43 protein-coding genes and 1 pseudogene (1 of these 44 running past the window's edge) are annotated in these 57,671 nt (G+C 57.7%); 16 read left to right on the top strand and 28 right to left on the bottom strand.

Annotated elements, in window-relative coordinates; translation table 11 throughout:
* From KHU33_RS07565 to KHU33_RS07545, 5 genes are all read left to right on the top strand, one after another.
* Positions 1-94, top strand: the final stretch of a protein-coding gene (locus KHU33_RS07565; protein WP_211462001.1) for a hypothetical protein. The gene continues 407 nt to the left of window position 1, outside the view; only the last 94 of its 501 coding nucleotides appear in the window; its start codon lies off the left edge, out of view; it ends in the stop codon at positions 92-94.
* Between the two features lie 51 nt (positions 95-145).
* On the top strand, positions 146-814 hold the full coding sequence (locus KHU33_RS07560; RefSeq protein WP_211461999.1) for a hypothetical protein: 669 nt from the start codon (positions 146-148) through the stop codon (positions 812-814).
* Between the two features lie 299 nt (positions 815-1,113).
* The gene (locus KHU33_RS07555; protein WP_211461997.1) at positions 1,114-2,652 is read left to right on the top strand and encodes a class I SAM-dependent DNA methyltransferase; all 1,539 of its coding nucleotides are present in this window, start codon (positions 1,114-1,116) and stop codon (positions 2,650-2,652) included.
* Positions 2,649-3,779: a restriction endonuclease subunit S gene (locus KHU33_RS07550; protein WP_211461996.1), complete on the top strand. Its 1,131-nt coding sequence runs from the start codon at positions 2,649-2,651 to the stop codon at positions 3,777-3,779. Before KHU33_RS07555 ends, KHU33_RS07550 begins: the two co-directional genes overlap by 4 nt.
* A complete protein-coding gene (locus KHU33_RS07545; RefSeq protein WP_211461994.1) occupies positions 3,780-7,154 on the top strand; it encodes a DEAD/DEAH box helicase family protein in 3,375 nt (1,124 codons plus the stop codon).
* A gap of 434 nt (positions 7,155-7,588) precedes the next feature.
* Here the strand turns inward: KHU33_RS07545 and KHU33_RS07540 are convergent, their stop codons facing one another.
* From KHU33_RS07540 to greB, 4 genes and pseudogenes are all read right to left on the bottom strand, one after another.
* Positions 7,589-8,230, bottom strand: a complete 642-nt coding sequence (locus KHU33_RS07540) for a thioesterase domain-containing protein (protein WP_211461986.1) — start codon at positions 8,228-8,230, stop codon at positions 7,589-7,591.
* Positions 8,231-8,271: 41 nt separating this feature from the next.
* Positions 8,272-8,559, bottom strand: a complete 288-nt coding sequence (locus KHU33_RS07535; protein ID WP_211461984.1) for a hypothetical protein — start codon at positions 8,557-8,559, stop codon at positions 8,272-8,274.
* A 51-nt stretch (positions 8,560-8,610) separates the two neighbouring features.
* Positions 8,611-8,838 (bottom strand): annotated as a pseudogene (locus KHU33_RS26830) (PAAR domain-containing protein); the annotation flags it as partial.
* 339 nt (positions 8,839-9,177) lie between these two features.
* Complete coding sequence (greB, locus tag KHU33_RS07530) at positions 9,178-9,732, bottom strand: transcription elongation factor GreB (RefSeq protein WP_211462043.1); 555 nt, start codon at positions 9,730-9,732, stop codon at positions 9,178-9,180.
* 210 nt (positions 9,733-9,942) lie between these two features.
* Between greB and KHU33_RS07525 the strand changes: the two genes are divergently transcribed.
* Positions 9,943-10,869: a methylglyoxal synthase gene (locus KHU33_RS07525; RefSeq protein ID WP_211461982.1), complete on the top strand. Its 927-nt coding sequence runs from the start codon at positions 9,943-9,945 to the stop codon at positions 10,867-10,869.
* 27 nt (positions 10,870-10,896) lie between these two features.
* On the opposite strand, the gene KHU33_RS07520 is transcribed toward KHU33_RS07525, so the two are convergent.
* The 8 genes from KHU33_RS07520 to KHU33_RS07485 all read right to left on the bottom strand — a co-directional run bounded on the left by KHU33_RS07520 (position 10,897) and on the right by KHU33_RS07485 (position 22,015).
* Positions 10,897-11,898, bottom strand: coding sequence for a fimbrial protein (locus KHU33_RS07520; protein WP_230414108.1), 1,002 nt, complete (start codon positions 11,896-11,898; stop codon positions 10,897-10,899).
* A 9-nt stretch (positions 11,899-11,907) separates the two neighbouring features.
* Positions 11,908-14,511, bottom strand: a complete 2,604-nt coding sequence (locus KHU33_RS07515) for a fimbria/pilus outer membrane usher protein (RefSeq protein ID WP_329956034.1) — start codon at positions 14,509-14,511, stop codon at positions 11,908-11,910.
* Positions 14,512-14,608: 97 nt separating this feature from the next.
* The gene (locus KHU33_RS07510; protein ID WP_211461978.1) at positions 14,609-15,358 is read right to left on the bottom strand and encodes a fimbrial biogenesis chaperone; all 750 of its coding nucleotides are present in this window, start codon (positions 15,356-15,358) and stop codon (positions 14,609-14,611) included.
* A 225-nt stretch (positions 15,359-15,583) separates the two neighbouring features.
* The gene (locus tag KHU33_RS07505) at positions 15,584-16,123 is read right to left on the bottom strand and encodes a fimbrial protein (RefSeq protein WP_211461976.1); all 540 of its coding nucleotides are present in this window, start codon (positions 16,121-16,123) and stop codon (positions 15,584-15,586) included.
* A 657-nt stretch (positions 16,124-16,780) separates the two neighbouring features.
* Positions 16,781-17,791 carry a fimbrial protein gene (locus KHU33_RS07500; protein ID WP_211461974.1) on the bottom strand — a complete coding sequence of 337 codons (1,011 nt, stop codon included), beginning with the start codon at positions 17,789-17,791 and terminating at the stop codon, positions 16,781-16,783.
* Between the two features lie 43 nt (positions 17,792-17,834).
* Complete coding sequence (locus KHU33_RS07495) at positions 17,835-20,408, bottom strand: fimbria/pilus outer membrane usher protein (RefSeq protein WP_211461972.1); 2,574 nt, start codon at positions 20,406-20,408, stop codon at positions 17,835-17,837.
* 97 nt (positions 20,409-20,505) lie between these two features.
* Entirely contained in the window at positions 20,506-21,249 is a 744-nt protein-coding gene (locus tag KHU33_RS07490; protein WP_211461970.1) for a fimbrial biogenesis chaperone, read from the bottom strand.
* A 226-nt stretch (positions 21,250-21,475) separates the two neighbouring features.
* Positions 21,476-22,015 carry a fimbrial protein gene (locus KHU33_RS07485; RefSeq protein ID WP_211461968.1) on the bottom strand — a complete coding sequence of 180 codons (540 nt, stop codon included), beginning with the start codon at positions 22,013-22,015 and terminating at the stop codon, positions 21,476-21,478.
* Between the two features lie 560 nt (positions 22,016-22,575).
* On the opposite strand from KHU33_RS07485, the gene KHU33_RS07480 reads away from it, so the two are divergent.
* Positions 22,576-23,805 (top strand): EAL and HDOD domain-containing protein, encoded by a 1,230-nt coding sequence (locus tag KHU33_RS07480; RefSeq protein WP_211461966.1) that lies wholly within the window; start codon positions 22,576-22,578, stop codon positions 23,803-23,805.
* Positions 23,806-23,818: 13 nt separating this feature from the next.
* On the opposite strand, the gene pnuC is transcribed toward KHU33_RS07480, so the two are convergent.
* From pnuC to KHU33_RS07465, 3 genes are read right to left on the bottom strand one after another with little or no spacing between them, the layout of a single operon-like run.
* Positions 23,819-24,421 carry a nicotinamide riboside transporter PnuC gene (gene pnuC, locus KHU33_RS07475; RefSeq protein ID WP_211461964.1) on the bottom strand — a complete coding sequence of 201 codons (603 nt, stop codon included), beginning with the start codon at positions 24,419-24,421 and terminating at the stop codon, positions 23,819-23,821.
* Complete coding sequence (locus KHU33_RS07470) at positions 24,421-25,641, bottom strand: phosphotransferase enzyme family protein (protein ID WP_211461962.1); 1,221 nt, start codon at positions 25,639-25,641, stop codon at positions 24,421-24,423. Before KHU33_RS07470 ends, pnuC begins: the two co-directional genes overlap by 1 nt.
* A gap of 31 nt (positions 25,642-25,672) precedes the next feature.
* On the bottom strand, positions 25,673-27,949 hold the full coding sequence (locus KHU33_RS07465) for a TonB-dependent siderophore receptor (RefSeq protein ID WP_211461960.1): 2,277 nt from the start codon (positions 27,947-27,949) through the stop codon (positions 25,673-25,675).
* Positions 27,950-28,154: 205 nt separating this feature from the next.
* Between KHU33_RS07465 and msrB the strand changes: the two genes are divergently transcribed.
* A complete protein-coding gene (gene msrB, locus KHU33_RS07460; protein ID WP_211461958.1) occupies positions 28,155-28,643 on the top strand; it encodes a peptide-methionine (R)-S-oxide reductase MsrB in 489 nt (162 codons plus the stop codon).
* A 22-nt stretch (positions 28,644-28,665) separates the two neighbouring features.
* On the opposite strand, the gene KHU33_RS07455 is transcribed toward msrB, so the two are convergent.
* The 4 genes from KHU33_RS07455 to KHU33_RS07440 all read right to left on the bottom strand — a co-directional run bounded on the left by KHU33_RS07455 (position 28,666) and on the right by KHU33_RS07440 (position 32,670).
* Positions 28,666-29,571, bottom strand: a complete 906-nt coding sequence (locus KHU33_RS07455; protein WP_211461956.1) for a 23S rRNA (adenine(2030)-N(6))-methyltransferase RlmJ — start codon at positions 29,569-29,571, stop codon at positions 28,666-28,668.
* A 164-nt stretch (positions 29,572-29,735) separates the two neighbouring features.
* Positions 29,736-30,281, bottom strand: coding sequence for a hypothetical protein (locus KHU33_RS07450; RefSeq protein ID WP_211461954.1), 546 nt, complete (start codon positions 30,279-30,281; stop codon positions 29,736-29,738).
* A 215-nt stretch (positions 30,282-30,496) separates the two neighbouring features.
* Entirely contained in the window at positions 30,497-32,260 is a 1,764-nt protein-coding gene (locus KHU33_RS07445) for a ClcB-like voltage-gated chloride channel protein (RefSeq protein ID WP_211461952.1), read from the bottom strand.
* A gap of 50 nt (positions 32,261-32,310) precedes the next feature.
* Positions 32,311-32,670, bottom strand: a complete 360-nt coding sequence (locus KHU33_RS07440; RefSeq protein WP_211461950.1) for a winged helix-turn-helix domain-containing protein — start codon at positions 32,668-32,670, stop codon at positions 32,311-32,313.
* Positions 32,671-32,843: 173 nt separating this feature from the next.
* Between KHU33_RS07440 and modA the strand changes: the two genes are divergently transcribed.
* From modA to KHU33_RS07425, 3 genes are all read left to right on the top strand, one after another.
* Positions 32,844-33,605 (top strand): molybdate ABC transporter substrate-binding protein, encoded by a 762-nt coding sequence (gene modA, locus KHU33_RS07435; protein ID WP_211461948.1) that lies wholly within the window; start codon positions 32,844-32,846, stop codon positions 33,603-33,605.
* 68 nt (positions 33,606-33,673) lie between these two features.
* The gene (gene modB / locus KHU33_RS07430) at positions 33,674-34,354 is read left to right on the top strand and encodes a molybdate ABC transporter permease subunit (protein WP_211461946.1); all 681 of its coding nucleotides are present in this window, start codon (positions 33,674-33,676) and stop codon (positions 34,352-34,354) included.
* 10 nt (positions 34,355-34,364) lie between these two features.
* Positions 34,365-35,030, top strand: a complete 666-nt coding sequence (locus KHU33_RS07425; protein ID WP_211461944.1) for an ATP-binding cassette domain-containing protein — start codon at positions 34,365-34,367, stop codon at positions 35,028-35,030.
* A gap of 86 nt (positions 35,031-35,116) precedes the next feature.
* Here KHU33_RS07425 and KHU33_RS07420 read toward each other — a convergent pair whose 3' ends face one another.
* The 6 genes from KHU33_RS07420 to KHU33_RS07395 form a co-directional block, all read right to left on the bottom strand.
* Complete coding sequence (locus KHU33_RS07420) at positions 35,117-36,211, bottom strand: porin (RefSeq protein WP_211461942.1); 1,095 nt, start codon at positions 36,209-36,211, stop codon at positions 35,117-35,119.
* 190 nt (positions 36,212-36,401) lie between these two features.
* Complete coding sequence (gene hppD, locus KHU33_RS07415) at positions 36,402-37,478, bottom strand: 4-hydroxyphenylpyruvate dioxygenase (RefSeq protein ID WP_211461940.1); 1,077 nt, start codon at positions 37,476-37,478, stop codon at positions 36,402-36,404.
* A 45-nt stretch (positions 37,479-37,523) separates the two neighbouring features.
* Positions 37,524-38,786 carry a Glu/Leu/Phe/Val dehydrogenase dimerization domain-containing protein gene (locus KHU33_RS07410; protein WP_211461930.1) on the bottom strand — a complete coding sequence of 421 codons (1,263 nt, stop codon included), beginning with the start codon at positions 38,784-38,786 and terminating at the stop codon, positions 37,524-37,526.
* A gap of 72 nt (positions 38,787-38,858) precedes the next feature.
* A complete protein-coding gene (locus tag KHU33_RS07405; RefSeq protein ID WP_211461929.1) occupies positions 38,859-39,653 on the bottom strand; it encodes an ABC transporter ATP-binding protein in 795 nt (264 codons plus the stop codon).
* Positions 39,653-40,600 (bottom strand): ABC transporter permease, encoded by a 948-nt coding sequence (locus KHU33_RS07400; protein WP_211461927.1) that lies wholly within the window; start codon positions 40,598-40,600, stop codon positions 39,653-39,655. The genes KHU33_RS07405 and KHU33_RS07400 overlap by 1 nt, the downstream gene beginning before the upstream one ends.
* 120 nt (positions 40,601-40,720) lie before the next feature.
* Positions 40,721-41,695: an ABC transporter substrate-binding protein gene (locus tag KHU33_RS07395; protein WP_211461925.1), complete on the bottom strand. Its 975-nt coding sequence runs from the start codon at positions 41,693-41,695 to the stop codon at positions 40,721-40,723.
* Positions 41,696-41,909: 214 nt separating this feature from the next.
* Here KHU33_RS07395 and KHU33_RS07390 point away from each other — a divergent pair, with 214 nt between their 5' ends.
* A complete protein-coding gene (locus KHU33_RS07390) occupies positions 41,910-42,386 on the top strand; it encodes an Lrp/AsnC family transcriptional regulator (RefSeq protein ID WP_211461923.1) in 477 nt (158 codons plus the stop codon).
* A gap of 211 nt (positions 42,387-42,597) precedes the next feature.
* On the opposite strand, the gene aceA is transcribed toward KHU33_RS07390, so the two are convergent.
* The 3 genes from aceA to KHU33_RS07375 all read right to left on the bottom strand — a co-directional run bounded on the left by aceA (position 42,598) and on the right by KHU33_RS07375 (position 47,054).
* Complete coding sequence (gene aceA / locus KHU33_RS07385; RefSeq protein WP_211461921.1) at positions 42,598-43,893, bottom strand: isocitrate lyase; 1,296 nt, start codon at positions 43,891-43,893, stop codon at positions 42,598-42,600.
* A 291-nt stretch (positions 43,894-44,184) separates the two neighbouring features.
* Entirely contained in the window at positions 44,185-46,563 is a 2,379-nt protein-coding gene (locus KHU33_RS07380) for a TonB-dependent receptor (protein ID WP_230414106.1), read from the bottom strand.
* A gap of 155 nt (positions 46,564-46,718) precedes the next feature.
* Entirely contained in the window at positions 46,719-47,054 is a 336-nt protein-coding gene (locus tag KHU33_RS07375; protein WP_211461919.1) for a hypothetical protein, read from the bottom strand.
* A gap of 352 nt (positions 47,055-47,406) precedes the next feature.
* Between KHU33_RS07375 and KHU33_RS07370 the strand changes: the two genes are divergently transcribed.
* From KHU33_RS07370 to KHU33_RS07355, 4 genes are all read left to right on the top strand, one after another.
* Positions 47,407-47,937, top strand: a complete 531-nt coding sequence (locus KHU33_RS07370; RefSeq protein ID WP_211461918.1) for a PaaI family thioesterase — start codon at positions 47,407-47,409, stop codon at positions 47,935-47,937.
* 447 nt (positions 47,938-48,384) lie between these two features.
* Complete coding sequence (locus KHU33_RS07365) at positions 48,385-55,920, top strand: non-ribosomal peptide synthetase (protein ID WP_230414105.1); 7,536 nt, start codon at positions 48,385-48,387, stop codon at positions 55,918-55,920.
* A 24-nt stretch (positions 55,921-55,944) separates the two neighbouring features.
* Positions 55,945-57,273, top strand: coding sequence for a glycosyltransferase (locus KHU33_RS07360; RefSeq protein ID WP_211461914.1), 1,329 nt, complete (start codon positions 55,945-55,947; stop codon positions 57,271-57,273).
* Positions 57,274-57,293: 20 nt separating this feature from the next.
* Entirely contained in the window at positions 57,294-57,500 is a 207-nt protein-coding gene (locus KHU33_RS07355) for an MbtH family protein (RefSeq protein ID WP_211461912.1), read from the top strand.
* Positions 57,501-57,671 lie beyond the last annotated feature (171 nt).

Below are 57,671 nucleotides of genomic sequence, written 5' to 3'. Positions count from 1 at the left end.
TACAGCTGTGGTGGCAGTTCAACCTCCATGTATAAGAATGCTTACGTGTTACAGAATCGACAAAGCAGCAATTCCGGAACCGCAGACCCATTAACGGAAATGGCACACCGGCCCTTTTTAACTTGGTTTTTATCCTCTTTTTGAGATGAACAAGAATCACGGAACAAATTACATTTCTGACTATGGTCTGTCGCTTGTCGTGAGAACCTTCCGGCGAGGCAATGACACAACTTGGACTGAACCGACATGGGTAGGCGCCAAGGGACGTTCCGGCCCCCTTCTTTTCGTTTCCCCGATTGAGGCCGAAATCTTCAGAATTCTCCGCAACAACAGGGAAAGCGACGACCCTCAAGAATCGCATAATTGGAGACGTATTTCACTGAGCAAGTTCGATCTCTATCAGCATGTCATCGATTGCGCTGGTCGGCTTGAATGCATGCTCTCATTGGGGTTCTCAACAACACTCGAAGGCGAAGTGCTGGCCCCAACTGGCGCGCCACGCACGGTTCATGTACCGATGCCTTTTACCGTACCCAAAGGTTCTCCGCGTCCGACCTTCAGTTTCAATGGATGGGTCTTTGATTTCATGCGCGAGCAGTGGAAAATTATTGGGGCCACTAACTACGCAGACCAACTTGATGACCTGAATTCACTGGATAACGACACTATAAACGCGCTTGCCAAGGAAGCTATCAGTCAAGTTGCGTTCACCCAACACGTGCCTGATGTCACGGATTGGGGTGTATTTATTCCAGACACTAAGCAATGGAAAATGGGGCCTCCGGAGGCTCGCCAGAAAAAATCGTTTCACTGACCTTATTTAACAATAATGGGCAAATAGACTTGTCGATTGATTTTTTTGCAATTTTTATGAGACTCAATTTCTGTAAGTCTTTTACAATTCTGTTCCCGATATTTCCCGTCCTATCCCGTGAATCCCAGAATTATCTCAGGGTTTCCCTCTCATTTATCTCATCTCCCCTCACATGACGGCGGCCGGCATGTCGCTCCCGCCGGCGATTCTGATATAACATTGTCGACATGCACAAAAAGGGATGATGTGAAGTCAATCCCCGCAGCAACCGCCATCAGCTAACACACAGGATTTAACCCATGCTCACTGGCGAAATACGCAGCCAAATCGATTCAATCTGGAACGCCTTCTGGTCCGGCGGCATCTCCAACCCGCTGGAAGTCATCGAACAAATCACCTATCTGCTGTTCTTGCGCCGTCTGGACGATCTTCACACGCTCGAAGAAAGCAAGGCCGTACGCCTCAGCAAACCGATCGAGCGCCGGGTTTTTCCGCCGGGCCAGGACGCCAAGGGGCGCGACTATGACGATCTGCGCTGGTCGCGCTTCAAGAATTTCGCGCCGGCGGAAATGTTTGCGCTGGTCGACGAACATGTGTTCCCCTTCCTGCGCAGCAGAGGCGGCGACGCTTCCACCTACGCCCAGCACATGAAGGATGCGCGCTTCACCATCCCCACCCCGGGCCTGCTGGCCAAGGTAGTCGATCTGCTCGATCACGTACCGATGGAAGACCGCGACACCAAGGGCGACGTCTACGAATACATGCTCGGCAAGATTGCCTCTGCCGGCCAGAACGGCCAATTCCGCACGCCGCGCCACATTATTCAACTGATGGTGGCGCTGACCGCACCTTCCGCCCGCGATCTCATCTGCGATCCGGCCAGCGGCACTTGCGGTTTTCTGGTGGCGGCCGGTGAATATCTGCGTGAAAAGCATCCCGAAATTCTGCGCGACGCCAAATCCCGCGAACATTTTCATCACGGCATGTTCCACGGCTACGATTTCGACAACACCATGCTGCGCATCGGCAGCATGAACATGGCGCTGCACGGTGTGGATAATCCGGATATCCGCTACAAGGATTCGCTGGCGCAAGACCATGCCGGCGACGAAGAAAAATATTCGCTGATCCTCGCCAATCCGCCATTTGCCGGCTCGCTCGATTACGAGAACACGGCCAAGGATTTGCTGGCCATCGTCAAGACCAAGAAAACCGAACTGCTGTTCCTCGCGCTGTTTCTGCGCCTGCTCAAACCCGGTGGCCGGGCGGCGGTGATTGTGCCGGATGGCGTGTTGTTTGGCTCATCCAAAGCGCACAAGGAACTGCGCCGGATGATTGTCGAAGAGCAGAAACTGGATGCGGTGATTTCCCTGCCTTCCGGCGCGTTCAAACCCTATGCCGGTGTCTCCACGGCCATTCTGATTTTTACCAAAACCAATTCGGGCGGTCCCGATCACGTTTGGTTTTACGACATGCAAGCTGATGGCTGGAGTCTCGATGACAAGCGCCAGCCTTTGCTGCCGCACGAAAAGCTCGGAGCCACGCCAGTACAAGCTTTAACTGAAACGGAACATGTCAAAAATAATCTACCGGATGTGCTGTCACGCTGGACTAAGCGCGACACCTCCGAACTGGAACGCACTCGCACCGAGCAGAGCTTTTGTGTGGCTAAAGCTAACATTGCTGCCGCTGATTATGATCTCTCCATTAATCGCCACAAAGAAGTGGAGCATGACGCGGTTGAGTATCTGCCACCGAAGGTGATTCTTGCAGAGCTTTCCAAACTTGAGGCTGAGATTCAGGCGGGAATGAAAGAGCTTGAAGGGATGCTTAAATGAAGGGCGAATGGCGTTCGGTTCGGCTTGGCGATATCTGCGTTTTCAATTATGGGAAAGCCTTGCCTGCAAGCGCGAGAAACGGCGGAAAAACACCAGTCTTCGGCTCAAATGGCATTGTGGGTCATCATGACTCGGCAATCACAAAAGGGCGAACAATCGTAATTGGACGGAAAGGTTCGTTCGGCGAGATTAACTATTCTGACAAAGCTTGCTGGCCTATTGATACCACCTATTTTGTGGATGAGTTGTCGACGGAACACGATATACGTTGGCTAGCACACAGGCTCGCTTGCTTGGGTTTGAATCGGCTAAACAAGGCGGCTGCAGTGCCGGGGCTCAATCGGGAAGATGCATACCGACAAGAGTTGTTGCTCCCCCCACTCTCCGAGCAACGCCGCATTGCTGCAATCCTGGATTTGGCTGATACGCTGAGGGCCAAGCACCAAGAAGCGTTGACGCAACTGGATAGGCTGACGCAAGCCATTTTTATTGACATGTTTGGTGACGTGGCCGCCAAAGGATGGCCAATGGATAACGTTGCAGGGATAGCTCTTTCAAGAAAAGGTGCGATCCGGACGGGGCCATTCGGGAGCCAACTTCTGCATAGTGAATTCGTGGATGATGGCATACCCGTTTTAGGTATTGATAACGTGGTTGCAAACGAATTCCGCTGGGGCGAGCGTAGATATATTTCGGATAAAAAATATCAGGAATTGAAGCGTTATACAGTTCAGAAAGGCGATGTACTGATAACAATCATGGGGACCTGCGGGCGATGCGCTGTCGTTCCAGAAGACATTCCGATTGCCATCAATACTAAGCATATTTGCTGCATCACTCTTGATCAAAACAAATGTCTTCCCAGTTTTCTCCACGCGTATTTTCTGAGACATCCGATCGCGAGGAAGTATTTGGCACGAACAGCTAAAGGCGCAATTATGGATGGCCTGAATATGGGCATTATTAAAGAAATGCCAGTACCATTGCCGCCGATTGGATTGCAGCGTGATTTTTCAACGTGGAGTGCTGCGGTGGAGAAGTTAAAAATCGCTCATCGTAGCTCTCTTGCCAATCTCGACGCGCTTTTCGCCGGCCTACAACACCGCGCCTTCAGTGGAAAACTCTAAATGAGCAACTTCGCCTTCCTCCAATCCGAATGGTCTTTGCTCCACGAAGCAGCCGTGAAGGCGGAAGGAATGGCGAATACGGACGCCAGGGCCTCTTGCTTCTACGCCAGGCGCACCCTGGAATTGACGGTGGCCTGGCTCTACAAGCACGACAAGGCGTTGCGCCTGCCCTACCAGGATAATCTGGCGGCGCTGATCCATGAGCCGAGCTTCCGCCAACTGGTGGGCGAGGCGCTGTTCGCCAAGGCGAAGATTCTCAAGGACCTTGGCAATTTCGCGGTGCACAGCACCCGCAAGATCACGCCGAACGACGCCCTCAGCGCCACCCGCGAACTATTCCATTTCTGCTACTGGGTGGCGCGCAGCTACGGCCAGCGCGCAAGGCCAGAGCCGGGCCTGCGCTTTGTGCCGGCGCTGATGCCAAGCGCCGCAACCGCGGCCCCGGTTGTGCCGCAGCAAAGCCTGGTGCAATTACAGCAGCTTGAAGCACAGTTGCGCGAGCGCGATGAAAAACTTTCCACCCTGCTCAACGACCGCGCCGCACTCGATCAGGAATTGCAGCAGCTGCGCGAGCAAGTCGCTGCCGCTAAAAAAACCAACGCCGCGCAGCCGGATACGCATGATTACTCCGAAGCCGAAACCCGCGATTACTTCATCGACTTGCTGTTGAAAGAAGCCGGCTGGGATTTGATCCCGGCCAAGAATTTCGAGGTTGAAGTGAGCGGCATGCCCAACACTACGGGCAAGGGTTACGTCGATTATGTGCTGTGGGGCGACGACGGCAAACCGCTGGCGCTGATCGAGGCAAAGAAAACATTGCGCTCGCCAACCGTCGGCCAGCAGCAGGCCAAGCTGTACGCCGATTGCCTGGAGCGGCAATACGGCCAGCGCCCGGTGATTTTTTATTCCAACGGTTACGAACATTGGATCTGGGACGACGCCAGTTACGGGCCGCGCCGGGTGCAGGGTTTTTATAAAAAGGATGAACTGGAACTGACGATCCAGCGCCGCGCCAGCCGCAAGCCGCTGGCGCAAGGCGTGATCGACGCCGGCATCGTCAACCGCTACTATCAAACCCGCGCCATCCGCCGCATCGGCGCGAGCTTTGAGGTTGACCACCAGCGCAAGGCGCTGGTGGTGATGGCCACCGGCGCCGGCAAGACCCGTACTGTGATTGCCTTGGCCGATTTGCTGATGCGCTGCAATTGGGCCAAGCGGGTGCTGTTCCTGGCGGACCGGGTGGCCTTGGTGAATCAGGCGGTGGGCGCGTTCAAGAAGCACTTGCCGGATGCCTCGCCGGTGAACCTGGTGACGGAGAAGAATACCGAGGGCCGGATGTATGTGTCGACCTACCCCACCATGATGGGCTTGATCGATGACACCTCGGATAACCAGCGCCGTTTCGGTGTCGGCCATTTCGACTTGATCATCATCGACGAGGCGCACCGCTCGGTGTACCAGAAATATCGCGCCATTTTCGATTACTTCGATACGCTGCTGGTCGGCCTGACCGCCACACCGAAGGATGAGATCGATCACAACACCTACGGTTTGTTCGATCTGGAAAGCGGCGTGCCGACCGATGCCTACGGCCTGGATGAAGCCGTGGCGGACAAGCATCTGGTGCCGCCGCGCGCGGTGTCGGTGCCGCTCAAGTTCCAGCGCGAGGGCATCAAGTACGACGATTTATCGGAACAGGAAAAGGAAGATTGGGATGCGCTGGAGTGGGACGAAGACGGCAATATCCCGGATGCGGTGGACGCCGCAGCGCTGAACACCTGGCTGTTTAACATCGATACGGTCGACAAGGTGCTGGCGCATCTGATGAGCAAGGGCCAGAAGGTGGCCGGCGGCGACCGGCTGGGCAAGACCATCATCTTTGCCAAGAATAACGACCACGCCGAGTTTATCTCCGATCGTTTCGGCATCAACTATCCGAAGGACAAAGGTCACTTCGCGCGCGTGGTGACTTACAAGATCGGCTACGCGCAAACGCTGATCGACGACTTTTCAAAGAAGGACAGCGCGCCGCACATCGCCATTTCAGTCGACATGCTGGATACCGGCATCGATGTGCCGGAGGCGGTCAATCTGGTGTTCTTCAAAATTGTGCGTTCGAAGACCAAGTTCTGGCAGATGGTGGGGCGCGGCACGCGCCTGTGCCCGGATCTGTTCGGGCCGGGCGATGACAAGCAATTTTTCTTCATTTTCGACTATTGCCAGAACCTGGAATTTTTCAGCCAGAACCCGGATCGTTCCGACGGTTCCGCTACCGTGGCGCTGGGCACGCGGCTGTTCCGCGCACGCCTGGAAATGATCGCGGCGCTGGATGCGAGAGTTGTGTTTGGAGTGGCTCAAGAGCTTGCCACTTATGGTGATCGCGTGGATGAACCGCAGTTGCGCAAAGACCTTGCAGCTTTCCTGCATCAGCAGGTAGCGGCGATGAATGCCGACAATTTCATCGTCCGCACCCAGCGCCGCGCAGTGGAAAAATTTGCGCAGGAAACGGCTTGGCAGCAGCTTGGGCCGGATGATTACATCGCGCTTTCCGGCAAGCTGGCGGACCTTCCAACTGAGCTGACCGACAATGACGAGGAAGCCAAGCGCTTCGACCTGTTATTGCTGCGGACCCAGCTTGCCATCTTGCAGGCACAGCCGGGTTTCGCCGGCTTGCGCGACAGAATCCAGGCCATTGCTGCCGCGCTTGAAACGCAGGAAGCGATCCCGGCGATCAAGGCTGAGATGGTGCTGATTCAATCGCTGGCCAGTGATGAGTGGTGGCAAGACGTTAGCGTGGCGATGCTGGAAACCGTGCGCAGAAGGTTGCGCGCACTGGTGAAACTGATCGAAAAGAGCAAGAAGAAAATCGTCTATACCGATTTCGAAGACGAGCTGGGCGACGAGGCGCACGTCAATCTGCCGGAGGTCAGCCTCGGCATGAATTGGGAAAAATTCAAGGACAAGGCAAGGCAGTTCTTGCGCGCCCACGAAAACCACCTCTCGCTGCAACGGCTGCGCCGCAACCAGCAACTGACGCCAAGCGATCTCACAGAACTGGAGCACATTGCCCGCGCCAAAGAACAGGCGCACGGGCTGGGCCTGTTCATCCGCTCCCTGGTTGGGCTGGATCGCGAAGCAGTCGCCGAGGCGCTCAGCCAGTTCATCAGCGGCGGCACGGCGACGCCAGACCAGATCGAATTCATCGACCTGATCGTGCAAGAACTGACGCAAAACGGCGTGATGGAAGCTGACCGGCTATACGAATCGCCGTTCACCGATATCAGCCCGACGGGGCCGGACGGGGTATTTCCGACGGCTCAAGTGGATTTGCTGTTCCAGGTTCTCGGTGAGATCCGGAGCCGCGCGGCGGCTTAAGATTTGATGCGGAACGACGGCTTATTCGTCTTACCATTGCTATCGGTCGAGCGACTATGCCTTGCTTCAGATGGAATTGCTTTACTTGTTCTTTACGGTACGAGATACATACTGCCATGCTTATCCTCTGCGTTTTCGACAGTATCCTTGCCAAGTTTTAGATTAGGGCGAGCAGTGATAAGACTTTTTTTAGAATACGAATGACAAAAATGTGATTAGAGTGGACCCCAGTAGAGTATAGATGCCCACTTTTCGGACTGCAGGTAGCTGCTGCTTATTAGTCAGCCATACCGCTATCAAAACGATACCGGAAACAATGATTTGAATCGCTAGAACTTCCAATAGCCAGAGAAAATTAAATCCCCATTCAGGCTTGTGATAGGTAGTAGCCACAACATAAAGAATGTATGCGGGGAAGATAAAAAATAGGTATTTCACCGCAACCCCTGGTCGTATAAATATTTCGCAAGCCGCGCTCGGCGCTCTTTTCCTTCGGCACTGTCGGGGCGAAAATAGAAATGACCAATCCCTCTACTTGTGCCGGAAGCAGCATCTTGATCCATTAAAGTCTTCACGCTTGTTACCAACTCCGATTCGGACATTCCCGCGTAAATAGGGTCGCCCGCATCTGTCAGATTAATTCGAATGACATTCTTGATGTTCTTGTTCATGACGAGCGAATTCAAGAATCCAGAATTTATCGGACAACCGATCAGTACCAAATGATCGACTATGTGTCCATGATTCGCGTAGAAATTTGCAGTTTGAGCTGCAAGCAATGATCCGTAGGAGTAGCCGATAAGATTAAATTGCCCACTTGGGTTGTCGAGGCCACTACTGATCGTCCACTCATCTGTGTCCTCGTAACGCAAGGTGGTTGCTGTCCATAGGGCGTCGGTCTTTTCGTTGCCTGTTGTATTGACTCCACGATATACATGCTGAATGCCGGCGCTCTTTAGCGCTTGAAGTTGATCATCAATGTACGGGCCGTTAAGTCCAGCACCGCCCCAATATAAAGTACCTCTCGGTTTCTTGATATAGATTTTTACTGGCTTGGTGTCACTTCGTAAAGTCATTACTGCTGTTACGACAGCTATTGGTAGAAGCCGTCTGCCATTTAAATTCCTTCTCCGAATATTTCAATCTTTACTTCTTCAGCACTATTGGCTGTGACTTTTTTTGTGAACCCGGAAGCATCCGTATATCCCGAAATAGAACCGCTGGAGCAGCGAATTTTGTAGAATCGATTCTTAAATATCTCACCAGTATTTTCATCATGAAGCTGAAAATACTGATCAAACATTTGGGAGTGATCCGCATCAAAAGGAATTCCCGCTCTAAGAGCCGCTATCTCAGACGAATCACCCAAATGCACGCACCAATCTGCATCGGTATCGACCGTCATGCAGTAAGTGCTACGCGTAGCGATGAACACTGGGGGGCGGGGGCATTTACATAGGCAAATATCACCACTCAAAGCTTTCTGCACGCCGTCAATTTTATTGGATATGCGAGGCCCAACGCATTTGAGGACACCTGCTGATTTGCACACTGGACAGAACACTGACGATCCATCTTGTGCATCGTTTTGACCGTGATATAAAGAGCGTGCGCCGGTCATTATCACAGCGCCATTGTCAGCTACATCGCCGACGACAAGGTAATACCGTGTTATTTGGGGCATTGTCTAGCCTTCCTGATGCATATTATTGCCGGAAATTAAAGTCAGGTCGGTACTTATGGGTACGCCGTTCATTCTGAGATAACGCGCCATGCTCTCTCCGTTTGTAGTGTGTGGCAGGGGATTTGGAATGATTAAGAATTAGCCATTAAATATTATAATAGCAACAATCTTCCACTCCCCACAACCATTAATTATCTATACGACAATCAATCTGCAAGCAGAATGAAAAACGTTCCTCATGCTCCGAGCATCAACAGCGATCTTGCGAGGGAGGAAATTGAAGCTGCGAAGACCAACATCGAGCCTGTTTGGCCCATCATGGATGCGCCTTCAACTGGCCTAAGGCGCGGGGTAGCTGACCGCCAGTATTTCCAGTTCGTCCAGCCCGGCCGGCGTCATCAAGGTGACGCTCTCGCCTTCGTAGGCCTTGGTCAAGGCGCGCGCCACCGGTGAAATCCAGCTGATCTTGCCATGCAGCGGATCGAGTTCGTCGATGCCGACGATGGTCACCGTATGCTCTTCGCCGGCATGGTTCTGGTAACTTACCGTGGCGCCGAAAAACACTTGGTCGCGGCCGTGATGCACGCTCGGATCGACCACCTCGGCCAGATCCAGGCGCTTGGTTAAAAAGCGGATACGACGATCGATTTCGCGCAGCCTGCGCTTACCGTAAATATAATCGCCGTTTTCCGAACGGTCGCCGTTGGAGGCGGCCCAGGAAACGATGCGCACCACTTCCGGCCGATCGACGTCAATCAGACGCAACAGCTCGTCTTTCATGTGTTGATAGCCTTGCGGCGTCATGTAATTCTTGGCGCCAGGCGGGATCGCCGGCAAGCCGAATTCCAGATCGTCGTCATCGCCTTCAGATTCTTTTACAAATGCCTTGTTCATAGCGGACATTGTAGTTCCAATTAAAATCGCCGTCATTCCCGTGAAGGCGGGAATCCATGTCGACCTTAAAATGGATCCCCGCGTTCGCGGGGACGACCTGCACTGAATCTGCCGATTTGGCTGCAGGCCATGGTTTTTCCTGCATGCCAATATGGTAAAGTCAGGCCGGTGCAATGTTGCCCCTGTTGACCTCTGCGAGTTTCTTGTTATATGCCTGCCAATTCCTCCCCCAATGCCTCTGCCGCCCGCTTCCGGATCGGCCTCGCCACCAGCCGCAGCCACCAGCACGGCCCGGAATCCGCGCTGGCCCAGTTGCTCAATGGCAGCCGCCATAGCATCGAACAGCAGTTGCAACCGCAACTGATAGTGGTCGGGCGCACTCTGGACGCCATGCAGCAACTGGGCTTGCTCGCTGACTATCCGCACATCGAACGCTTCCCCTACGGCCGCCATGGCGGCCTGATGAAACTGGTGTCGCGGGTGGTCGACGCCGACCCGGCACGCACCCTGGATGCGGTGATTTACCTGATGGATCCGGTCGATCCTTCATCCACCTTTCCGGAAGCGGTGGCCTTGAAACGGCAATGCGTGATTCACGGCAAGCCGTTTCTATCGACGCTGGCCGGCGCCCGCGAGTGGCTGGAACTGGAAGCCGTGGCGGCCGGCGCCGCGCCGGATCCAGCACTGGATCCGAGCTTCAATCTGGCGCAGGAAGGCATCGCGCTGATTGCCCACGACGCCATGAAAGAACGGATGCTGGATATAGCGGAGCGCCATTTTGCGCTACTCGACCAGTTTGCATTTCGCTGCGCCACCGGCACTACCGGCAGCCTGCTGAATAAGCTGGCGCAGAAAATCAAGGGTGAAGAAGCCGGCCGCAACTGGGTAAAACCTTTCCTCAGCGGCCCGCTCGGCGGCGATGCGCAGATCGCCGAATTGATTCTGGATCGCCAGCAGTGCCGGCGCGTATTATTCCTGGAAGATCCGCACGTCGCCCGCCAGCACGAAGCGGATATCCAGTTGCTGGAACGCGCCGCCCGCACCGTCACCGATTACGCGCTCTGCATCAGCGATGCGCAATGCGGCGAGCGCTGGCTCGGTTTGCTGCAACAGCGCGCCGCCTTGGCCAAGCCTTGAGTCAGCGTCTGGCGGGATGAACAGCGCTTATTGATACTCGACCGTAAAAGTCGCCTCGCCGTTGGCTGGGCCGGGTTTGATGGCCGCCGCAGTCTGGTAATACCTGGCGGTGAACGGCACAGTATAGGTGATGTCCGCAGAGGTGCCGACCGTGGCCGCCGTACCGAATCTGACTGGCGCACTGTTTTTATCCAATAGTTGAATACCGACGCCGGTCGCCACGCCGGCGACCTGTTTCAACCTCAACACACCAGGCTGATTGGATGGGTCGGCGGTGGCGCTCATCTTCAGTAAAATCGTATTCTGCATGTTTTCACCACGCTGGCAATTGAGCTTGATATTGAAAGGCCGGTCGGCGGCAGTCGAGCCGACGCCCTTGAAGCGGTTCTTGTCAACGTCGCCGAAATTGACCGGGATATTTTTCGAACCCGCATCCACTGCGCATGACGGCGTAACGATGGTGATGCCGTTGCCGGACAGGATAGTGGTAATGGCTGATATATAGTCGCCATTGCCATAATATATAGTGTAAGTACCGGCGGCAAAGGGGCCATTGCCGGTTTTTGCGGCAATCTTGACAAGTTCAACTGTGAAGTAAGACGGGTTATAAAAACGCACCGGAACATCCGCCGGGAAACTCAATATGTGCGGGTAATAAGTACGCACGCCGGCACCGCTTATTTGCCCGATCAATCTTGACAATCGAATCCCGACACCAGGCACCAGCGTTGTATAAACATTCGGATAACCAGCCACCAACGAACCCTGCAGCATGTTGCCGTTGGTAGTGCCGCCAGCGCTATCGCATTGAAATGCTGCTTCGGAATCACCTGCAATCGGAATCGGGAAGTTCTGGCTCGCAAAAACCGCGCCGATGGCTGCATCGTTCGGAATGACCACCGTGCCCATATCCATCTGGATGGTTTTCACGCTAGCACCGGGCACCCGAAAACAAGCAGCCTGTGCGCCGCTAACGGTCAGCAACGCCAGGCAAGGCCATGTGCCAGCATTTTTTCGCAATATCTTCATGTCCATCCTCTATTTCTCATGTTCCTGCATCTCATGTTCCTGCATTGATGCCGCCGTCCACTGGCACTGCGCACTCAGTTCCCGAATCGGCGGCGGATTTTTCTCTGCCGGCACGCGGTATTTAACGCGGCACTGCTCGGCCGCGCCCCTGCCCCATTTCACTTTCAGCTCATCGGCATCCTTGGCGCCGGTAATGAAGGTCTGGCCTTCACCGCCGACGATGCCCATTTCCTGCCCCTGCTGGTTCTCGACCCTGGCGCCGAACGGCAGCGGCTTGCCGTTCTTGTCGCTCAGGTTCAGCATCAGGCGCAAGCCGATCGACGTATCGAATTTCGCCAGCACCACCGCACCGCGCGTCGGCACCACTTCCAGTGCCGCATTCTTGATTTCAACGTTATCGCCCAGATCCTCGGTGCGCACCGCCAGGCGGTTGCTCCGGTACGGGCTCAGATTCGCCAGTACTGCGTTGCCGCGGCTATCGGTGCGCACGCCGGGATACACTTCAAAGCCGACATCGGCGGCGTCCGGCGCCTGCACCAGCGCCATGGTTTCGCCCAGAGGCTGCGCCAGGGTGACGCCGCCGCCATGCACCACCAGGCCGCCAGCCATGCCGAGCGTGGTCTGGCCATAACCGGATCCTTGGGTACGGCCGAAGTCGATCCGGCCGATTTTCGACAAATAACTGGCGCTGGCGCTGCCGCTGTTGTTTTGCTGATTCGAATGGGCTGCGGTGACGTTATAGGTCAGCCGGCTGTCTTCCAGCGCCGAACCGTACACGCTGGCCTGTTGATTGACCTGACCGTTGCTGCCCTTGGCCACGGTGTAGCGGGTGTAGGAACGGCTATCGCCGAGCGGGATCGACAAGGTCAGCATCAACTGACGGTTGGTGGGGCCGTACAGACTGCTGCTTTGGTTATAGAAAACGCTGTAGCTAAGCTGTTTATAGAAATTCGAATAGCCGACCTGGATCAGACGGTCTTTTTTTGCTATGCCCCAATAACTTTGCTGCTGCGCCGAAGCGTAGACCGCGCCGCCGTGGCTGCCCAGTTGCTGGGATATATCCACCTGCAACTGGTTGCGGCGGTTATTGAGTACCTGGCCGAATTGCAGGTCTTGCATGCGCGCCGCTTCCTGCAAGGTGCGGAAGCCGCCGGTGGAATAGCGGTAACCGGCCATGCGCACATTGGTGCCGTAATCCTGGAACACTTTGGCGTACAGGAAACGCAAGGACTGGCCGCCGACATCCGGCCGGTCCGGCGTCTTGGTATTCGCGTGCGACAGATCGGCCGAGATGGCGCCGAAATCGCGCAGGTTCTTGCCGACGCCTAACAGCACCGATTGATAAGGATCGGAGAGGATCGTACCGGCATATAGTGAAAATTCCTTGCCCATGCCGCGCGCTATCGTTCCTTGCACGAATCTGGGCTTGGCAGCGTTGCTGCTACTGCGGCTGTTTGAAAAGCCGTCGCGATACTGACCGGCGGTCGCACTGTAGCGCCAGCTGCCTTCGCGCAGCAAAGTCGGCACGGCGGAGAATGCTTGCTTGAACTTGGTTTCACGGCCGTCGGCTTCGGTAATCGTGACTTCCAGATCGCCGCTGGAGGAAGTCGGATACAGGTCGTCCAGCACAAACGGGCCGGGCGCTACGTAGGTGCTGTACACCACGTAACCGTTCTGCCGCACCGTCACCCGCGCATTGCCCTGGGCCACGCCACGGATGGTCGGCGCATAGCCTTGCTGGCTGTCGGGCAGCATGCCGTCGTCGGACGATAACTGGACGCCGCGAAATTGAACCGCATCGAAGAGGTTGCCCGGCGTGGTGCTGTCGCCAATCACCAGCTGGCCGCTCAGAGAGGCAATATCGCGCTGCAGATTCGAGGTCACCGACTGCCAACGGCCGCGGCCGTCAGCGCCGCGGTTATAACTGGAAAAATTACGCAAGCGCCAGTCGCCGAGATTGACGCCGCCGCGCAGGCCGGCATACAAGGTATTGCGCGCCTGGCTGGAGGTGTTCGAATTGCCGCTGAATTGGATATCGCGGCTGCTATTGCTGCCGCCGTCCATACGCGCCGCCGAAAGCTGATAATCCAGCATGCCGGCGTTGACGCCCTTGTCCCATTTTTCCGCGCTGATGGCGCCACGCGCCTGGCGCTTCATGGCGGCTTGCGGGATGCTGACGAACAGATGCAGTTTCTCGCCGTCGTAAGAAACGCTGGCGCCGGGAATCGCTTGCGCCAGATCGACGCATTGATCGCCGGCCGCCATCAAGACCGGAAACACCTCGACCTTGACGCCCCAGCCGTCCAGCATGGCGCGGGTCAGGCAAGGCTGGGCATTTTTTTCATCGCCCTTGTCGACGAAATTAATCTGGCTTTGACCGATGCTGCTTTCATTCAGGCTGACGTCGACCAGATAATTGCCGGGCATGACGCGATTGCCGAACGCGAACAAAGACAGATCGGCCCTACCTTGCTCACCGCCGACATCCAGGAATTCTTCGTTGAACACCGAGCCGGCCCGCTCTTGCGCATGGGCCATCTGCGCCAGCACTGCCAACGTAATGGTGGACAGCGCCAGGCGTACCGGCTTTCGTTGATGCGACGATCTGATCACAGCTTCCCCTTCCTTTATTACTGTCTTGCTTCCTGTCTTGCGCACAGACTCACACACCCTGATGGGACTTGGCGTTAGCTGGAGATGGCAGTAATGTTTATTTGACCGCTGCATGCGGCGCCGCAGCGGCGCTCGCGACCTCAGCCTTGGTTACGACTTCCGGCGTTTCGCCGCCGTAGTCGTTGATGGTGGTGTAGCTGACATCGACGGCTTGCGGGCTGCTGATCATGTTCATCTGAAAATCGAGAGCGCCGAAAGGCGGCACCATGCCAGCCTTGGTCAGCTCTTTACTGTTGTTGATTTTAAAACCGGGAAACGTCACGTTATAAGCGCTCGGATTGCTGACCCGCAGCGCCGCCCCCTTGCCATCCTCGCCCGGCACCACCGCCAGCGTGATCAGGCTGTGCGCCTCTTCCGGCTTGCCGGCCAGACCTGCCGGCCGGTAGAAAATCTTGATGCGGGTGCGCACCGCGATTTGCAGCACATTCGGCTGATCCGATTTTTCGGGAATTTCCTTGACGTTGAGCCAGAACACCGATTCGCGGTCGCTCGGCAAATCGCCCGAGATGCGTACGATGCGCAAGATGTTCTCCGCGCCCGGATCAAGCCGCGACAAGGGCGGCGTCACCAGCAGCGGCGTCTTGTTCTTGCCTTCGCCGGCGTCGACCCAGGTTTGCACCACGTAAGGTGAAGTATCGTGATTTTTCAGCGGGATCGACGCCTGCCGGTCTTTCTCGCCCAGGATCACGCGGGTGCCGCCCAGCATTACGCCAGCGTTGGCCGCCAGCGCGCAGATTGCCAGTACGCTGCCGAGAATGGCGGAAGTGATGAATCGTTTGCTCAACATGGAAAACCTCGTCTATCAAATGTCCTATGCACAAATTTCTAAGCAAGCCGCTGGTGCGTACTCACAAATTGATGCATGGGTAGTGGGAAAATGATGGCCGGCGTGCCGTTACCGTTGCAGCACGCCGACGCATCCTCAAAACTTGGCCGTGGCAAGCGCCAAGCGCCTCACCTCGTCAAACCTGGCGAGATGAAGTAGCGGAAGCTAAGGTTTTTTCTGAGCCGATTAGTTGTAAGCAACAACGAACTGCGCACTAGAGTCAGCAGGACCAACAGTCACTGCAGGGCCGGTCGAAACGTAAGTAGCCATGAACTTCAATGGATTGTTGCCCACACCTAAAACGTAGTTGCCCGATGCCGAACCGAGAGGGATCTTGGCACCTGCAGAGTCACCCAATTCGATGCCAACGCCAGTTGCGGCAGAGATGCCAACCTGGCCCGCGTTACTAATACGCAGAATGTCAGTCACCGTAGCATCAGCGACGCCGCTAAATGTGACGGTTGCGCCCTTGGCAGTTACGCCGCAGTCTGTCAACAGGATTGTGAAAGGGACACTGTCGGCTTTCTTGCCCGCAGCACCATTCAGCTTTGCTGCAGGAACGGTACCCATTTGTACAAGCTGGTTGATGCTGGAGGCAGAGATACCGCATGGCGAGTCAGTGATCTTGCCACTGAAATTGACGGTACCGCCATCCGCGAAAGCAGCTTGGGAGAACAGACCTGCAGCAGCAATTGCAATCAGTTTAGTGATAGTCATTTGTTTCATTTTTTCCTCGGATAAAGTTAATGCATTAATCAATTGACAACTTAATGCAAGGCCATTGTAAGGGAAAAATCTGAAAAAAAATTATAAATTTCTTATTGGTTGTCAATGGGAAATGAGCAACTCAAGAAAAATAAATGAAAATTGTGTAGACATTGATTTTTGAAATTGTGCGCCTGCCACGATAATTCACAATTAATTTACATGGACTTCATTCAATAATATGATATTAAATGTATTAAATTAGAGTATCTTCTGGCTTTTACATACAAAACTCAAAACAGCATGATCCAAAAAAAATAGATTAATTTCCATTTTGCAACGCAAAAATAATTATGAAAAATATACCGACTCGTTGTTTAAATACAACACAATCTTTGCGTCATGGCATAACTCATCGCAGACCGTACTAATTGCTCATTAAAAAAACGACCGTGAGCTATTCAGGAAAACCGATCCTGCAGGCCGCGCCATCGACCAGCATAAAAATCCAAGATACCCAAGAAAAACTTGATTCTTAAGCAATTTTTACTCGGGCCGAAACAAGACCTTGCCGGCTACGATGCCTGCTGGTAAAGAATTGGCAGTGCCGATGCGCAAATGAATGAAGAGATTGTGTGTGCCTGGCTGACTTTCGCCGCCAGGCAAGATGGGCGGCCGCTATTGATATTCGACGGTAAAGGTGGCGGCGCCGTTGGCTGATCCGGTAGTGATCGTCGGCGCAGTCTGGTAATAACTGGCGGTGAACGGCACGATGTACTGGATATCGGCGGAGGGACCGACCGTCATCAATGCGCCAAAGCTGACCGGTTTGCTGGCTTGATCCAGCACCCGGATGCCGACGCCGGTGGCGACACCGGCGTCCGGCGTCAATTGCAGCACGCCGAGCTGGTTGGATGGATCGGCGCTGCCTGACATTCTCAACGCAATCGTATTCTGGGCATTTTCGCCGCGCTGGCAATTCAGCTTGATACTGAAGCTCTTGGATCCCGCTGTAGTACCGACGCCCTTAAAACTGGCGCGCGATATCGAACCGAAATTCACCGCGATATTCTGCGAACCGACATCCACCGTGCACGACGGCGTGATGATGGTGATGCCGTTGCCGGACAGGATAGAGGTGATGGCCGATTTGTTATCGCCGTTGCCCGTGTAGGTGGTGTAAGTACCCGCCGCCAGCGGCCCGTTGCCGGTCTTGGTCGCGGTCTTGATCAACTCGACAGTGAAATACGACGGACTTAAAAACTGCGCATTGCCATTCGGAATGTTGATCACATGAGGGTAGTAAGTCTGGCCGATGCCGGTAATCTGGCGCGACAATCTGATGCCTACGCCGGTGACGGCAGTTGTGTAAACATTGGGCATGCCGGCCAGCGCCGAACCTTGCAATATCTTGCCGCTGACAAAACCGCCGCCGGGGCAGTTCCATGATATTTCAGATGCACCGGCAATTGGAATGGTGAAACTCTTGGTGGCGAAAACCGCGCCGACGGCTGCATTGTTCGGAATGACCACCGTACCCATATCCATCTGGATGATTTTCTCGACCGCACCGGCCGGCCGGAAGCAGGCAGCCTGGACACCGCTAACGCCCAGCAGGGCCAAGGCAGGCAACACCAGCAATGCCAGGCAACGCCGGGCGTCAGCAATTTTTATCCGCAATATCTTCATGCTCTTTTCCCTATTCCTCATTGACCCGGATTAACGCCGGCGCTCATTCGCACTGCGCATTCAATTCACGAATCGGCGCTGGATTTTTCTCAAGCGGTACGCGATATTTAATGCGGCACTGCTCGGCCGCAGCCTGGCCCCACTTCACGGTAAACGCGTCGGCCTCCTTGGCGCCGCTGATGAAGGTCTGGCCTTCGCCGCCGACGATGCCCATCTCCTGTCCTTGCTGGTTTTCGACCCTGGCGCCGAACGGCAGCGGCTTGCCGTTCCTGTCGCTCAGGTTCAGCATCAGGCGCAAGCCGATCGAGGTTTCGAATTTCGCCAGCACCACCGCGCCACGGGTCGGCACTACATCCAATGCGGCATTCTTGACTTCGACGTTGTCGCCCAGATCCTCGGTGCGCACCGCCAGACGATTCAGCCGGTACGGGCTCAGATTCGCCAGTACCGCGTTGCCGCGGCTATCTGTACGCACGCCGGGATACACTTCAAAGCCGACATTGGCGGCGTCCGGCGCTTGCACCAGCGCCATGGTTTCGCCCAAAGGCTGCGCCAGGGTGACGCCGCCGCCATGCACCACCAGGCCGCCAGCAATGCCGAGCGTGGTCTGGCCATAACCGGATCCTTGCGCCCGGCCGAAATCGAAGCGGCCGATTTGCGACAGATAACTGGCGCTGGCGCTGCCGCTGTTGTCTTGCTGATTCGAATGGGCGGCGGTGACGTTGTAAGTCAGGCGGCCGTCATCCAGCGCCGAACCGTAGACGCTGGCCTGTTGCGTCAGCTCGCCGTTGTTGCCCTTGGCTACGGTGTAGCGCGCATAGGAACGGCTATCGCCGAGCGGGATCGACAAGGTCAGCATCAGTTGCCGATTCGATGGTCCGTTCAGATTGGTGCTGTAGTTATAGAAAACGCTGTAGCTAAGCTGTTTATAGAAATTCGAATAGCCGACCTGGATCAGACGGTCTTTCTGATCGGTGCCCCAATAACTTTGCTGCTGCGCCGATGCGTAGGCGGTGCCGCCGTTGCTGCCCAGCTGCTGAGCCAGTTCAAGCCGCAATTGATTGCGGCGGTTATTCAGTTCTTGCCCGGTTTGCAGATCCTGCATCTGCGCCGCTTCCTGGAAGGTGCGGAAGCCGCCGGTGGAATAGCGGTAACCGGCCATGCGCACCGAAGTGCCGTAATTCTCGAACGCCTTGGCGTACAGGAATCGCAATGACTGGCCGTTGACGTCTTGCCGGTTCGGTCCCTTGGTATGCGCTTGCGACAGATCGGCCGAGATGGCGCCGAAAGCGCGCAGGTTCTTGCCGACCCCGAACAATACCGATTGATAAATATCCGAGGCGATCAAGCCGCCGTACACTGAATATTCCCGGCCCAGGCCGCGCGCCAAGCTGCCTTGCACGAAATTCGGCTTGGCGCTGCTGGAGCCGCTATTGATGGTTGAATAGCCGTTGCGGTACTGGCCGCCAGTCGCGCTGTAACGCCAGACGCCTTCGCGCAGCAAAGTCGGCACCGCGGAGAATGCTTGCTTGAACTTGGTTTCACGGCCATCGGCTTCGGTAATCGTGACTTCCAGATCACCGCTGGGCGAGGTTGGATACAGGTCGTCCAGCACGAATGGGCCGGGTGCTACGTAGCTGCTGTACACCACGTAACCGTTCTGCCGCACCGTCACACGCGCGTTGCCCTGCGCCACGCCACGGATGGTCGGCGCGTAACCTTGCTGGCTGTCGGGCAGCATGCCGTCGTCGGACGACAACTGGACGCCGCGAAACGGGAAGGCGTCGAAGAAATTGCCCGGCGTGGTGCTGTCGCCAATCACCAGCTGGCCGCCGAGAGAGGCAATATCGCGCTGCAGATACGAGGTCACCGATTGCCAGCGGCCCTCGCCGTCGACGCCGCGGTTATAGGTAGAGAAATTGCGAAAGCGCCAGTCGCCGAGATTGAAACCGCCGCGCAGGCCGGCATACAAGGTATTGCGTGCTTGCGTGGTAGTGCTCGGATTGGCGTTGAATTCGGTGATGCTGCTGTTGACATTGCTGTTGGTGTTATTGTTGCCGCCGTCATAGCGCGCCGCCGAAAACTGGTAATCCAGCATGCCGACATTGATGCCCTTGTCCCATTTGTCGGGGCTGATGGCGCCGCGCGCCTGGCGCTTCATGGCGGCTTGCGGGATGCTGACGAACAGACGCAGTTTCTCGCCGTCGTAAGAAACGCTGGAACCGGGAATCGCTTGCGCCAGATCGACGCATTGATCGCCGGCCGCCATCAAGGCCGGAAACACCTCGACCTTGACGCCCCAGCCGTCCAGCATGGCGCGGGTCAGGCAAGGCTGGGCATTTTTTTCATCGCCCTTGTCGACGAAATCGACCTGGCTTTGACCGATGCTGCTTTCGTTCAGGCTGACGTCGACCAGATAATTGCCGGGCATGACGCGATTGCCGAACGCGAACAAAGACAAGTCAGCACGGCTTTGCCCGCCGCCGATATCCAGGAATTGTTCATTGAATACCGAACCGGCCTGTCCTTGCGCATGGGCCAGCTGCGCCAGCACCGCCAGCGTGATCGCGGAGAGCGCCAGGCGTACCGGCTTGCGTTGATGCGACGATCTGATCACAGCTTTCCCTTCCTTTATTTCTGCCTTGCGCGACAGACTGACTTGCCTTAACAGGACTTGGCGCTACGTGTGAATTACCTGTGAATCGCGACGGTGCCTATTTGCCGGCGACAGCAGGCGTTGCACCGGCAACCGCAGCCTTGGTCACAACTTCCGGCGTTTCGCCGCCGTAGTCGTTGATGGTGGTGTAGCTGACATCGATTGCCTGCGGGCTGCTGATCGCGGTCAGCGGAAAATCAAGCGCACCGAAAGGCGGCGCCATGCCAGCCTTGGTCTGTTCTTTGTTGCCATTGATCTTGAAACCGGTAAACGTCACGTTATAAGCGCTCGGATTGCTGACCCGCAGCGCCGCGCCCTTGCCGTCCTCGCCCGGCACCACCGCCAACGTGATCAGGCCGCGTGCCTCATCCGGCTTGCCGGTCAGGCCTGCCGGCCGGTAGAAAATCTTGATGCGGGTGCGCACCGCGATTTGCAGCACATTCGGCTGATCCGATTTTTCGGGGATTTCCTTGACGTTGAGCCAGAACACCGATTCGCGATCGCTCGGCAAGTCGCCCGAAATGCGCACGATGCGCAAGATGTTTTCCGCGCCCGGATCGAGCCGCGACAAAGGCGGCGTCACCAGCAGCGGCGCCTTGTTCTTGCCTTCGCCGGCGTCGACCCAGGTCTGCACCACATACGGCGAGCTGCCGGTGTTCTTCAGCGGAATCGACGCCTGCCGGTCTTTCTCGCCCAGGATCACGCGGGTGCCGCCCAGCATCACACTGGCGTTGGCCGCCAGCGTGCAGATTGCCAGCGCGCTGCCGAGAATGGCGGAAGTGATGAATCGTTTGCTCAACATGGAAAACCTCGTCTATCAAATGTCCTATGCACAAATTTCTAAGCAAGCAATTGCCACGTGCTCACAAATTGATGCATGGGTAGCGGGAAAATGATGGCCGGCGTGCCGTTACCGTTGCGGCACGCCGGCGCATCCTCAAAGCCTGGCCTTAGCAAGCGCCCGGCACTTCATCCCGTCACACAGAGATGAAGAAATGCAGTTATAGGATTTTTGCCAGGGACGCTGCTTACAGGTAAGTAACAACGAACTGCGCGCTTGAGTTAGCTGGACCGACGGTGACTGCAGGGCCAGTCGAAACGTAGGTAGCTTGGAAGTTCAAAGGATTGTCGCCCAAGCCCAACACGTAGGTGCCCGATGCCGAACCGACAGGGATCTTGGTGCCGGCAGAGTCGCCCAGTTCGATGGCGACGCCAGTTGCAGCAGTAACGCCTACCTGGCCAGCGTTGGCCAGGCCCAGGTCGTCGGTCACGTTGGCATCGGCTGTGCCGGTGAAAGTGACGGTTGCGCCTTTGGCAGTCGCACCGCAGTTTTGCAGCAGTATCTGGAACTTCGATGGTGTGGCCTTCTTGCCGGCGGCGCCGTTCAGCACTGCGCGGGAAACCGTACCCATTGGCACAGTCATGTTTTGGCTGGCTGGAGCGATCGAACATGGGGAGTCGACGATCCGGCCGTTGAAATTGATCGTGCCGCCGTCGGCGAAGGCCGCTTGGGACAACAGACCTGCAGCAGCAACTGCAACCAATTTAGCGATAGTCATTTGTTTCATTATTACCCTCAGATATAAAGTTGATGTTCTATTCACATTAATGAATTGCCAACACGGCGAAACACATTCTAGGGGTAAAAATTCACAAAAATACATATATAACAATGTTTAACAATTATTAATTATAATTAGTTATTCATCAGCAACAAACAACTTAAAAATTCAAGGCAAATTGCGAGATTATTACTGCTTATAACAATCAATTAAATGTCGCAAAGCCAGTCCTGACCTGCCTCTCCGGGCGATATTCAAAAACCATATAAATCTAGAGAGCAATCAATTGCCAATCAAAAACAAATTGGATGCTTGTTGATAATATGCAATTTTGTCGTAACAATACGACATCTTTCTTCCGACTCCATGACACATTTCCACGTGGATAGAGCCATTTGCTTAATTTTTCGAGAAAACAGCCGTTAACGTGGATTAGAAGCGCAGATGGATTAGAAACACCGATGGCTTAGAAACACCGATGGCTTAGAAACACTGATTGTTTGAAAACACTGTTCAGAAAAATCTGATCTCCTACCCTCCTCCACCATTCACTATAAAAAACCAAGATGAGTAATGAAAATTTCATAGTTCGAGAACCTCTGCTTGATCCGAAACAAGGCGTTGTCGGTTACGAGCTGACTTGGCAGGAAGTCCGCGGCGACGATGCGCAGCCGAATGGAGAGGATTTGCATGGCTTGCTGACTTTCGTCGCCGATCAATTAAGCAGCGAGCAAGGCCACTGGCTGCTGGGCAACAAACTGCTATTCCTGGAGGTGTCTCCGGCTCTGCTTAACAGCGAGGCGATTAAAAGAATGCCGGCCGCCAGCACGGTGCTGACGCTCAAGCACAGCGACCTTGCCGATCCCGATACATCGGCTGCCGTAACAGCCTTGCGCGCTCAGGGTTATGGCATATCGTTACGCGACGCCGAGCTGGCAGGCGCAGTGTTGTCCAGCGCGCTGCCCACTGATATCTCGCATCTTGAAGTACGTTTTTCCGCCGGCGATTTTGCGGCGCAGGCGCGCCGCTACGCCGCGCTAAAAAAATCGTCGCTGCGCATGGTCGGGCGGCCGGTCAGCAGCTGGCAGGACTATGACGCCTGCGCCATGCTGGGACTGGACGCTTTCGTCGGCAAACTGCACCTGACGCCGCGCCCCGGCAAACGCGCCACAGGCTTGAATCCGGCGCAACAGATCATCGTGCAAATCATGAACATGGTCGCCAGGAACGATAATCTGCAAAAGATCGAAGAAATGTTCAAGCGCGATCCTGGCTTGTCCTACGAATTGCTGCGCTTTATCAATTCCGCCGCGTTCGGCTTGAAAGCAGAAGTACAGTCATTGCGCGGCGCCCTCGCCTTGCTAGGCTATGAGGCGCTGTTCCAATGGCTGTCTCTATTGCTGGCGACCGCCAGCAGCAGCGGCTATTCGCCGGTACTGATGGAAACCGCGATCATCCGCGGACGTTTCTCGGAGTTGCTCGGACAAAAATATCTGCCTAGGGGCGAATCGGAAAGCCTGTTTGTCGCCGGTATTTTTTCGCTGCTGGATCGCCTGCTGGGTGTCAGCATGGAAGAGGTTCTGGCCAATATCAAATTGTCCGACCAGGTGGCCGAGGCACTGCTGACCCGTGCCGGACCATATGGCCAATACGTAGCGCTGGCCGAGGCTTGCGAACTGAATTCACCGCTGCTCGGGCCGTTGGCCGGCGCACTCAAGATCAGCCCGATGGAGGTCAACCTGGCGCATCTGTCAGCGCTGGCTTGGGCGCAAAAGCTGCGCGTGAAGACCGCTTAGACTGCAGCTTGGATTAGAGCGCTGCGGCAGCGTTTGCCGGTTGATGCACGACCAGCTGGCGCTGCCAGTTACGCAAGCCGATGACTGCCAGCACGATGAAAGCCGCATACAAACCGGCGGTCAGGTTCAGGTTTTTATAGATATACACGCCGACATAGATGATGTCGACCGCAATCCACAGCCACCAGTTGGCGACATATTTGCGCGCCATCCAGAACTGGGCCACCAGGCTGAAACTGGTCAGCGCCGAGTCCAGCCAGGGGATGTGGGCGTCGGTAAAGCTGGCCATGACGTAACCCAGCAATGCGCTGCCAAGCGCCCCCGCCAGCAAACCCGCCAGCCAGCCTGACCTGGAGAGGCGCTGCGGCTGTATATGGTGCTGATCGTTGTGCTGACTATTCCCCCTGCTGCTGCTCCACTGCCACCAGCCGTACAGCTGCATGACGGCAAAGATCAATTGCAGCAACAAATCGGAGTAGAGCTTGGCGGCGAAAAAAATCCGCGCATACAGCAGCACCGAGACCAGGCCGATCGGCCAGCACCATAGATGGCGGCGGGCGGTCAGCCAGACGGCCAGTGCGCTCACTATGACGGCGCTGATTTCCAAACCTGACATCAAGACTCCTGTCGATGAATTTTACGGTTGCAGCGACGCTGCAGATGATCCAGCAGATATTCGCCGGCATCGCTATTAAACCACTCGGCGTGACCGAGGAAATAAGTATCGTAGGCCAGCGCCGAATTCTCGGCGGATTTCTGCACGCCGTGAAAGTAAGCCAGCTCCGACAGCGCGAATTCGGCATGCACCACCGGCAGCAGCGCCGCCAACGCGGCGGCTTCCAGCGCAGACAATGGCCGCACTGCTTCATAAGCATCGAGCATGGCGTCCAGCTGATCGATATGCACCAGCGCCCGCTGGTCGAGCGGCACCGGCGTCGATGGCAACGCCAGCCATTCGATCAGGTTGCGCTCGATGGCGATGGCAAGATCGTAGACTGCGCAAGTACGGTCGGCCAGGCCGAAATCGAGCACTGTCGTCACCGCAGACCGCCCGCGCGCCTGCCATAACAGGTTGGAAGCATGCCAGTCGTTATGCGTCCACAAGGGCGTCAAGCCATGCAACATAGGGCTCAAGCGCGCGTGAAACGGCAGCAATACGCGCGTCACATCCTGTTGCCAGTCGCGCTGCGCCAGATAGTCGGCCAATGCCGGCCGTTCCTGTATGTAACGGCCGGTCCGCTGCAGCACTTGTTGCGGATCTTCGGTATTGAACAGGGTAAAGCCGGAGGCCAGCAATTTGGTGCTGCGCGCGGGCGCATCGTAGCCGCGTGCGGCAAGATGCAGCATGGCCAGCGCACTGCCTGCCGCCGCCGCATCCGCCGTGCTGACAAAAGGGGTCCATGAGGTAGCGTCGCGATAGCGGTCCACTCCCTGGCCGACGCGTTGCACTTCGTAGGTCCAGTCGCCGTCGGCAGAAGCCGTGCTGCCGTCGCTGGCTTGCAACACCTCGCTGACCGCCAGCCCGTGCTGCCGCAGATGCGCCATGAAGCGGTGCTCTTCCATCAGCTCATCGGCAGTCCGGATCTGCTGCAGCAAGCGCTTCACAAATACCGGCCCCGATTCGGTGTCGGCCACGCAGGCGCTTGAAAACGGCCGCGGGCTATGCCAGTTCAGGCGCTTGACCATGCCGATCTGGGGATAGCGGCGCGACAGCCGAGCCACTTCATCCAGCGTCAGTGCAGGCCAGCTCGGCGTCACCGCATCCAGCCCCATGCCGTGGCTCAATACCGTTGGCATGCCATTGTCGATAGCGTCATTTTGTCTTGCGTCGCTCATGCAGCGTGTTTCCTAAATTTCCCGATCCGGATTAGAAGTCGTACTGAACCGACAAACGCGCCGTGCGCGGTGCGCCCAGGTGCAGATAGCCGTCGCCTATGTATTCGCCGACATCTTTCCAATAACGCTTGTCGAACAGATTGTCGACGCTCAGGCGCAGCACCGTGGCGTGGCCCTGCCAACTGGTTTTGTAGCGCATGCCGGCATTGAACACATGATAGGCCGGTACTTCGACATTGCCTTCCCGCGTGGCCGCCTTGCCGGCGCTGTATTGCCAGCCGCCCAGCACGCTCAGGCCGCTGATCTGCGGCACGGTATAGGCGGCATACAGGGCGGCGCGCAGCCGCGGCACGTTGATGGCCTGATGGCCGTCGTAAGCCGCGGTGCCGGTATCCTCGGCGCGGGCCTGAATCAAGGCCAGGCTGGCGGTCAGGCGCAATTGTTTGCTGACCTGGCCGGCTGCATTTAGCTCTATCCCTCTATGGGTTTCGGTGCCTTGCTGGACATAGGTAAAACCATTCTCATCCGGCTTTGGATATTCGTAAGGTTTGCTCATCTGGAATATCGCCGCGCTCAGGCTGAGCTGGTCGCGCCAGTCGTATTTGACGCCGGCCTCGATCTGGCGCGACACGGTCGGCGCCAGAAAGGCATAGGCGTTTTCGGTCCACCACGGCGCCTGGCCGCCCATTGTCAAACCTTTGCTGTAGCTGGTGTACAGCGACAGGTCTGCTTGCGGTTTGTAGACCAGGGCGATTTGCGGCAAAAGCAAGGTTTTATCTGTGGTGCGCGTCGCCGCGCCGCTGATGTCGAGCGCCCTTTCATTGACCCACACCTGGCGCGCGCCGGCAATCAGCTGCCATTGCGGATTGAAGCTGAGGCGGTCTACCGCAAACAAGGATTTTTGCCGGCTGTCGAGACGCAGGTAAGACGCATCCGGCGTCGACGGCGACGGCGCGTAGACGATCGGGTTCGGGTTATAAATATTATCGCTGCCGACATACTCATTGACGCCATCGCTCTGCGCCACGGTGCGGCGGAAAGCACTCGCGCCCAAGGTCAGTTCATGGCGCAGCTTGCCAGTATCCAGACGCCCTTGCAGCACAGCCTGCAATTGATCATTGCGCAGTGTATCGTCGGGGAAACGATAGTCGTAGATATCGAAATCGCCGCTGGCGCTGAAATAGCGGGCTGGCGTTCCGCCTGCGCCGCAAGTGCTGCCGTAACCGCAGCCATACGGGAAGGCCGAGTTATCGTCGATCACCACCCGGCTGCGGCTGGCCGCCAGATACGCATGCCAATCCGGCGTCAGATCGAGATCCAGGCGCAGATTCAGGTTCACGGAATTGATCGTCACCGGCTTGGCCCACGGCTGCGCGCCCAGCAGCTTGTAAGGCGAGACATCGCTCGGGATGACAGTGCCGCCGAGCAGTTGATAACCGGGTGCTGAGCGTTGTTCGCGGTGTTGATATTCGGCGTCGAATTGCAGCCGCGCCTGCGGCGTGATCACCCAATCGGCCGCCAGCGAGGCAAAATTGCGCTGGCCGTCGGCGTCGTTCACATACGAATGCAGGCTTTCGTGGGCAGCGTTGATGCGCAGGCCGAATTGCTTTTGTTCGCCAAACAAGGCGCCGATATCGGTGGCCAGGTAACGCGAGCCACGCGAGTCGGTTTCCAGCGTCACCGAACGCACATCGGCCGGGCGCTTGGTCACATAGTTGATCAAGCCGCCTGGCGCCGCCATGCCGCTTTGCAGACCGGCCAGGCCTTTCAGGATTTCGACGCTCTCTTTGTTTTCGAGCGCCACATTTTGTTCCCCCGCAATGCTCATGCCGTTGATCTGGTAACTGGACGCCAGATCCAGTGCAAAACCGCGAATAGCGAAATTTTCGTAGTAGCCGACCGGCGTGTAATTGTCGCCGACCGCAGCGTCGTTGCGCACCACTTCGCTCAACAGACGTGACTGCTGATCGTCCAGCTGGCTGCGCGTGATGACTGAAATCGAGGCGGGCGTGTCGAGCAAGGGAGCGTCGCCGAATGTCGCAATCGAGGCCGATTTCTTGCGATAACTATCGGTGCCGGTTCCGCTGCCGGTCACGGTAATGGTCGGCAAGGTCGCGGCGTTATCCGTCTTGACTTGTGGCCGCCCGGAAGCAGTTGCCGCCGTCTCTGCCCGATCGGAAGCGCTTTGTGCGTGCGCCATATGGGCGGCAGCTGTGGCCGAGGCAATCAATGTAATCAGCAGTTTTTTTCTGGCAGGCGACGGCAAGCCACGACCAGACGCGGGGTATAGCTGTTTTTTATTTGTCATTATTTTGTTGTTATATGTACATATCAATTAATCATTATGCACATGGTGAGTCTGGGAATCCGGGTGCGATTAAAACAGGACTCGCATTATCCGTCTTTTTGATTAGATTGGAATCAGGGCCTGCGCAATAAGCAGCTTGCATCCGCCAGCCTCATTCCCACGTATACCAATGTGATGCAGTTTCAAAATCAAAGGAGATGCACTCATGGTTAGCCGACGCAATATCATTTTCAGGGCTGGCGCCGCGTTGCTGGCGGGCGGGCTGCTGACGCTCCGGAGCCGGCGGGCGGTTGCCGCCGAAGTGTTTGAAGTCACGCATACCGATGCCGAATGGAAACAGCGCCTAAGCGCGACCCAGTACGCGATCTTGCGGCAGGAAGGCACCGAGCGGCCCTTTTCCAGTCCGCTCGACCATGAAAAACGCGCCGGCACCTTCTTCTGTGCGGGCTGTAATTTAGCGCTTTTTTCGTCCAGGAACAAATTCGACAGCGGCACCGGCTGGCCCAGCTTCTGGCAACCGCTGCCGAACGCAGTCGCCACCAGAGACGACACTACGCTCGGCATGCGCCGCACCGAAGTGCATTGCCGCCGTTGCGGCGGCCATCTGGGCCATGTGTTTAACGACGGCCCGAAACCTACCGGCCTGCGTTATTGCATGAACGGCGCTGTGCTGAAATTCAAGCCCGAGGTCTGATTCATCGGCCTTGCTTTACGCTTTATACCCGCCGGGTTCCGGTATCAACGGCCTTGGTCTGCCCCGATTCCAGTGTAAAGCCGGCGCCGGAATCGGTGCCCAGCACCTTGACCAGATACGGCATCAATTCTTTCAGCATCGGCTCCAGCGTCCACGGCGGGTTGATCACAAACATGCCGCTGCTATGCAAACCGAAACCGTCCGGCGACGGCGTGCGCACGGTCAGCGTGACATTCAGCCAGCCATTGGCTTTCATGCGCTTGAGCTTGTCCGGCATCTGGCGCGATTCCATGCGGTTCAACACGGGATACCAGACGGCGTAAGTGCCGGTGGAAAAACGCGTGAGCGCATCTTCCAGCGTGTTCTTGACGTGGCGGTAATCCTCTTTCACTTCATACGGCGGGTCGATCAGGACCAGGCCGCGCCGCGATGGCAGCGGCAGCAAGGACTTCAAGCCGAGAAAGCCGTCGCCCTGCTGGATCATGACGCGCTTGCCGCGGCCACTGCCACGCTCGCGCTCAGCTTCGAGGCGGCGGAAATTGTCGGTCAGGATCTTGCCGTCGCTGGGGTGCAGTTCAAACAGGCGCAGGCGGTCTTGCTCGCGCATGGTGGCGTCGGCGCAATACGGCGAGCCGGGATAGAAGCGCAGCTTGCCGTCCGGGTTCAACTGCCGCACCACGTCGACATACTCGGCCACCGCCGGCGGCAGATCCTTGCGGTCCCATAGGCGGCTGATGCCGGTCTCGAATTCGGCGTTTTTCGACGCATAACCGCCATCCAGCGCATAGACGCCGGCGCCGGCATGGGTGTCGACAACCATGTAGGAAGTGTCTTTCTGGCCCAGGTAGCGCAATAACTGGATGGTGACCAAGTGCTTCAGCACATCGGCATGATTGCCCGCATGGAAGGCATGGCGGTAACTCAACATAGGAAACTCTATCGTGGTGAAGTGTGTTGCTACACTCTACATCAAAGGGCCAGTCGGCTGCTGTGTAGATGTGCGGCGTAGATGGCTTGGGAAGCGCATAGTACATGGCCCCCCGCTGCGCAAACGACCCGCATTCTAACATTGCGGCAATCGATAAGAAAAAGCTATTCGATTGCGGATTGCATTTTCAACATCTCTTCCGCCACTTTGACGCAGGCTTCGATGTGCCGGTTGCCTATCGCCCGAAAGGCCGAGAAGCCGATCGCTGCCGACACCATCTGGCCGGCGATAGGCACCAGCCGGGTAGCGTTCTTGGAAACCACTTTGACGCCGCTGCGAGTCAGGATTTTCAGCATCAACTCACGCGTCACCATCCGCCCCACCAGCGTGCTGCCGAGGCCGACAATGGTGCTGTAGGCAGCCACCTTGAGCTTGGGCTGGAGTTTTTCGATCTGCTGCGGCGTCATGCCGAACTCGGCGTTGATGTCTTCGATCAGGTGCGACAGCAGATGAATATCGATCGCGATATCGACGCCCATGATCGGCAAGGCGGACGCGCCGGCCGACAACAGCGCCCGCTGGGCCACCATCTGCCGGCAGCGTCGGCGCACTGCGTGCAGCGCCTGCTCGGAAGCGGGGATCAGCACCAGTTCGGCGCTCGGTCTGGTCGGCTTGCGTCCAGGCAGCCGATTGCGCAGGAGATCCAGCATCAGCTAGCCGCCTTGCCTTTGACAAAGCCGTAAATCACACTGAATTCCCATTGCAGCTCCTCAGAGTTGATATTGGTTGCGGGCCGGCGGCGCTCAACAAGCTAATAATCTAGCCAATAAGCAAGCCAGCAACCCGCTGTTCAATATAGAGCAAACTTTGCTTGCGTGCAGCGATTGCTGCGGTAACAAATGTGAAATATTGTCTCGTCAATATGCTAGGCGTGCAGCTCTTGCGCACGATCCAGCCGGAAATACGCGTCCAGCAGGGACGTCTTGTAGACCGCCCCCAGCAATTCCGGATCTTCGTGGCTGCGCACCACCGGCAGCCGTTCGCCCTGATGATCGAGAAAGGATTGCAAGGCGTCGCCCAGGGACATTTCGGGCGTCACCACATGCAGGAATTCGCGCCGCACAAAATCCGCCGCCACCCGCTCTTGCGTATCGCTCTTCTCCAGCAGGCAGGAAGTAATGTCTTGCAGCGCCACCACGCCGCAATAGCGATTGCGCTGGTCGACGATGTAAATATATTTCACCGGATATTTCAAAAACAGGCCGCTGATCTCGGCGAATGGCGCCGTCAACGGCAACACCGTTTCCGCCGGCCGGATCAGTTCATTCATGTGGATGCCGCGCAAGCGCACCCGCTCTTGCGCATCGCGATTGCGCTTGATGGTGATGTCGTACATGGACGCGCCGTTGATGCTGCGCGCCACAAAGTAAGCCACCACGCAGGACAGCATCAGCGGCAACACAGCCTGATAGCTCAAGGTCATCTCGAAAATCATCAGGATCGCCATCAGCGGCGCACTGGTGGCCGCCGCCAGGAACGCGCCCATGCCCACCATCGCATACGCGAACGGCCCCGAGATAGTGCCCGGCGACACCGTGTGCAGCCCCAGCCCGAACAGATAGCCGATGGCGGCGCCGACAAACAGTGTCGGCGTGAAGATGCCGCCGACCGCGCCGGACCCGGTGGTAATGGCGGTGGCCACTACCTTGAGCACCAGCACCAGCAGCACGCTCCACCACAGCCAGGGCGTATGCAGCAGAGAGTTGACCACGCTATAGCCGTTGCCCCAGACCTCCGGCATCCAGATCGAAATCAAGCCCAGCAGCAAGCCGCCCACGCCCAGCCGAAGCGGCAACGGCAAAGCGGTCTTGATAAACATCTTTTTGGAAAAGCCCAGCAAACGCAGGAATTGCGGCGCAGCGACGCCGGCCATCATCCCTAGCAAGACAAACCACAGGATCTCGATGCCGGCGATCGGCGGGAACGGCGGCATCTCGTAGGCCGGATGGTAGCCCGGCAATTCGCGCATGGTGATGTTGGCCACCACTGAGGCCACCACCACCGGCCCGAAACTTTCCATGACGATTGCGCCCAGCACGATTTCAGTCACGAAAAATGCGCCTGCAATCGGCGCGTTGTAAGCCGAGGTAATCCCGGCCGCCGCACCGCAGGCCACCAGCAAGCGCAAGCGGGCCGGATTGAAATAGGTGAAACGGCCGACCAGCGACGCCGCCAGCGCCGCCAGCTGCACCATCGGACCTTCACGCCCGATCGAACCACCCGAGACGACTGTCGCCAGCGAAGCCATGCTGCGCAACAGGCTCTGCCGCACCGGAATATTGCCGTCGCCTAGCGCCACCGCTTCCATATAGTCCGACGTCGCGCTGGACGGCATACGTCTCGCCCACAGTAAAAACGCGCCGGCGATCAAGCCGCCTGCAGCCGGCAGCAACAAACGCATCGGCCACGGCAAGCTCTTGGCGATGGCGACAAAACTGCCGCTCTGCCCGGTCAGCAGCAACTGCAAGCCGGAGATGCATTCGCGGAACAAGATCGTCGCCAGCGCACCCAGGAAACCAACCACCGCCGCCCACAACAGCATCGAATGGCTTTCCGAAAAATGGAACAGGCGTTGCAGGCGGATCCGGTATCGTAAGAGGGTACTGCGCGATGTGCTACGTAAGAGCATGGTGTGTGGTGGCAAGAAGATGGTGGTTGGAGTGCGGCCGCCGGCAGCGCTTAAGAGTCGCCAGGCTGAACCATCAGCGTATCGAAATACGCCATGTCCGCCGCTACCGCCGCCTCCGCCCTGCCTTGCATGGCTTGATAACGGGCGATGATCTCATGTCCGATTGGCGTGACTTGCGCGCCGCCGCCCTTGGCGCCGCCGGTCGCGGTCGCCACCAGCGGCGACTTGAAGCATTGGTTCATCGCGTCCACCAGCAGCCAGGCGCGGCGATAAGACATGCCAAGCGAGCGCGCTGCAGCGGAAATCGAACCGCTTTCATGAATGGCCTGCAGCAGTGCTGCCTTGCCGGGACCGAAGGCGATTGCATCGCCCTGCAACACTCTGAGCCGAATCGATTTGGAATTTGCCATATGCGGGATTGTAGCAAGGAGGTCAGCAGCGGCTCAGATATTTCGTTGACAAGTTCGCCAGCTCAACAAAAACCCGGCCGGATTTCACGCGGCCTCAGTATTTTTTAAAGTTGACCTACGCTGTATCCTGCCATATATTTCGATTTTGCCATTTGCTGCTCAGGAGATATTGCATGTTGCGTCGCTTTAAACATCTGGTTCTAGCCAGCGCCCTGCCCCTGTTGCTGTTGACGCCGGCAGTACATGCAGCCGATCTGGTGGTCTCGGCTGCGGCCAGCCTGACTAACGCCTTCAAGGATCTGGGCCAGTCTTTTGAAGCGCAACATCCGGACACCAAGGTGATATTCAACTTTGCCGCATCCGATGTCTTGCTGCAGCAGATCATCAAAGGCGCGCCGGCCGATGTATTTGCCTCCGCCGACCAGGAAGCCATGAACAAGGCCGAAAGCGAAAAGGCGGTGCTGACCGGCAGCCGCAAGAACTTTGCGAATAACCAGATCGTGCTGATCGTGCCGGCCGACAGCCAGCTGCACATCCAGCAATTGCAGGACCTGACCCGGCCGGCGGTCAAGCGCGTCGCCTACGGCAATCCGGCTTCGGTGCCGGTCGGCCGTTACACCAAAGCCGCGCTGGAGCACGCCAACTTGTGGGATGCGGTTGCCGCCAAGGGCGTGCCGGCGCAGAACGTGCGCCAAAGCCTGGACTACGTGGCGCGCGGCGAAGTCGAAGCCGGGTTTGTTTTTTCCACCGACGCCGCGATCATGCCGGACAAGGTCAAAGTCGCATTGCGCGTGCCTTCGCAAACCGCGGTCAGCTATCCGATCGCTGTCACCGCCACTACCAAACAAGCTGAGATGGCAGCCAAGTTCGTCGCCTATGTGCTGTCGCCGACCGGCCAGACTACGCTGGCGCGCTACGGTTTCTTGAAACCCTGATGACAGAGTGTTATCGTCAGGTTTTTCAGCACAGCAACAAGGTATGCAGTGAATAGAAAGCAGAAGTCATGAACAGCGGAGTGTGGGTTGCCCTAACGCTGTCGTTGAAAGTTGCAGGCTGGGCGACCCTGCTTAACATGCTGTTCGGTGTCGCCGCCGCCTATGGCTTGTCGCGCTGGCGCTCGCCGGCGCGCGATCTGGTCGACGCCGTGCTGACCTTGCCGCTGGTGCTGCCGCCGACGGTGCTCGGCTATTACCTGCTGGTGCTGCTGGGCCGCCGTGGCGTGTTTGGCGCCTGGCTGGAAAAATGGGGCGTCCAACTGGTATTCACCTGGCAAGGCGCAGTGATCGCCGCCACCATCGTCGCCTTTCCGCTGGTCCTCAAATCCGCCCGCGCCGCCTTCGACAATGTCGATGGCCAACTGGAAAACGCCGCCCGCGTGCTGGGCGTATCGGAAGCCGGCGTGTTCTTCCGCGTGACCTTGCCATTGGCGTCCAAGGGTATCGCGGCGGGCGTCTTGCTGGCCTTCGCCCGCGCACTCGGCGAATTCGGCGCCACCCTCATGATCGCCGGCAATCTGCCGGGCCGCACCCAGACTTTATCGGTGGCGATTTATGAAGCGGTGCAAGCCGGCGACGACCAGACCGCCAATCTGCTGGTGCTGATTACCTCGGCCACCTGCATCGTGGTGCTGCTGATCGCCGGCCGCCTGCTGCCGAAAAGCCAGCGCCGCAGGCAGCAATCATGACGAATTTTCTATGACTATCGAGATCAGCATACGCAAACACCTGCAAGCCGGCGATCGCGGCTTCAATCTGGATATCGCCTTGCACGCCGACAGCAACCGGGTAGTGTTGTACGGCCCGTCGGGCGCCGGCAAGAGCCTGACCTTGCAAGCCATCGCCGGCTTGCTGATACCTGACTACGGCTTGATACGTCTCAAGCAAAATATTTTATTCAATAGCGCCACCGGGATTTGCCTGCCGCCGCAGCAACGCAAAGTTGCCTATCTGTTTCAGGACTATGCGCTGTTTCCGCATCTCACCGTGGCGCAGAACGTGGCTTTCGGTTTGCGTAAAGGCAGTTTCAATCTGCGCCGCCCGCATGATCATCCGATGGTAAAAAAATGGCTGGCTTCGTTCGAACTGAGCGCCACCGCCAACAGTTATCCGCATCAGTTGTCGGGCGGCCAGCGGCAGCGGGTGGCGCTGGCTAGGGCACTCGTATTGGAGCCGGATATCTTGCTGCTGGACGAACCGTTTTCCGCACTCGACTTGAGCTTGCGCGACAAGATGCGGAGCGAGCTATCGGAACTGCAACGGCATCTCGATGTGCCGATGATGGTAATCACCCACGATCCGGCCGACCTGGCCTTGTTAGGCGACGAGATCTTCGAAATCCGCGACGGCAGGATAAACCCGTAAGCGCGCGCCCGCCAAACCATAAAAAAGCGCAGAACCCGAATCGGGTCTACGCTTTTTTCTCAAGCCGGATGCTGCTTAAACGCTGCTTAGAAAATGTGACGGATACCGACAGCGACGCCAGTCACGCTATCCTTGCCGACCAGTTCCGACAAGGCCGCATTCTTGGCCTTGTTGTAGTCCACCGTACCGTAGACCTGAGTCCGCTTGGACAAGGCATATTCCGCCACGCCGACCAGCGCGTAACGGGTGCCGTCGCCCAGGCTGCCCAAAGTAGCAACCGTGACGTTCTTGCTCTTGTCATAGTAACCAGCGGCGGTCAGCGACCAGGCTGGAGTTGCCTGATAAGTCGCCCCCAGGAAGTAAGCATTGTCCTTGCGCTCAACACCGCCGATGCCGCCGTTGATCGCAGCTACGCTGTTGGAGACGCCGAAATATGCAGGAGTGGTGCCAGTGCTGTCCTTGATCCGATAGTAGCCGCCAAACAGCTTGGCTGCACCCAGGGTGTAGGAAACGCTCAGGTTATAGGCGGTATCCTTCCAGTCCGAATTGGTCGGGCTGACAGTTTGCTGAAAACCGCCGCCAATCGCAAACGGACCGGCGGTATAAGCCAGGGTGCCGCCGATCTGGCTGCCTAGCCTGATCGATCCGGCCTTCTCGCCCGCGGCATAGCTCACACCGGCAGCAAGGCCGCCGAACGTACCGTAGTATTTGAGCATATTCGAATTGCGGACCAAGGTTGCGCCGGCCGGCATCCATGCGTTCTGGTCGTAATTGCCGACTGTCAGCGGATCGAAGTGATCAGCCATCAGATCGAACAACGGAGTCTGTTGACGACCCACAGTGAACTGGCCGAAGCTGCCGCTCAAGCCGACGTAAGACTGGCGGCTGAACAACACGCCCGGGCTGGACATGGCGCCGTTATTGGAGTTGAAGCCATTCTCCAGACGGAAAATCGCTTTCAGGCCGCCGCCCAGATCTTCACTGCCTTTGAAACCTATACGGCTGTTGGAAATTGCGCCATTCGTGACTATGAAGTTCTTTTGTCCGGCCGCGTTATCGCTGCTGAGATAGCGAATGCTGGTGTCGACAATGCCGTAGATCGTGACATTGGTTTGCGCCATTACGCTGCCGCTGGCGACGCTTGCCGCTGCTGCCGCCAATAACAAAGTGTATTTTTTCATGCATCTCTCCATAGATTGAACATTTTTAGATTTTTTAACGACAGCATGGCACCCTCGCCATGACCGTCGCTTTACCGCCACTACTACTGCCTTACGCTGCCATTTCAGCGTTGCCTGGGGTAAAGCTGAGCAGCCATAATATCAGCACAATCTTACCCCAAGGCAAGTTGTTGTTAAAACCCAACTGTCTTTATTCGGATTTCAATACACCGCGACGTATTTGATCACGCTCTATCGACTCAAACAGCGCCTTGAAATTGCCTTCGCCAAAACCCTCGTCGCCTTTACGCTGGATAAACTCGAAAAACACCGGCCCCAGCGTGGTCGCCGAAAAGATCTGCAGCAGCAGGCGCTGGCCCTGATCGTCCGAGACGCCATCCAGCAGGATGCCGCGGGTTTGCAGCTCGGCGGTCGGCTCGCCGTGGCCAGGCAAGCGGCCTTCCAGCATTTCGTAATAGGTGGCCGGCGGCGCTGTCATGAACGGCGTGCCCATTTTTTTCAAGGCGTCCCAGGTCTTCAGCAGATCGTCGGTTTGCAAGGCGATATGCTGGATTCCCTCGCCGTTGAACTGCATCAGGAATTCTTCGATCTGTCCCGAGCCTTTGGATGATTCTTCATTCAAAGGGATGCGGATCTTGCCGTCCGGCGCACTCATGGCCTTGGATGTCAGCCCGGTGTACTCGCCCTTGATATCGAAATAGCGGATTTCGCGGAAATTGAACAGTCGCTCGTAAAAGGCGGCCCAATGCGCCATCCGGCCGCGATACACGTTATGGGTCAGATGGTCGATGGTTTTCAGGCCGGCGCCGACCGGGTTGCGGTCAACCCCCTCGATGAATTCAAAATCGATGTCATAGATCGATTTGCCGGGAGTGAAGCGATCGATCAGATACAGCGGCGCGCCGCCGATGCCCTTGATCGCCGGCAAGCGCAGCTCCATCACGCCGGTGGTAATTTCCATCGGCTCGGCGCCGCGCTCCAGTGCGCGCTGGTACGCCAGGTGCGCATCGTGCACGCGAAACGCCATGCCGCAGGCAGACGGGCCATGCTCTTTGGCAAAGTAATAGGCAGGGCTTTTCGGCTCATAGTTGATGATGAAATTGATATCGCCCTGGCGATACAGCATCACATCCTTGGAGCGGTGACGCGCCACCTTGACGAAGCCCATGGCTTCGAATGCCGGCTCCAGCACATTGGGGGTTGGCGAGGCGAACTCGACAAATTCAAAGCCGCACAGGCCCATGGGGTTTTCAAAAAGGTCGGACATGATGCACTCCTAAATATAAAATCTGGTGGACTGAATCAAACTGGATCAGTTATAGGTAACAACCGGCTCCTGGGTTGCTGGCGTAATCAGCTGTTGCAAAGCGATTTCAAAAGCCACTTTTGCGATACCGGTATGGCTGGCGGAATGGCTGTGACATTTTTCCAAGGCTGCGGCCACGGTCGCCGAGACATCGCCGAAGATGGCTTCATCCGATATTTCGACCTCGCTCTGCATCAAGAAAGCAAAGGCGCGCGCCATGCCGCAGTTTGCAACAAAATCAGGTATCACAGCTATTCGATTATCGGCATATTCATAGATCGGGCCGTAGAAAATATCGCTGTCGGCAAACGGCACATTGGCGCCGCTGGAAACCACCTGGAGGCCATTCGCAATCATCTGATCCACCTGCTCCTGCTTGACCAGGCGCGAGCCGGCGCACGGCAGGAAAATATCCGCGCCGACGCTCCAGATGGCGGCATTGCAAGCCTCGAAGGACAGCATGTTCTCAGCAATCAGCTGATTGCCCTGCTTCGCCAGAAACAAGGCGTGTACCTCTTCATGGCTAAAGCCATCGGCGTTGATCAGGCCGCCATTGCGGTCAATGATGCCGACCACGCGCGCACCGGCCTTGGATAGATAATACGCCGCCGTCGAACCGACATTGCCCCAGCCCTGCACGATCACGCGCTGGTCTGCCACGCTGCCGCCGTACAGGCGGTAGTAGTGCAATACGGACTCCGCCACGCCCCAGCCGGTGATCAAGTCTGCCACCAGGTATTTGCGGCTGGCGGCTGGCGTGTAACGGACATCCTCCACCACCTTGGCCACGCCCATGCGCAACTGTCCGACCTTTTGAATCCGCTCGCTGTCGCTAGGCTGGAAATGGCCGTTGACAATTCCTTCCTGCGGATGCCACAAACCGTAACGCTCGGTCATCGGAATCACTTCATGCACTTCGTCGACATTCAAGTCGCCGCCGGTGCCGTAGTAGGTTTTCAGCAAAGGCGTGACCGCCTTGTACCAGCGGCTCAGCACGCCATCCTTGCGCGGATCGGCAGGATCGAAATCGATGCCCGACTTGGCGCCGCCGATGGCCGGGCCGGAGACGGTGAACTTGACTTCCATGGTCTTTGCCAGCGATTCCACTTCGCGCCGATCCAGGCCGCTGCGCATGCGCGTGCCGCCGCCGGCCGCACCGCCGCGCAGCGAATTGATGACAATCCAGCCGCGCGCAGGGGTTTCTGCGTCATGCCATTCAAAGACGATTTCCGGCGCCTTGCTTTCAAACGCATTCAGTAAAGCCTTCATACTTCTCCTTGAGATATCTGTGGTTGCGATAACGCTGTCCGCTTGGTCAAGCAATATTTGTTCAAGCAATACTTATCCAAGCAACAGCTTGTCATCGTCAATTTTTTCGCCGCGTGTGGTTTCAAACATTCTCAGCAGATCCGGCACATCCAGACCGCGCCGCTGATCGCCATGCACGTCCAGGATGACCCTGCCCTCATGCAGCATCACGGTGCGCGTGCCGTAGTCCAGCGCCTGCCGCATGCTGTGCGTCACCATCATCGCCGCCAACTGGCTGGATTCGACGATCTTGGCTGTCAGCGCCAGGATGAAGGCGGCGGTTTTCGGATCCAGCGCGGCGGTATGCTCATCCAGCAGCAGGATGCGCGACGGCTGCAACGAGGCCATCAACAGGCTGACCGCCTGCCGCTGGCCGCCGGACAACAAGCCCATGCGGTCGGACAAACGATTTTCCAAGCCCAGGTTCAGAATGCTGAGCTTGTCGCGGAACAGTTCGCGCAGGTTGCGGTTCAGCGAAAAACGCAGGCCGCGCGCGCTGCCGCGCTTCCATGCCAGCGCCATGTTTTCTTCAATCGTCAAGCTTTCGCAGGTGCCCGCCATCGGGTCCTGGAATACCCGCGCCACCAGATCGGCACGCTGCCAGCTGGAGCGGCGGGTGGCGTCGACGCCATCGATCTTGATGCTGCCGTTATCGACCATTAGATCGCCGCTGACTGCATTCAACATGGTCGACTTGCCGGCGCCGTTGGAACCTATCACCGTGACAAACTGCCCTGATGGAATTTCCAGCGAGAGGCCGCGCAACACCTTGTTTTCGATAGGCGTGCCGGGATTGAAAGTAATTTCCAGATTTTTCAGTTGCAACATCAGTTTTCCCCTTCCCGGGTGGCTGGCAAAACACTAGCGCCTGATGGTTTCAGTTTCACATTGCCGCGCATGCGGCCGAAGCTGCGTTTGAAATTAGGTATCAACAGCGCAAATCCGACCAGCATGGCAGTCACCAGATTCAAGTCCTGCGCCTTGAGGCCGATGAAATCCATATCCAGCGCCAGCGCAATGAAGAAACGGTACAGCACGGCGCCGAAGATGCAGGCCGCAGTAGTAATCACCAGGCTGCGCGCCGGCACTACCGTCTCGCCGATGATCACCGCCGCCAGCCCTATCACGATGGTGCCTATGCCCATCGAAATATCGGCGCCGCCCTGGGTCTGTACAAACAGCGCGCCAGCCAGCGCCACCAGTGCGTTGGAAATAGCCAGGCCCCAAACGGTCTGGCGGTGTGTGGAAATACCTTGGGCGCGCGCCATGCGCGCATTGGCGCCAGTGGCGCGCATCGACAGCCCGGTCTCGGACGCGAAAAAAGCATCCAGCAAGAGCTTGGCAATCAGCACGATCACCGCCATCACCAAAGGCTGCACCCAGTAATCCGGCAATGCGCCAACGTGAATCATGCTGAATACGGTCGGCTCGCTGATCAGCGCGACGTTAGGTTTGCCCATGATGCGCAGGTTGACTGAATACAGCGCGATCATCACCAGAATGCTGGCCAACAATTGCATGATCTTCAGATACACGTTCAGACAGGCTGTCACGCAACCCGCCAGGCCGCCGGCCAGCAGTGCGATAAAGGTAGCCAGGAAGGGGTTCCAGCCAGAGACAATCAGCGTTGCGGCGACTGCGCCGCCAAGAGGAAAACTGCCGTCGACCGTCAGATCGGGAAAATTGACGACACGGAAAGACAAGAACACGCCAAGCGCGACCAGGCCGAAAATCAGGCCGATCTCGATGGCGCCGAGCGAAGCGATGAGCGACATAAACTTCCTTAAATAGGCTGCAGAACCGCCTGACCAGCCAAGCGGCAGGCGGTTCACCAACAAAACAGAATCACCAACGATGCAACATACGGATGACCGCAACGGCCATCCGCACTTACCTTATTCGACGACTTTGGCGGACTTGACCAGCTCAGCCGGCAAGGTCAGGCCTTGTTTCAGGGCAGCCTTAGGATTAACGTAAAGCTCAAATGTGTTGCTGGTTTGCGAGGCGATCTTGCCAGCCGCTTCGCCCTTCAGGATGCGCACCACGATCTTGCCGGTCTGACGGCCGAGATCGTAATAATTCAAGCCGATGGCGGCCGCCGCACCGCGTTTGACCGCGCCGGTATCGGCAGCGACGATAGGCAACTTGGCTTGCTCCGCAACCTTGACGACGCCTTCAAGCGCCGACATGACGTTGTTGTCGGTCGGCGCGTAGATCACATCGGCCTTGCCGATCAGGCTCTGCGCAGCGCTAGGCACATCAATGGTACGGGCGGCGGCGGCTTCGACCAAAGTCAGATCGGTGCCGGCCAGCAGCTTCTTGAGGGATTCGACGATCGACACCGAATTCGCTTCGCCCGGGCTATAGATAACGCCAATGCGCTTGGCCTTGGGCGCGACCTGACGAATCAGCTCGATCTGCTTTGTCAGTGGCGACATGTCGGAGACACCGGTGACATTGGTGCCGGAGGCATCCCAGCTCTTCACCAGCTTGGCCGCGACAGGATCGGTGACGGCGGCGAACACGATAGGCACGCTCTTGGTAGCGGCCACCAGCGCCTGCGCCGACGGCGTCGCAATCGCGACCGCGACATCCGGCTGGCTGCCGGCATATTTGCGCGCGATCTGCGCTGCCGTGCCGTTATTGCCTTGGGCGCTTTGGTATTCGAACTTCAGGTTTTTGCCGGCCTCATAACCGGATGCCTTCAATTCATCCTTGACGCCGTCGCGCACGGCGTCCAGCGCAGGATGTTCAACAATCGCCGTGACGACCACGGTCTTGTCGGCGGCATAGGCAGCCGGAGCGGATACGCTTGCCAGGCTGAGCAGGACTACAGATGCGATAGCGGAACGCAAGAAAGGAAATTTCATGGATTTGTCTCCAGATTAGTCTGTTTTGATTGCCGGAAATCGGCTTATGAAACGGCTTCTTTATATTGCGACAAGGGTTGTTCTCCTTGCTGCTACAGATTTTTTTCTGAAAAAAGTATAGCTTTTAACGCTGAAAATTGGTTTGCGACTTGAGCCCGATTTTTAAGCGCTTATGAAATATAATTTCTCTATAAATCCACAAATCGAGAATAAATTGCATAAAATTGATATCGATCAAATCGACCGCAAAATCCTGACTTTCTTGCAGCAAAACGGCCGGGCATCCAACCTGGAACTGGCGGAAGCGGTCAATTTATCTGCTCCGCAATGCCATCGCCGCCATCGCCGGCTGGAACAGGCGGGCTTCATTGTCGGCTACGAAACCAGGCTGAGCCCGGCCAGCCTGGGTTTGAACGTGATCGCCTTTGTCCACGTATCGATGGAAAAAGGCCATATCAATGACTTGTCGGGATTCAAGATCGCCATCAATGAATGGCCGCAGATTCTGGAGTGTTATTCAATCACCGGCGATTTTGACTACGTGCTCAAGGTCACCGCACACGACTTGAAAGAACTGTCGGATTTTCTGATGGAAAAGCTGATGCGCATGCGTGGCGTCAGCGGTGTGCGTTCCAGTGTCTGCCTGGATGAAATCAAGGCGACCAATATGCTGCCGCTGCCTGCGGTATGAGATAGATGCAGCGGCGGGCCAAATAAAAAAGCCGCATCCTTATGGGATGCGGCTTTCCAGGCTATTGACATGAAAATGCCGGCGCCCCTAAATGAGTCGTCATCCCCGCGAACGCGGGGATCCAAGTTGCAGCCTAAAATAGATTCCCGCGTGCGCGGGAATGACGCCGCGGAAATTATTCGAAGTCGCCGCTTTAAGCAACTTAGTTAACTTAGGCAACCTTGGACTCGAAGAATTGCTCATCTTCGGTCGAACCGTGCAAAGCGGTAGTCGACGACTGACCTTGCTGGATAGCCTGGGTCACTGCATCGAAATAACCGGTGCCGACTTCGCGCTGATGCTTGACCGCGGTAAAGCCCTTGTCGGCAGCAGCGAATTCGGCTTCTTGCAGTTCGACGAAAGCCGACATCTGGTTGCGTGCATAACCGTGCGCCAGGTTGAACATCGAGTAGTTCAATGCATGGAAACCGGCCAGCGTGATGAACTGGAACTTGTAACCCATGGCGCCCAGTTCTTTCTGGAACTTGGCGATGGTGGCGTCGTCCAGGTTCTTTTTCCAGTTGAACGATGGCGAGCAGTTATACGCCAGCATCTTGCCCGGGAACTTGGCATGCACCGCTTCTGCGAATTTCTTGGCGAAAGCCAGATCCGGCTTGCCGGTTTCACACCACACCAGATCGGCGTAAGGCGAATAAGCCAGTGCGCGCGAGATAGCCTGGTCGATGCCTGGACGGGTCTTGTAGAAACCCTCAACGGTGCGCTCACCGGTCAGGAAAGGCTTGTCGTTGTCATCGACGTCGGAAGTCAGCAAATCGGCTGCTTCCGCATCGGTGCGAGCGATCACCAGGGTCGATGTGCCGGAGACGTCGGCCGCCAGACGCGCAGCGTTCAGCTTTTCGACTGCTTCGCGGCTTGGCACCAGCACCTTGCCGCCCATGTGGCCGCACTTCTTGACGGAGGCCAGCTGATCTTCGAAGTGAACGCCGGCAGCGCCGGCATCGATCATCGATTTCATCAGTTCATAGGCATTCAGCACGCCGCCGAAACCGGCTTCGGCATCCGCCACGATAGGCGCGAAAAAGTCGATATCGTTTTTGCCTTCCGACCACTGGATCTGGTCAGCGCGCTGGAAAGTATTGTTGATGCGCTTGACCACCAGCGGTACCGAGTTGGCAGGATACAGCGATTGGTCAGGATACATTTCGCCGGCCAGGTTGGCGTCGCCGGCAACCTGCCATCCCGACAGATAGATCGCTTTCAAGCCAGCCTTGACTTGCTGCATCGCTTGATTGCCGGTCAGTGCGCCGAGGGCGTTGACGAAGGGCTCATCGTGAACCAGGTTCCACAGTTTCTCGGCGCCGCGCTTTGCCAGCGTATGTTCGATCTGTACCGAACCGCGCAACCGGACCACGTCTTCCGCTGAATAATTGCGGGTAACGCCTTTCCAGCGTGGGTTCTCGGCCCAGTCCTTGGCCAATGCTGCTACTTGCTGTTCACGTGTAGTCATCGTCGTTCTCCTGTTAAAAACAAAAAAGTGAAATCAAATTCGATGACTAAATAGTAGGCTTATCTGTGCGAGGCAACAATGTCTTATATAAGACATATAAGTATTTTTATTTCGTTTAAATTCAATGACTTAATTTTCAATTTTCGCGATATGAAATAAAATCCCTGAGAGTGAAATATGAAAATGGTGCTTCGCATTTTCATATTTCATATTATGAAACGCAAATTCCGTATTCTGAAATATCGCGATCAAAGGCTGGGGAGCAAGCTCCCCGGCTTCACACTTGGCGTATTAGAACGATTTTGTCATCGACAGATAGAAACCGCGCCGCTGCCCAAACTGCGGCGCGCCGACGCCAATGCCCGAGCCGTCGCGGATCTCATAGACCTTGTCGAACAGATTGATCACACTCAGACGCGTAGTGAACTTGCCGATCGGGCTATCGCTGAATACATGGCTGGCGCCCAGGTTGACCTCGGTATACGCCGGCAAGTGATCGGTATTGGCAAAGCCGCTGCGCAAGCCGCTGCCGAACAGCGCGTCGGCCGTCAGCGTCGTGCCTTGCCACAGGTAAGAGACGCCGGTCGATGCGGTGATGGCTTGATCGTGATCCAGATGCACCCAGTGGCTGGAGATGTAGTCGAGCTTATCCTGCCCGAAGTTGTACTGGCCGGACACGATATTTTTGCCCAACGCCGTGGAGCGCGCCAGATTCAGATACGCCCCCAGATCACCCTTGCGATAGTTCAGCGTCAGTTCCAGACCGTAGACCTTGCCATGTTCGTAGTTAAACGGGGTGAATAGCAAGGCCGATCCGAACTGCCCCTCGTCCAGCAGATTCTTGACTTTCTTGTAGTAGCCATCCAGCCCCAGCGTCAGGTGCTGTGTCAGCTGATGATTGACGCCCAAGTCGAAATAATCCGAACGCTCCGCCTGCACCGGGTCGTTCTGGCTGCTGGCGGAAGCATTGGTGGTGCCGTTGAAGCTGGCGATGGTGCTGGAGCCGATCAGCTCGCTGGCCGGCGGCGTGAAATATCTGGCGTAACCGGCGTGAAAGGTGGTTTGCGGCGTCATCTGGTACACCACGCCGATGCGCGGGCTGAACTGGCTGGCGGTGACGTAGGCATTGATCCAGTCGGCGCGGGCGCCGTAGTTCACCGTCACTTTGTCGTTCAGCTTCCACTCGTCTTGCAGATACAAGCCGGTCTGGTTGGTAGTTTTCTGGCTGCTGTCGGCAAGAGAAATCGGCTGCGTCGACAGTTGCGCGCCGCTGTCGTCGGCCGGGAAGGTCAGCGAGTTGCTGCTGTTCTTTAAATTCTCACGCGTATAGTTGATCCCGGCGCGCAGCGTATGGTTGGCGTTCAAACGGTAACTGCCGTCAGCCTGCAAGCCGTTCGCCAGGCCGGTCCGCAATACGCGGGAGGCGACGCCGGTATACAACAGGTCGCCGACCTGGTCCGGCTCGAACAGCACTTTCGAGTAACGGCTGAATGCCGCTACCTGGTAATCGATGTCGGAGCCGATTTTTCCCTGCAAGGCAAGAATGCCGTAGCGATTGGTTTCGCGCTGCCGTTCGTTGACGTTAGCCGACGGATAATCCGTCACACCGTCCAGCTGGAAACCGGGCGTCTGCCCGGGCCTGTTCGGGATCTGGAACCGGCCGTCCGAATTGCCCAGGATCAGGCTGACGCGCGTATCCGCATCGAGCAGATAGGAAAAATAACCGAAAGCCTTGTTTTGCAAAGTGCGGTCGTGCAAGGCGCTGGAAGCGCCGGTTGGATTTTCGATGCCCAGATTGTTGGCCTCAAAAGAACCGTTGACGTAATAGCTGAAGGTGTCGGTGCTGCCGCTGACATCGCCGCTGACCTGGCGCGTATTGTTGCTGCCGATCTGCACGCCGATATTGCCGCCGTTGGCCAGTTCGCCGTTCTTGGTATGAATATCGACCACCCCCGCTGTCCGATAACCGTATTGCGCGGACAAGGCGCCGGTGAGGACGCTGACGCTGTCGACAAAACGGGTATCCAGGGTCTGGCCGAAGCCGGAAATACTTTCCGGCAAAATGATGCCGTTCAACCGGTATTGCAGATCGGCGTGATCGCCGCGCACATGCAGCTGGCCGAAGGAATCCTGGGCCACACCCGGGGCGCGCAGTAAAACTTCATTGAATGCCGTGTCTTCGCCTTGCGGCATGGCGGCGATTTCCTTGCGGCCGATGCGATAAATGCTGCTGCCGGTCTCTACCTGAATTCCATTCCTGGCGCGATCCAGGCGATCGGCAGTGATCACCACCGCGCTGCCTGCCTCGACCGTGCCGGCCTGGCTGGCTTTCAAGGTGATGTCGGCAGTAGCGCCCGCCTCGTCAGCCACCGTCACGGTGCCGGTTTCCGACTGGAAGGACGGCTTGCCAACGCTGATGGCATAGCTGCCGGGAGCAATGTCGCTAAAGACAAAATGTCCTTGCTGATCGCTCCTGGTGCTGCCGACGGTATTGCCGCGCGCATCTTTCAAGGCGACCGTGGCGTCAGGCAAAGGATGGCCGAGCGCGTCATGGATAGCGCCGCTGATTTGTTTTGCGACGGACTGCGCATAAGCGGCAGGAATAGCAATGCCGTAGGCGAGCGCAATCAGGGCGCTTAGTTGTAGTCGACGCAACAAGCGTGTGTTCATTCTCAAACTCCAGTAAGGGAAATAACCCAGGGGGAATAACCCCGCGAATAGCCCGACCGCCATTTCCGGGGCGACGGCAAGCGCTGCCACGCGGTCGGAAGATGGATTGCAGACAGCGTCGGGGCTGTCCCAGGTCAGAAACAAAAAGGGAAACGTCAGGCGAGGGAAATCGGCGGGGCTTGGGAATGCGGAGTCAGGTAATGCTCTTGTGCCGGTATGAAGGCATAGACCAGTTCGACAGCGGCGCGATACGCAAATATCAGGACCGGGGTCAGCACCGGCACCGGGCTGGAGGAGACAGGAGACGGGAAATCGGCAGCCAGATCGCAGCTGACACAGTCGGACGAAACGTCGGCCAGGCTATGATTGTGGAAAGCCATCCCGACCAGTTGCAACACCAGGATGGCCAGCGCCAGCCACAGCGCGATCTGCTGCATGCGCAGCTTGAAGCGGCGCCGGGCGCCGAAATGCGGTTCGGCGATCAGGCGCATGCGATGTCCTTGCGGCGGCAAGGCGCTGCTATCTGCCGCAAATCTGCAGACGCGTCCGTCTCACACGCTAAGCGCGGCGATGGCTGGATCGGTCTGGTCGGCTGGCGATACATACGGTTTTGGCCTGGGTTATGTCTCTGGTAAAAATCAAAGACGTCAGACTGTGAGTGTAATCGCGAACCGGCATTGCTTGCAACACAGTTGCACAATTTGAGCGTCGTGTTGCTCATCAAATTAAAATTACACAGCTCAAATCGTGCCGGCAATCTTTACAATGCGTTGAGTTAAGCTGCAACAACAACGTGATGCAAAAATAAGCTCCCCTACCCATCAGCAACGAACAGGAGGAAAAATGCCCAACCGTGAACAAATTCTGGCGCAATGGCAAGCCGAGGAAAGCGCCGTGCGCGCCAGACTGGCTGCTCCCGGCGTGGCCTCGCTGGAGCAATTGAAACAATACAGCGGCGCTGAATTTTTACAGCGCATCCTGAACGGAGAGTTACCGGTAGCGCCGATTGCGCAAACGCTGGACTTCACCTTGATCGAGGCGGAACCCGGCCGCGTGGTGTTTCAAGGCACGCCAGACATGCGGCACTACAACCCCATCGGCAGTGTGCATGGCGGCTACTTTTGCACCTTGCTGGATTCGGCGCTGGGTTGCGTGGTGCAATCGATGCTGCCCAAGGGCAGCGGCTACACCACACTGGAGTTGAAGGTCAATCTGATTCGGGCGCTGACCGATAAAACCGGCCCGGTGCGCGCCATCGGCAAAGTGATCCAGGTCGGTGGCAGGGTCGGCGTGGCGGAAGCGAATATCGTTGATGTCGACGGCAAAATCTACGCCCATGCGACCACTACCTGCCTGGTGTTTGCACTGTCCTAAAATCACAACGCTTACGGCACGGGACGCCGAGATCCGATTCCACATTCATGGGCCTAAGCGTTCAGCGTGATTTCACATACTGCAACGCAGCATAGCGCTTAAAAAAATTAATTAAAAGCTATCGCGCTCGACATAGGCGCCTGCCTTTTATCACCATCTGGCAATTTTAACCAGCTGTCATTTTTAATAGCTAGTAAAGCAGAAATCGGCAAGTTATATTGGCCCAAATTAATTTCCATTTGGAAATATTCGATTGCCTGCAGCATCGCAAATACCATTCATCGCATTGCAACAAAATCAAACCTCCAATCCAGGGGTTGTGCGGATTGACGGCTGCATTAACGCGAACGGGCTATCCATATTTCCCCCCGCATCAGAGGGTGAGCCACGCATTCATCCCGTGCCATGAAAATCATTGCCGCAGTCACTCATGATATGGAGAAACGCTTGGATACCGTCGATCGCTCTACTGTCACAGCAGCTCTGACCCCTGGTCAAATGGCAATGTGGCTTGGCGCCAGATTCGCGTCGCCAGACACCAACTTCAACCTGGCCGAGGCCGTCGATATCTTCGGCGAGATAGATCTTGTGCATTTCTTCGCTGCCATGCGGGAAGTGGCAAATGAAGCCGAGGCAGCACGCCTGCGTTTCGTCGATACCGAACATGGGCCGCAACAGATCGTGGCGGCGAGCTTCAACGGCGAACTGCCCTATCTCGACTTCAGTCGCGACCATGATCCAAGCGCCGCAGCGGAAGCCTGGATGCGCGCCGATTTCAGCCGCAACATCGACGTGACGCACGGACAGTTATGGATGTCGGCATTGATCCGCACCGCGCCGGATCACTATATCTGGTACCACCGCAGCCACCACATCGTACTCGACGGCTTCGGCGGCGGCCTGATTGCACGGCGCCTGGCAGACGTTTACAGCGCGCTCGTCAACCGCAGCGCCGCCCCGGAAGAATCGCGTTTCGCACCGATTTCGCAGCTGACGCAAGAAGATAGCGCTTACCGCGAGTCTGGCCGCTTCCCGCGGGACCGCCAGTATTGGATGGAGCACTTTAGCGATGCCCCGGATCCTTTAAGCCTGGCCGCTCAGCGCTCGGCCAACATCGGTGGTTTGCTACGCCAGACGGTTTATCTGCCGGCTGCCAGCGTGAGCGCTCTGCAAAGCATCGGGCGCGAACTGGGCGCCACCCTGCCGCAGATCTTGATTGCCGCCACCGCTGCCTACCTATATCGCGCTACCGGCGTCGCGGATATGGTGATCGGCGTGCCGGTCACGGCACGTCACAACGATCGCATGCGGCGCGTGCCGGCGATGGTGGCGAATATCTTGCCGCTGCGTCTGGCGCTGAGTGCAGAACTGCCAATCGAAGAATTGATTCGGGCAGTCGGGCGGCAAATGCGGCAGATCTTGCGGCATCAGTCCTATCGTTACGAAAACCTGCGCAATGACTTGGGCATGCTGCTCAACAACCGGCAACTGTTCACCACCGTGATCAACGTCGAGCCGTTCGATTACGATTTTCGTTTCGGCGAGCATGCCGCCAAGCCTCGCAATCTGTCCAACGGCACTGCCGAAGATCTAGGAATATTTCTTTACGAACGCGGCAACGGCCAGGACTTGCAGATCGATTTTGACGCCAATCCTGCGTTGTATACGGCGCAGGATCTGGCCGATCATCAACGCCGGCTGCTGACCTTCCTGACAGCGGTGATCCGGCAACCGACGCAAAGAATCGGCCGCATAGATCTGCTTGATGCGGCCGAGCGCAAGCAATTGCTGGCCGACTGGAATGACACAAATACCGCAGTCCCGGACAGCAATCTGCCGGCGCTGATAGAAGCTCAGGCTGCACGCAATGGGCAAGCTATCGCCCTGCGCTTCGAGGGCCAGGAACTCAGCTACGCTGAACTGAATCGACGCGCCAATCAACTGGCGCATCTGCTGCGTGCGCGTGGCGCCGGCCCCGAGCGCATGGTGGCGATTGCGGTCCCGCGTTCGCTGGAACTGGTGGTCGCACTGTTGGCAATTTTGAAAACCGGCGCTGCTTACCTGCCGCTCGATCCAGACTACCCGCAAGAGCGCATCGCTTTCATGCTCGGCGATGCGCAGCCGGTTTGCCTGATCACCACCACTGCCCAGGCACAGACATTGCCGGACAATGTCCCCAAATTGTTGCTCGATCTGCCGCAGACGGTGACGGCCCTGGACGGTTATGCCGGCACAAATCTCGATGACAGCCTGCGCATTGCGCCGCTTAGCTCCCTGCATCCGGCTTATGTGATCTACACCTCCGGCTCTACCGGAACCCCGAAAGGCGTAGTGGTATCGCACCGCGCCATCGTCAATCGCCTGCGCTGGATGCAAGCCCGCTATGGCTTGCAGAGCGACGACCGGGTATTGCAGAAAACTCCCTCAAGCTTCGATGTCTCGGTATGGGAATTTTTCTGGCCGCTGATAGACGGCGCCACACTGGTGCTGGCAAAACCTGGCGGCCACAAGGATGCGGCCTATCTGGCCGCTTTGATCGCCAGCGAGCGCATCACCACCATCCATTTCGTGCCGTCGATGCTGGAAGTCTTCCTGCTTGAACCTGCGGCGGCTGCGTGCGGCACGCTGCGGCGGGTAATTTGCAGCGGCGAAGCGCTAGCGCCGGTACTGCAATCGCAATTCCAGCAACGCCTTGCCTGCGAACTGCATAACCTGTACGGACCAACCGAAGCCGCGGTCGATGTCACCGCATGGGAATGCCGCCGCGGACCAGCTGCAAAATCGGATACAGAACCGGATCCAGAGCGCGTTCCGATCGGCTATCCGATCTGGAATACCCAGATGTATGTGCTAGACAGCGGCTTGCAGCCAGTGCCGGCAGGCGTCACCGGCGAGCTGTATATCGCCGGCAGCGGCCTGGCGCGCGGCTATCTGAATCGCCCGGTGCTGAGCGCCGAACGCTTCGTTGCCAATCCCTACGGCGCACCGGGCAGCCGCATGTACCGCAGCGGCGATCTGGCGCGCTGGCGCAGCGACGGCAGCCTGGATTTCCTCGGCCGCGCCGATCAGCAGGTAAAAATCCGCGGCTTCCGCATCGAACCGGGTGAGATTGAATCGGTGCTGCTGCGGCATCCGCAGGTAGCGCAGGCGGCCGTGATTGCGCGCGAAGACGTGCCCGGCGAGAAACGCCTGGTGGCCTATGTGGTCGCCGTCTCCGCCGCCGATCCGCAACCGGCGGAACTGCGTCAGCATGTAGCGCTGGCTCTGCCTGACTACATGGTGCCGTCCGCCTTCGTCACTCTGCCGGCCTTGCCGCTCAGCCCCAGCGGCAAACTCGACCGCAAGGCGCTGCCGGCGCCCGAACGGCAGGCAGAAACGCCGTATTGCGCACCGCGCACACCAACCGAAAAAATACTGGCTGAGCTATGGGCAGAAACTTTGCATCTGCCGCGAGTCGGCGTCCATGACAATTTCTTCGAACTCGGCGGTCACTCGCTGATGATTGTGCAACTGATTTCGATGATCCGTCAGCAATTCATGATCGATCTGCCGCTGGATACCTTATTCCAGGTATCCACCATCGCCGGACTGGCGCAGCGGCTGGACCAGGAATCGGTAGCGCGCCCCAGCTTGTCGCCTATGCCACGCCCGTCACGGATCCCGCTCTCTTTTGCGCAACGCCGTTTATGGTTGATGAACCAGCTGGAAGGCCCCAGCCCTGCCTACAATATGCCGCTGGCTTTGCGCTTGTCCGGCGCACTGGACCGGGCTGCTCTGCACACAGCCCTGGGCGATCTGGTGCAGCGTCACGAGAGTCTGCGTACAATCTATCCCAATGAAGCGGGGCTGCCGTATCAACAGATACTCGACGGCGCGGCTGCATACCCGGCGCTGATCGAAGCCGACACCAGCGAAGATGAACTGGCCGCCATGTTGCACGCGGCAGCTGGGCATGGCTTTGAACTTGGCAGCGCAGTCCCTTTGCGGGTCTATTTATTCAGGCTGGAGCCGGATGAACATGTACTGCTGTTGCTGACCCATCATATCGCTGGCGACGGCGCATCGCTGCTGCCGCTGGGCCGCGATCTGAGCATTGCTTACGCCGCGCGCTGCCGCGGTGAAGCACCTGGCTGGGCGCCATTGCCGCTGCAATATGCCGACTACGCGCTATGGCAGCAGGAATTGCTTGGCAACGAAGACGATCCCGACAGCATGGCTGGCCGTCAGCGCGAGTTTTGGCGGGCCACTTTACGCGATCTCCCCGAGCAGCTGACGCTGCCCTCGGATCATCCGCGGCCGCTCACCCCCAGCTATCGTGGCGACGTCGTGCCGCTGCAAATAGCGCCGCAACTGCACCAACGCATATTGCAACTGGCGCGCGACAGCCAGGCCAGTGTATTCATGGTATTGCAAGCGGGACTGGCAGGCCTGTTGAGCCGCTTGGGCGCCGGTAACGACATCGCCATCGGCAGCCCGGTCGCCGGCCGCAGCGATCATGCGCTGGACGAATTGATAGGCTGTTTCGTCAATACGCTGGTGCTGCGTACCGACACCTCCGGCCAACCCAGCTTGCGTGAGCTGATAGCGCGGGTCCGGACGACCAACCTGGCCGCCTACGCAAATCAGGAATTTCCATTTGACCGTTTGGTGGAATTGCTACGGCCCGAGCGTTCACGCAGCAACCTGCCATTGTTCCAGGTCATGCTGGGCTTCCAGAACAGCAGCCGGCTATCCTTCAGCTTACCCGGCTTATCGATCACGCCGCAGCCGGTAGCGATCGATACCGCGAAATTCGATCTATCCTTCATTCTCAGCGAACAACGTAGCGCCGACGGCTTGCCGGGCGGCATAAGCGGCGGCATTCAATACAGCAGCGATCTGTTCGAACGCAGCACAGTCGAAGCCATCGCCGCGCGCTTGTTGCATTTGCTGGAGCATGCCTGCGATGCACCGGACCATGCAATCAGCAGCATCGACATCTTGAGCGCCGAGGAAAGTCAGCGTCTGCTGGTCGACTGGAGCGGCAGCGCGCGCAGCTTGCAGCCAGTCACGCTGGCGTCCATGGTGGAGGCCCAAGCTAGCGTACAGCCGCACGCGGTAGCGGTAATCCTTGATCACGCTACGGTAAGTTATGCCGAACTGAACGCCCGAGCCAACCGGCTTGCGCATCTATTGCGCGGACAAGGCATCGCTCCCGGCGCGATCGTCGCTACCGTATTGCCGCGTTCGCTGGATCTGGTGCTGGCGCATCTGGCTATCGTCAAAGCCGGTGCGACGTATTTGCCTCTCGATCCGAATCACATGGCGGCCCGCAGCTCCTTCGTGTTTTACGAAGCGGCGCCAGCCTGCGTGATCACGCACGCAGCACAATTGCCGCAACTGGCCGACGTCCCCCATCGCCTGGTTCTCGATAGCGACGCCATTGTCGCCTCGCTGGCGATACAGTCGGACAGCGAGCTTGGCAGAGGACGGCCGCTTAATGGGCAAAATGATGAGCAAAGTAATGAGCAAGAAGCGGCCTATATCATCTACACATCGGGTTCCACCGGCACGCCCAAAGGCGTGGTAGTGCCGCACGCGGGTCTGGGCAGCCTGGCGCTTGCCCTGCTTGAGCGTTTGGCAATTACCTCGGATTCGCGCGTTTTGCAATTTTCTTCATGTAGTTTCGATGCGTCCATCATGGACCAGCTGATGGCCTTCGCCGCTGGCGCCGCGCTGGTAGTGCCGACGGCGCAGCAATTGCTGGGCGAAGAGCTGGCCGCCCTGCTGACACGGCAGGCGGTCAGCCATGCACTGATTCCACCGGCGGCGCTGGCGACCTTGCCGGCAGGCGAATTCGCCCACCTGCATACGCTGGTGGTAGGCGGCGATGTTTGCCCGCCGGCCCTGGCGGCGCGCTGGTCGCGGGGACGATACATGATTAACGCCTACGGTCCGACCGAAATCACCATCTGCGCTACGTTGAGCTCGCCTTTGAATGCGGCCGAGCTGCCGTCGATCGGCCGGCCGATCTGGAATACCCAGATGTATGTGCTAGACGGCGGCTTGCAGCCGGTGCCGGCAGGCGTCACCGGCGAGCTGTATATCGCCGGCAGCGGCCTGGCGCGCGGCTATCTGAATCGCCCCGTGCTGAGCGCCGAACGCTTCGTTGCCAATCCCTACGGCGCACCAGGCAGCCGCATGTACCGCAGCGGCGATCTGGCGCGCTGGCGCAGCGACGGCAGCCTGGATTTCCTCGGCCGCGCCGATCAGCAGGTAAAAATCCGCGGCTTCCGCATCGAACCGGGTGAGATTGAATCGGTGCTGCTGCGGCATCCGCAGGTAGCGCAGGCGGCCGTGATTGCGCGCGAAGACGTGCCCGGCGAGAAACGCCTGGTGGCCTATGTGGTCGCCGTCTCCGCCGCCGATCCGCAACCGGCGGAACTGCGTCAGCATCTGGCGCTGGCCCTGCCTGACTACATGGTGCCGTCCGCCTTCGTCACTCTGCCGGCCTTGCCGCTCAGCCCCAGCGGCAAACTCGACCGCAAGGCGCTGCCGGCGCCCGAACGGCAGGCAGAAACGCCGTATTGCGCACCGCGCACACCAACCGAAAAAATACTGGCTGAGCTGTGGGCAGAAACTTTGCATCTGCCGCGAGTCGGCGTCCATGACAATTTCTTCGAACTCGGCGGCCACTCGCTATTGGCGATTCAGCTCGGCATGCGCATCCGCGAGCAGATCCGCGCCGATTTTCCACACGCCGGGATTTATACCCACCCCTCGATCGCCGAATTGGCAGCATTGATCGACAATACCGGCAGTACGGCTAGCGCGCCCGACTTGTCGCGAGAACTCCACTTGCCCGCACATATCCGTAGCCACGGCGGATCGCCGCTGCTGGCACCGGCACTGGTATTTCTCACCGGCGCCAGCGGCTTTGTCGGCAGCCACTTGCTGGTCGCCCTGCTGCGCGATACGTCGGCGCGTGTGATTTGCCATGTACGAGCCGCCGATGCAGATTCGGGCAAGATCCGCCTGCAACGTGCGCTGGCCGAACGCCAGCTGGCCGCAGTCTGGGACGACGCTCGGATCGAGGTGGTGGCAGGCGATCTTGGCGCACCGCAGCTCGGCCTCGGCGACCGCGCAGTACAGATGATTCGCGACAATTGCGACGCCATTTATCACTGCGCCGCCCAGGTCGACTTTCTCCATCCCTACGCCAGCCTGAAAGCCGCCAATGTCGACAGCGTGGTGACCTTGCTCGACTGGACCGCGCAGGGCCGCGCCAAGAGCTTGCATTATATTTCGACGCTGGCGGTGATTGATCCGGGCCACGGCGAGGAGCTGGTCACAGAACGTTCGGCGCTGGCGTCGTGGGCTGGACTGCTGGATGGTTACAGCCAGAGCAAATGGGTGGGCGACGCACTGGCCAGGGAAGCGCAGGCGCGCGGCTTGCCGGTAACGATATACCGGCTGGGCGCGGTGACCGGCGATCACACCCATGCGATTTGCAACGCCGTCGATCTGATCTGGCGCGTGGCGCATCTGTACGCTGAACTGAAGGCGATTCCGGATATGGATTTGCCGCTCAACCTGACGCCGGTAGACGACGTCGCGCGCGCCATCCTCAGCCTGGCCGGCACCCAAGCTTCATGGGGCCAGGTGTACCACCTGATGAGCCAGACGCCATTGCGCGTGCGCGACATCCCGCCGGTATTCGAACGGCTGGGCCTGAGCCTGGAGCCGTTGGCGCTAGAGTCCTGGCTGCAGCGCGCGCATGCACGCCTGGCAGTCAGCCAGGATCGCGATCTGGCGGCGGTGCTGGCAATCCTGGATCGTTACGACACTGCGGCGACACCGCCCAAAGTCTGCGGCGCAGCTACCCATGCGCAACTGCAAGCGCTAGGCGCAGCCATACGTCCGGTCGATCGTGACTTGCTGCAACGTTATTTCGTCAACCTCGGCATCAAGCAAGTGCGCAGCGCCGTCGAGATCAGTATCTGATAATTCAAACCTGAGGATCAACGCATGGCACGCTATCTGATCGCTGCAACCGCTTTGCCCGGCCACGTTTTGCCGATGCTGGCGATCGCTCAGCATCTGGTCGGCCTCGGACATGAAGTGCGGGTACATACCGCGAGCCAGTTTCAGGCACAGGCCGAGGCCACCGGCGCCACCTTTACCGCCTTCGAGCGCGCTATCGATTTCGACTACCGGCAGCTAGACCAGCGCTTTCCCGAGCGTAGCCGGCTGCCTTCGGCGCATGCGCAGCTGTGCTGCGGTTTGAAGCATTTTTTCGCTGACGCCATGGCGCCGCAACTGGCCGGAATCCGCGCCATCCTGCAGAACTTCGCCGCCGACGCCATCCTCACCGACACCATGTTCTGCGGCACTTTCCCGCTGTTGCTCGGAGCCCGGCAAGCACGCCCGGCCATCGTTGCCATCGGCATCTCGGCATTGCCGCTATCTAGTTGCGATACAGCGTTCTTCGGCACAGCCCTGCTACCGTCGGCCACTGCGGAAGGACGGCTGCGCAACCTGGCGATGAACAGCAATCTCAAGCAGGCGATGTTCGGCGAGGTCCAGCGTTACTTTGATAGCTTGCTGACACGCTCGGGCAGTCCTGCACTGCCGGCTTTCTTCATCGACGCCATGATCACCTTGCCGGATCTGTATCTGCAACTGACTTCGGCGTCCTTCGAATATCCGCGCAGCGACTTGCCGGCATCGGTACGTTTCGTCGGCCCGCTGCTGGCGCCGGCCAGCCGTCATTTCAATCCGCCCGACTGGTGGCATGAGCTGGACGATGGCCGTTCGGTAGTGCTGGTCACGCAGGGCACCCTGGCCAATCAGAATCCGGCGCAGCTGATTGGCCCAAGCTTGAGCGCTTTGGCTGGAATGAAAGAGATCCAGGTCATCGCTACCACCGGCGGCCCGTTGCCGGTCGGCGTGAATCTGGCGATACCGGCAAATGCCCGGGTGCTGCCATTCTTGCCGTATGACCGGTTGCTGCCCAAAGTGCACGCGATGGTGACCAACGGCGGCTACGGTTCTGTCAACCACGCGCTTAGTCTTGGCGTGCCGCTGGTGGTGGCGGGAAGCACCGAGGAAAAGCCAGAGATCGCCGCACGCGTGGCCTGGTCCGGCGCCGGCATCAATCTTGGCGGCGCCCAGCCGAGTCCGCGTCAAATCGGCGATGCCGTGCGCAAGGTGTTGAGCGAACCCCAATACCGCCAGCGCGCCAAGATTCTACGCGACGATTTCGCGCGCCATCACGCACTTGCCGAAATCGCCGAGGCAGTGACGGCGCTGCAGCAGACTGCCGATATCAACGCCGCATGCACGGAAATGGCTTAAGCCCAACAAGGAGATTGAATATGAATAACCCGTTTGACGACAAGAACGCCAACTTCCTGGTACTGAGCAATCAAGAAGGGCAATATTCGCTGTGGCCGCTCTTCATTGACATTCCCGACGGCTGGACGGTCGCCCTGGCTGCCAGCGATCGTGCAACCTGCAGCGCTTTCATCGAATCGAACTGGACCGATATGCGGCCGCGTTCGCTTGCCGCCGCAAGCACATGAGCTAGGGCCTGTTAACAATTGATTTGGGAGTGCGAACGCGCGGCAGGCGTTGCGTGCCTAGGCGCAGCGACGCAACGTGGCGGTGCCACGGCAAGGAGCTGCAACAACGGCATGCGACGCCTGCAGCCGTTCCCGGAGGGTTCCAACCAAAACGTGCGCTGGCCGCGGTGC

It is taken from the genome of Collimonas silvisoli (genome assembly GCF_018305005.1).
Classification (GTDB): Bacteria; Pseudomonadota; Gammaproteobacteria; order Burkholderiales; family Burkholderiaceae_D; genus Collimonas; species Collimonas silvisoli.
Note: the sequence above shows the minus strand (reverse complement) of the source record. Positions and strands in the feature narration are given on the sequence as shown.

Excerpts from the sequence above, each read along its gene's own strand:
- modA (WP_211461948.1), top strand. The coding sequence starts at position 32,844 with ATGTTGCGTCGCTTTAAACATCTGGTTCTAGCCAGCGCCCTGCCCCTG.
- KHU33_RS07550 (WP_211461996.1), top strand. The coding sequence starts at position 2,649 with ATGAAGGGCGAATGGCGTTCGGTTCGGCTTGGCGATATCTGCGTTTTC.
- KHU33_RS07440 (WP_211461950.1), bottom strand. The coding sequence starts at position 32,670 with ATGGCAAATTCCAAATCGATTCGGCTCAGAGTGTTGCAGGGCGATGCA.
- KHU33_RS07525 (WP_211461982.1), top strand. The coding sequence starts at position 9,943 with ATGCCTGCCAATTCCTCCCCCAATGCCTCTGCCGCCCGCTTCCGGATC.
- pnuC (WP_211461964.1), bottom strand. The coding sequence starts at position 24,421 with ATGTCAGGTTTGGAAATCAGCGCCGTCATAGTGAGCGCACTGGCCGTC.
- KHU33_RS07480 (WP_211461966.1), top strand. The coding sequence starts at position 22,576 with ATGAGTAATGAAAATTTCATAGTTCGAGAACCTCTGCTTGATCCGAAA.
- aceA (WP_211461921.1), bottom strand. The coding sequence starts at position 43,893 with ATGACTACACGTGAACAGCAAGTAGCAGCATTGGCCAAGGACTGGGCC.
- KHU33_RS07395 (WP_211461925.1), bottom strand. The coding sequence starts at position 41,695 with ATGAAATTTCCTTTCTTGCGTTCCGCTATCGCATCTGTAGTCCTGCTC.
- KHU33_RS07535 (WP_211461984.1), bottom strand. The coding sequence starts at position 8,559 with ATGACGGTCGATACCGATGCAGATTGGTGCGTGCATTTGGGTGATTCG.
- KHU33_RS07520 (WP_230414108.1), bottom strand. The coding sequence starts at position 11,898 with ATGAAGATATTGCGAAAAAATGCTGGCACATGGCCTTGCCTGGCGTTG.
- KHU33_RS07455 (WP_211461956.1), bottom strand. The coding sequence starts at position 29,571 with ATGTTGAGTTACCGCCATGCCTTCCATGCGGGCAATCATGCCGATGTG.
- KHU33_RS07400 (WP_211461927.1), bottom strand. The coding sequence starts at position 40,600 with ATGTCGCTCATCGCTTCGCTCGGCGCCATCGAGATCGGCCTGATTTTC.
- KHU33_RS07470 (WP_211461962.1), bottom strand. The coding sequence starts at position 25,641 with ATGAGCGACGCAAGACAAAATGACGCTATCGACAATGGCATGCCAACG.
- modB (WP_211461946.1), top strand. The coding sequence starts at position 33,674 with ATGAACAGCGGAGTGTGGGTTGCCCTAACGCTGTCGTTGAAAGTTGCA.
- KHU33_RS07465 (WP_211461960.1), bottom strand. The coding sequence starts at position 27,949 with ATGACAAATAAAAAACAGCTATACCCCGCGTCTGGTCGTGGCTTGCCG.
- KHU33_RS07545 (WP_211461994.1), top strand. The coding sequence starts at position 3,780 with ATGAGCAACTTCGCCTTCCTCCAATCCGAATGGTCTTTGCTCCACGAA.
- KHU33_RS07490 (WP_211461970.1), bottom strand. The coding sequence starts at position 21,249 with ATGTTGAGCAAACGATTCATCACTTCCGCCATTCTCGGCAGCGCGCTG.
- KHU33_RS07425 (WP_211461944.1), top strand. The coding sequence starts at position 34,365 with ATGACTATCGAGATCAGCATACGCAAACACCTGCAAGCCGGCGATCGC.
- KHU33_RS07505 (WP_211461976.1), bottom strand. The coding sequence starts at position 16,123 with ATGAAACAAATGACTATCACTAAACTGATTGCAATTGCTGCTGCAGGT.
- hppD (WP_211461940.1), bottom strand. The coding sequence starts at position 37,478 with ATGTCCGACCTTTTTGAAAACCCCATGGGCCTGTGCGGCTTTGAATTT.
- KHU33_RS07510 (WP_211461978.1), bottom strand. The coding sequence starts at position 15,358 with ATGTTGAGCAAACGATTCATCACTTCCGCCATTCTCGGCAGCGTACTG.
- KHU33_RS07360 (WP_211461914.1), top strand. The coding sequence starts at position 55,945 with ATGGCACGCTATCTGATCGCTGCAACCGCTTTGCCCGGCCACGTTTTG.
- KHU33_RS07540 (WP_211461986.1), bottom strand. The coding sequence starts at position 8,230 with ATGACTTTACGAAGTGACACCAAGCCAGTAAAAATCTATATCAAGAAA.
- KHU33_RS07405 (WP_211461929.1), bottom strand. The coding sequence starts at position 39,653 with ATGTTGCAACTGAAAAATCTGGAAATTACTTTCAATCCCGGCACGCCT.
- KHU33_RS07380 (WP_230414106.1), bottom strand. The coding sequence starts at position 46,563 with ATGAACACACGCTTGTTGCGTCGACTACAACTAAGCGCCCTGATTGCG.
- KHU33_RS07445 (WP_211461952.1), bottom strand. The coding sequence starts at position 32,260 with ATGCTCTTACGTAGCACATCGCGCAGTACCCTCTTACGATACCGGATC.
- KHU33_RS07500 (WP_211461974.1), bottom strand. The coding sequence starts at position 17,791 with ATGAAGATATTGCGGATAAAAATTGCTGACGCCCGGCGTTGCCTGGCA.
- KHU33_RS07555 (WP_211461997.1), top strand. The coding sequence starts at position 1,114 with ATGCTCACTGGCGAAATACGCAGCCAAATCGATTCAATCTGGAACGCC.
- KHU33_RS07560 (WP_211461999.1), top strand. The coding sequence starts at position 146 with ATGAACAAGAATCACGGAACAAATTACATTTCTGACTATGGTCTGTCG.
- KHU33_RS07410 (WP_211461930.1), bottom strand. The coding sequence starts at position 38,786 with ATGAAGGCTTTACTGAATGCGTTTGAAAGCAAGGCGCCGGAAATCGTC.
- KHU33_RS07375 (WP_211461919.1), bottom strand. The coding sequence starts at position 47,054 with ATGCGCCTGATCGCCGAACCGCATTTCGGCGCCCGGCGCCGCTTCAAG.
- KHU33_RS07450 (WP_211461954.1), bottom strand. The coding sequence starts at position 30,281 with ATGCTGGATCTCCTGCGCAATCGGCTGCCTGGACGCAAGCCGACCAGA.
- msrB (WP_211461958.1), top strand. The coding sequence starts at position 28,155 with ATGGTTAGCCGACGCAATATCATTTTCAGGGCTGGCGCCGCGTTGCTG.
- KHU33_RS07485 (WP_211461968.1), bottom strand. The coding sequence starts at position 22,015 with ATGAAACAAATGACTATCGCTAAATTGGTTGCAGTTGCTGCTGCAGGT.
- greB (WP_211462043.1), bottom strand. The coding sequence starts at position 9,732 with ATGAACAAGGCATTTGTAAAAGAATCTGAAGGCGATGACGACGATCTG.
- KHU33_RS07370 (WP_211461918.1), top strand. The coding sequence starts at position 47,407 with ATGCCCAACCGTGAACAAATTCTGGCGCAATGGCAAGCCGAGGAAAGC.
- KHU33_RS07420 (WP_211461942.1), bottom strand. The coding sequence starts at position 36,211 with ATGAAAAAATACACTTTGTTATTGGCGGCAGCAGCGGCAAGCGTCGCC.
- KHU33_RS07355 (WP_211461912.1), top strand. The coding sequence starts at position 57,294 with ATGAATAACCCGTTTGACGACAAGAACGCCAACTTCCTGGTACTGAGC.